Origin of the sequence: Dechloromonas denitrificans (assembly GCF_020510665.1) — a bacterium.
Taxonomy (GTDB): Bacteria; Pseudomonadota; Gammaproteobacteria; order Burkholderiales; family Rhodocyclaceae; genus Azonexus; species Azonexus denitrificans_B.
In genome coordinates this window covers 2590172-2646296 of sequence record NZ_CP075187.1, presented here as the reverse complement: position 1 = coordinate 2646296, position 56125 = coordinate 2590172, and the positions used below count along the sequence as shown (strand labels likewise).

61 protein-coding genes (2 of these 61 cut by a window edge) are annotated in these 56125 nt (G+C 56.1%); 34 read left to right on the top strand and 27 right to left on the bottom strand.

Going from position 1 to position 56125, the window contains the following annotated elements; translation table 11 throughout:
* The 17 genes from KI614_RS12465 to motD form a co-directional block, all read left to right on the top strand.
* Positions 1 to 993: the end of a methyl-accepting chemotaxis protein gene (locus KI614_RS12465; RefSeq protein WP_226406030.1), read on the top strand. Its footprint begins 1359 nt before the window's first position; 993 of the gene's 2352 nt are visible here — the last part of the coding sequence; its start codon lies off the left edge, out of view; its stop codon occupies positions 991 to 993.
* A gap of 2 nt (positions 994 to 995) precedes the next feature.
* Positions 996 to 1898, top strand: coding sequence for a CheR family methyltransferase (locus tag KI614_RS12460; protein WP_226406029.1), 903 nt, complete (start codon positions 996 to 998; stop codon positions 1896 to 1898).
* A gap of 14 nt (positions 1899 to 1912) precedes the next feature.
* A complete protein-coding gene (cheD, locus tag KI614_RS12455) occupies positions 1913 to 2518 on the top strand; it encodes a chemoreceptor glutamine deamidase CheD (protein WP_226406028.1) in 606 nt (201 codons plus the stop codon).
* 46 nt (positions 2519 to 2564) lie between these two features.
* Positions 2565 to 3626, top strand: coding sequence for a protein-glutamate methylesterase/protein-glutamine glutaminase (locus KI614_RS12450; RefSeq protein WP_413464154.1), 1062 nt, complete (start codon positions 2565 to 2567; stop codon positions 3624 to 3626).
* Between the two features lie 78 nt (positions 3627 to 3704).
* Positions 3705 to 4010: an STAS domain-containing protein gene (locus KI614_RS12445; protein ID WP_203467354.1), complete on the top strand. Its 306-nt coding sequence runs from the start codon at positions 3705 to 3707 to the stop codon at positions 4008 to 4010.
* Positions 4011 to 4167: 157 nt separating this feature from the next.
* Positions 4168 to 5136 carry a chemotaxis protein gene (locus KI614_RS12440; RefSeq protein ID WP_226406027.1) on the top strand — a complete coding sequence of 323 codons (969 nt, stop codon included), beginning with the start codon at positions 4168 to 4170 and terminating at the stop codon, positions 5134 to 5136.
* 19 nt (positions 5137 to 5155) lie between these two features.
* The gene (locus KI614_RS12435; RefSeq protein WP_226406026.1) at positions 5156 to 6094 is read left to right on the top strand and encodes a chemotaxis protein; all 939 of its coding nucleotides are present in this window, start codon (positions 5156 to 5158) and stop codon (positions 6092 to 6094) included.
* A gap of 24 nt (positions 6095 to 6118) precedes the next feature.
* Complete coding sequence (gene cheY / locus KI614_RS12430) at positions 6119 to 6514, top strand: chemotaxis response regulator CheY (RefSeq protein ID WP_203467351.1); 396 nt, start codon at positions 6119 to 6121, stop codon at positions 6512 to 6514.
* A gap of 9 nt (positions 6515 to 6523) precedes the next feature.
* Complete coding sequence (gene cheZ, locus KI614_RS12425) at positions 6524 to 7357, top strand: protein phosphatase CheZ (protein ID WP_226406025.1); 834 nt, start codon at positions 6524 to 6526, stop codon at positions 7355 to 7357.
* A 13-nt stretch (positions 7358 to 7370) separates the two neighbouring features.
* Entirely contained in the window at positions 7371 to 9281 is a 1911-nt protein-coding gene (locus KI614_RS12420) for a chemotaxis protein CheA (RefSeq protein ID WP_226406024.1), read from the top strand.
* Positions 9282 to 9460: 179 nt separating this feature from the next.
* Entirely contained in the window at positions 9461 to 10594 is a 1134-nt protein-coding gene (gene flhB / locus KI614_RS12415) for a flagellar biosynthesis protein FlhB (RefSeq protein WP_226406023.1), read from the top strand.
* Positions 10595 to 12682 carry a flagellar biosynthesis protein FlhA gene (gene flhA, locus KI614_RS12410; protein WP_226406022.1) on the top strand — a complete coding sequence of 696 codons (2088 nt, stop codon included), beginning with the start codon at positions 10595 to 10597 and terminating at the stop codon, positions 12680 to 12682.
* The gene (gene flhF, locus KI614_RS12405) at positions 12679 to 14142 is read left to right on the top strand and encodes a flagellar biosynthesis protein FlhF (RefSeq protein ID WP_226406021.1); all 1464 of its coding nucleotides are present in this window, start codon (positions 12679 to 12681) and stop codon (positions 14140 to 14142) included. Before flhA ends, flhF begins: the two co-directional genes overlap by 4 nt.
* Positions 14105 to 15022, top strand: coding sequence for a MinD/ParA family protein (locus KI614_RS12400; protein WP_226406020.1), 918 nt, complete (start codon positions 14105 to 14107; stop codon positions 15020 to 15022). Before flhF ends, KI614_RS12400 begins: the two co-directional genes overlap by 38 nt.
* Positions 15022 to 15774, top strand: a complete 753-nt coding sequence (locus KI614_RS12395; RefSeq protein ID WP_203467345.1) for an RNA polymerase sigma factor FliA — start codon at positions 15022 to 15024, stop codon at positions 15772 to 15774. Before KI614_RS12400 ends, KI614_RS12395 begins: the two co-directional genes overlap by 1 nt.
* The gene (locus tag KI614_RS12390; RefSeq protein WP_226406019.1) at positions 15767 to 16507 is read left to right on the top strand and encodes a flagellar motor protein; all 741 of its coding nucleotides are present in this window, start codon (positions 15767 to 15769) and stop codon (positions 16505 to 16507) included. Before KI614_RS12395 ends, KI614_RS12390 begins: the two co-directional genes overlap by 8 nt.
* Positions 16507 to 17322, top strand: a complete 816-nt coding sequence (gene motD / locus KI614_RS12385; protein ID WP_226406018.1) for a flagellar motor protein MotD — start codon at positions 16507 to 16509, stop codon at positions 17320 to 17322. The genes KI614_RS12390 and motD overlap by 1 nt, the downstream gene beginning before the upstream one ends.
* A gap of 15 nt (positions 17323 to 17337) precedes the next feature.
* On the opposite strand, the gene KI614_RS12380 is transcribed toward motD, so the two are convergent.
* The 3 genes from KI614_RS12380 to flgA form a co-directional block, all read right to left on the bottom strand.
* Complete coding sequence (locus KI614_RS12380; protein ID WP_226406017.1) at positions 17338 to 17802, bottom strand: flagella synthesis protein FlgN; 465 nt, start codon at positions 17800 to 17802, stop codon at positions 17338 to 17340.
* The gene (flgM, locus tag KI614_RS12375) at positions 17802 to 18080 is read right to left on the bottom strand and encodes a flagellar biosynthesis anti-sigma factor FlgM (protein ID WP_203467341.1); all 279 of its coding nucleotides are present in this window, start codon (positions 18078 to 18080) and stop codon (positions 17802 to 17804) included. The genes KI614_RS12380 and flgM overlap by 1 nt, the downstream gene beginning before the upstream one ends.
* A 63-nt stretch (positions 18081 to 18143) precedes the next feature.
* Complete coding sequence (gene flgA, locus KI614_RS12370; protein WP_226406016.1) at positions 18144 to 18938, bottom strand: flagellar basal body P-ring formation chaperone FlgA; 795 nt, start codon at positions 18936 to 18938, stop codon at positions 18144 to 18146.
* Positions 18939 to 19019: 81 nt separating this feature from the next.
* Between flgA and flgB the strand changes: the two genes are divergently transcribed.
* The 13 genes from flgB (at position 19020) to KI614_RS12305 (ending at position 31488) form a co-directional block, all read left to right on the top strand.
* Positions 19020 to 19388, top strand: coding sequence for a flagellar basal body rod protein FlgB (gene flgB, locus KI614_RS12365; protein WP_413464153.1), 369 nt, complete (start codon positions 19020 to 19022; stop codon positions 19386 to 19388).
* Between the two features lie 10 nt (positions 19389 to 19398).
* Entirely contained in the window at positions 19399 to 19812 is a 414-nt protein-coding gene (gene flgC, locus KI614_RS12360) for a flagellar basal body rod protein FlgC (RefSeq protein ID WP_203467339.1), read from the top strand.
* A gap of 14 nt (positions 19813 to 19826) precedes the next feature.
* Positions 19827 to 20510 carry a flagellar hook assembly protein FlgD gene (locus KI614_RS12355; RefSeq protein WP_226406014.1) on the top strand — a complete coding sequence of 228 codons (684 nt, stop codon included), beginning with the start codon at positions 19827 to 19829 and terminating at the stop codon, positions 20508 to 20510.
* Positions 20511 to 20522: 12 nt separating this feature from the next.
* Entirely contained in the window at positions 20523 to 22160 is a 1638-nt protein-coding gene (gene flgE, locus KI614_RS12350; protein WP_226406013.1) for a flagellar hook protein FlgE, read from the top strand.
* 27 nt (positions 22161 to 22187) lie between these two features.
* Complete coding sequence (locus KI614_RS12345; protein ID WP_226406012.1) at positions 22188 to 22931, top strand: flagellar basal body rod protein FlgF; 744 nt, start codon at positions 22188 to 22190, stop codon at positions 22929 to 22931.
* A gap of 13 nt (positions 22932 to 22944) precedes the next feature.
* The gene (gene flgG / locus KI614_RS12340) at positions 22945 to 23730 is read left to right on the top strand and encodes a flagellar basal-body rod protein FlgG (RefSeq protein ID WP_203467335.1); all 786 of its coding nucleotides are present in this window, start codon (positions 22945 to 22947) and stop codon (positions 23728 to 23730) included.
* Between the two features lie 9 nt (positions 23731 to 23739).
* Positions 23740 to 24396 (top strand): flagellar basal body L-ring protein FlgH, encoded by a 657-nt coding sequence (locus KI614_RS12335; protein WP_226406011.1) that lies wholly within the window; start codon positions 23740 to 23742, stop codon positions 24394 to 24396.
* A 14-nt stretch (positions 24397 to 24410) separates the two neighbouring features.
* Positions 24411 to 25706 (top strand): flagellar hook protein FlgE, encoded by a 1296-nt coding sequence (locus tag KI614_RS12330; protein WP_226406010.1) that lies wholly within the window; start codon positions 24411 to 24413, stop codon positions 25704 to 25706.
* 78 nt (positions 25707 to 25784) lie between these two features.
* Positions 25785 to 26873 carry a flagellar basal body P-ring protein FlgI gene (locus tag KI614_RS12325; protein WP_413464152.1) on the top strand — a complete coding sequence of 363 codons (1089 nt, stop codon included), beginning with the start codon at positions 25785 to 25787 and terminating at the stop codon, positions 26871 to 26873.
* A 9-nt stretch (positions 26874 to 26882) separates the two neighbouring features.
* On the top strand, positions 26883 to 27848 hold the full coding sequence (gene flgJ / locus KI614_RS12320) for a flagellar assembly peptidoglycan hydrolase FlgJ (RefSeq protein ID WP_226406009.1): 966 nt from the start codon (positions 26883 to 26885) through the stop codon (positions 27846 to 27848).
* Between the two features lie 66 nt (positions 27849 to 27914).
* The gene (gene flgK / locus KI614_RS12315; RefSeq protein WP_226406008.1) at positions 27915 to 30047 is read left to right on the top strand and encodes a flagellar hook-associated protein FlgK; all 2133 of its coding nucleotides are present in this window, start codon (positions 27915 to 27917) and stop codon (positions 30045 to 30047) included.
* 14 nt (positions 30048 to 30061) lie between these two features.
* On the top strand, positions 30062 to 31018 hold the full coding sequence (gene flgL, locus KI614_RS12310; protein WP_226406007.1) for a flagellar hook-associated protein FlgL: 957 nt from the start codon (positions 30062 to 30064) through the stop codon (positions 31016 to 31018).
* Positions 31015 to 31488, top strand: a complete 474-nt coding sequence (locus KI614_RS12305) for a hypothetical protein (RefSeq protein ID WP_203467329.1) — start codon at positions 31015 to 31017, stop codon at positions 31486 to 31488. Before flgL ends, KI614_RS12305 begins: the two co-directional genes overlap by 4 nt.
* Here KI614_RS12305 and fliR read toward each other — a convergent pair.
* The 13 genes from fliR to fliF all read right to left on the bottom strand — a co-directional run bounded on the left by fliR (position 31485) and on the right by fliF (position 42315).
* The gene (fliR, locus tag KI614_RS12300) at positions 31485 to 32273 is read right to left on the bottom strand and encodes a flagellar biosynthetic protein FliR (protein ID WP_203467328.1); all 789 of its coding nucleotides are present in this window, start codon (positions 32271 to 32273) and stop codon (positions 31485 to 31487) included. The two genes, KI614_RS12305 and fliR, sit on opposite strands and share 4 nt — an antisense overlap.
* Before the next feature lies 1 nt (position 32274).
* Entirely contained in the window at positions 32275 to 32544 is a 270-nt protein-coding gene (gene fliQ / locus KI614_RS12295; protein WP_203467327.1) for a flagellar biosynthesis protein FliQ, read from the bottom strand.
* Positions 32541 to 33287, bottom strand: a complete 747-nt coding sequence (gene fliP, locus KI614_RS12290) for a flagellar type III secretion system pore protein FliP (protein ID WP_226406006.1) — start codon at positions 33285 to 33287, stop codon at positions 32541 to 32543. Before fliP ends, fliQ begins: the two co-directional genes overlap by 4 nt.
* Positions 33280 to 33687, bottom strand: a complete 408-nt coding sequence (fliO, locus tag KI614_RS12285) for a flagellar biosynthetic protein FliO (protein ID WP_226406005.1) — start codon at positions 33685 to 33687, stop codon at positions 33280 to 33282. Before fliO ends, fliP begins: the two co-directional genes overlap by 8 nt.
* A 93-nt stretch (positions 33688 to 33780) precedes the next feature.
* On the bottom strand, positions 33781 to 34209 hold the full coding sequence (fliN, locus tag KI614_RS12280; RefSeq protein WP_413464151.1) for a flagellar motor switch protein FliN: 429 nt from the start codon (positions 34207 to 34209) through the stop codon (positions 33781 to 33783).
* Between the two features lies 1 nt (position 34210).
* On the bottom strand, positions 34211 to 35218 hold the full coding sequence (fliM, locus tag KI614_RS12275) for a flagellar motor switch protein FliM (protein WP_226406004.1): 1008 nt from the start codon (positions 35216 to 35218) through the stop codon (positions 34211 to 34213).
* A 6-nt stretch (positions 35219 to 35224) separates the two neighbouring features.
* Entirely contained in the window at positions 35225 to 35725 is a 501-nt protein-coding gene (locus tag KI614_RS12270) for a flagellar basal body-associated FliL family protein (protein WP_226406003.1), read from the bottom strand.
* Between the two features lie 96 nt (positions 35726 to 35821).
* A complete protein-coding gene (locus tag KI614_RS12265) occupies positions 35822 to 36967 on the bottom strand; it encodes a flagellar hook-length control protein FliK (RefSeq protein ID WP_226406002.1) in 1146 nt (381 codons plus the stop codon).
* A gap of 60 nt (positions 36968 to 37027) precedes the next feature.
* Entirely contained in the window at positions 37028 to 37483 is a 456-nt protein-coding gene (fliJ, locus tag KI614_RS12260) for a flagellar export protein FliJ (RefSeq protein WP_226406001.1), read from the bottom strand.
* 6 nt (positions 37484 to 37489) lie between these two features.
* The gene (gene fliI / locus KI614_RS12255) at positions 37490 to 38890 is read right to left on the bottom strand and encodes a flagellar protein export ATPase FliI (protein ID WP_226406000.1); all 1401 of its coding nucleotides are present in this window, start codon (positions 38888 to 38890) and stop codon (positions 37490 to 37492) included.
* Positions 38887 to 39576 carry a flagellar assembly protein FliH gene (locus KI614_RS12250; RefSeq protein WP_226405999.1) on the bottom strand — a complete coding sequence of 230 codons (690 nt, stop codon included), beginning with the start codon at positions 39574 to 39576 and terminating at the stop codon, positions 38887 to 38889. Before KI614_RS12250 ends, fliI begins: the two co-directional genes overlap by 4 nt.
* Before the next feature lie 14 nt (positions 39577 to 39590).
* Positions 39591 to 40589, bottom strand: coding sequence for a flagellar motor switch protein FliG (gene fliG, locus KI614_RS12245; protein WP_226405998.1), 999 nt, complete (start codon positions 40587 to 40589; stop codon positions 39591 to 39593).
* On the bottom strand, positions 40579 to 42315 hold the full coding sequence (gene fliF / locus KI614_RS12240; RefSeq protein WP_226405997.1) for a flagellar basal-body MS-ring/collar protein FliF: 1737 nt from the start codon (positions 42313 to 42315) through the stop codon (positions 40579 to 40581). The genes fliG and fliF overlap by 11 nt, the downstream gene beginning before the upstream one ends.
* Before the next feature lie 107 nt (positions 42316 to 42422).
* On the opposite strand from fliF, the gene KI614_RS12235 reads away from it, so the two are divergent.
* The 3 genes from KI614_RS12235 to fliE are packed head-to-tail and all read left to right on the top strand — an operon-like array spanning position 42423 to position 45369.
* Positions 42423 to 43619, top strand: a complete 1197-nt coding sequence (locus KI614_RS12235; protein ID WP_226405996.1) for a sensor histidine kinase — start codon at positions 42423 to 42425, stop codon at positions 43617 to 43619.
* On the top strand, positions 43612 to 44994 hold the full coding sequence (locus tag KI614_RS12230; RefSeq protein WP_226405995.1) for a sigma-54-dependent transcriptional regulator: 1383 nt from the start codon (positions 43612 to 43614) through the stop codon (positions 44992 to 44994). The genes KI614_RS12235 and KI614_RS12230 overlap by 8 nt, the downstream gene beginning before the upstream one ends.
* 54 nt (positions 44995 to 45048) lie before the next feature.
* Positions 45049 to 45369, top strand: coding sequence for a flagellar hook-basal body complex protein FliE (fliE, locus tag KI614_RS12225; RefSeq protein ID WP_203467315.1), 321 nt, complete (start codon positions 45049 to 45051; stop codon positions 45367 to 45369).
* Between the two features lie 13 nt (positions 45370 to 45382).
* Here the strand turns inward: fliE and KI614_RS12220 are convergent, their stop codons facing one another.
* From KI614_RS12220 to KI614_RS12170, 11 genes are all read right to left on the bottom strand, one after another.
* Positions 45383 to 46171 carry a flagellar brake protein gene (locus KI614_RS12220; protein WP_226405994.1) on the bottom strand — a complete coding sequence of 263 codons (789 nt, stop codon included), beginning with the start codon at positions 46169 to 46171 and terminating at the stop codon, positions 45383 to 45385.
* Entirely contained in the window at positions 46168 to 46446 is a 279-nt protein-coding gene (locus KI614_RS12215) for an EscU/YscU/HrcU family type III secretion system export apparatus switch protein (protein WP_203467313.1), read from the bottom strand. The genes KI614_RS12220 and KI614_RS12215 overlap by 4 nt, the downstream gene beginning before the upstream one ends.
* A complete protein-coding gene (locus tag KI614_RS12210) occupies positions 46427 to 47515 on the bottom strand; it encodes a flagellar hook-length control protein FliK (RefSeq protein WP_226405993.1) in 1089 nt (362 codons plus the stop codon). Before KI614_RS12210 ends, KI614_RS12215 begins: the two co-directional genes overlap by 20 nt.
* 169 nt (positions 47516 to 47684) lie before the next feature.
* Positions 47685 to 47966 (bottom strand): hypothetical protein, encoded by a 282-nt coding sequence (locus KI614_RS12205; RefSeq protein WP_226405992.1) that lies wholly within the window; start codon positions 47964 to 47966, stop codon positions 47685 to 47687.
* Between the two features lie 6 nt (positions 47967 to 47972).
* Positions 47973 to 48383 carry a flagellar export chaperone FliS gene (gene fliS, locus KI614_RS12200; RefSeq protein WP_203467310.1) on the bottom strand — a complete coding sequence of 137 codons (411 nt, stop codon included), beginning with the start codon at positions 48381 to 48383 and terminating at the stop codon, positions 47973 to 47975.
* A 153-nt stretch (positions 48384 to 48536) separates the two neighbouring features.
* The gene (locus tag KI614_RS12195) at positions 48537 to 49355 is read right to left on the bottom strand and encodes a flagellin (protein WP_226405991.1); all 819 of its coding nucleotides are present in this window, start codon (positions 49353 to 49355) and stop codon (positions 48537 to 48539) included.
* A gap of 151 nt (positions 49356 to 49506) precedes the next feature.
* Entirely contained in the window at positions 49507 to 50916 is a 1410-nt protein-coding gene (gene fliD, locus KI614_RS12190) for a flagellar filament capping protein FliD (protein WP_226405990.1), read from the bottom strand.
* Positions 50917 to 50958: 42 nt separating this feature from the next.
* Positions 50959 to 51348 (bottom strand): flagellar protein FlaG, encoded by a 390-nt coding sequence (locus tag KI614_RS12185; RefSeq protein WP_226405989.1) that lies wholly within the window; start codon positions 51346 to 51348, stop codon positions 50959 to 50961.
* A gap of 78 nt (positions 51349 to 51426) precedes the next feature.
* On the bottom strand, positions 51427 to 52245 hold the full coding sequence (locus KI614_RS12180; protein WP_226405988.1) for a flagellin: 819 nt from the start codon (positions 52243 to 52245) through the stop codon (positions 51427 to 51429).
* 191 nt (positions 52246 to 52436) lie between these two features.
* Positions 52437 to 53252 (bottom strand): flagellin, encoded by an 816-nt coding sequence (locus KI614_RS12175; RefSeq protein ID WP_226405987.1) that lies wholly within the window; start codon positions 53250 to 53252, stop codon positions 52437 to 52439.
* 222 nt (positions 53253 to 53474) lie between these two features.
* Positions 53475 to 54290: a flagellin gene (locus KI614_RS12170; RefSeq protein WP_226405986.1), complete on the bottom strand. Its 816-nt coding sequence runs from the start codon at positions 54288 to 54290 to the stop codon at positions 53475 to 53477.
* A 127-nt stretch (positions 54291 to 54417) separates the two neighbouring features.
* Here KI614_RS12170 and KI614_RS12165 point away from each other — a divergent pair, with 127 nt between their 5' ends.
* A protein-coding gene (locus tag KI614_RS12165) for a tetratricopeptide repeat protein (protein ID WP_226405985.1) crosses the window boundary here: on the top strand, positions 54418 to 56125 show its 5' portion. It continues 86 nt past the right edge of the window; 1708 of the gene's 1794 nt are visible here — the first part of the coding sequence; it begins with the start codon at positions 54418 to 54420; its stop codon lies off the right edge, out of view.

Sequence of the window (56125 nt, the reverse complement as noted above, 5' to 3'; positions counted from 1 at the left end):
GGCGATTTGACGAAAACAATTGCAGCAGATTACGAAGGGACTTTCGGGCAGCTCAAGGATGATGCCAATCTGACGGTGAGTCGTCTGCGGGAGATCGTTGAGCAGATCATGCAGGCAACGGATGCGATCAATACGGCCGCCAAGGAAATTGCCAGCGGCAATCAGGATCTTTCCAGCCGGACAGAAGAGCAGGCCAGCAGTTTGGAAGAAACCGCATCGAGCATGGAGCAGATCACCAGCACGGTGAAGCAGAATGCGGATAATTCGCGGCAGGCCAATGAACTGGCCAGCAATGCACAGCAGGTTGCGGTCAAGGGCGGTGAGGTCGTTAGCCAGGTAGTGCAAACGATGAGTGCCATCCACCAGTCTAGCCACAAAATTGCCGATATCATTGGCGTGATTGATGGCATTGCCTTCCAGACCAATATCCTGGCCTTGAATGCGGCCGTCGAGGCGGCGCGTGCCGGTGAGCAAGGGCGTGGCTTTGCCGTCGTGGCGACAGAGGTTCGTAACCTGGCTCAGCGCAGTGCGGCTGCAGCCAAGGAAATCAAGGGACTGATCTCCGATTCAGTCGAAAAGGTTCAAACTGGCAACAAGCTGGTTGATCAGGCCGGGCGCACAATGGAAGAGGTTGTCTCAAGCATCAAGCGTGTTGCCAAGATCATGGCCGATATTTCGGATGCCAGCCGTGAGCAAAGTTCCGGGATCGAGCAGGTCAGTCTGGCTGTCAGCCAGATGGATGAGGTTACGCAACAAAATGCGGCTTTGGTTGAAGAGGCGGCTGCCGCAGCAGAAAGCCTGGAAGAGCAGGCGAATAGCCTGTCGCAGGCCGTTTCTGTGTTCCGTTTGACAGAGGGCGCCAAGGTGGTTCGACGCGAAGAGGCGCCCACTCAGCGTGCGTCGCGTCCCCAACTGGCTCCAAACGAGCGTCTCGGTGGCAAGAAACCGACGGCACTGCCTGCAACGCTGGATGATGAATGGGAAGAGTTTTAGTCATGGTCGATCTGAGAAAACCATTACCTCCGCTTGCCAAGCCCGAGCTCTCGTCAGCCAAGGTACTGGGCAGCAGGGAGCAGGGGCTGCGCGAGTTCAGTTTTTCCGCGGCAGATTTCGAGCGTGTCCGGAAACTTATTTATCAACATGCCGGCATCTCGTTGTCGCCAGTCAAACAGGACATGGTTTATTCGCGGCTTGCCCGCCGCCTTCGCGCAACAGGCAAGCCGAGCTTCGCCGAGTATCTTGATGCGTTGGAGAAAAACGGGGGCGACGAATGGGAGCGCTTCGTCAATTCACTGACGACCAATTTGACCTCCTTCTTCCGTGAGCCGCATCATTTTCCGATTTTTGCCGAACATCTGCAGAAGCTCGGTACCAAGCGCCCGATCAAAGTTTGGTGTTCTGCTGCGTCGACCGGGGAAGAGCCCTACTCAATCGCCATGACGGTTGCCGAGACTTTCGGGGCCAATGCCTCGCACGTCTCGATCATTGCGTCGGATCTCGATACCAATGTACTTGCTACGGCTCAGAAAGGGATCTATCCCCTTGATCGCGTTGATAAAATCTCCCCCGAGCGACTGCGAAAATTCTTTCTTCGCGGAACTGGCAGCCAGGAGGGAAGCGTTGCCGTTCGTCCCGAATTGAAGCGGATGATCGAGTTTCAGCGTGTCAATCTGCTGGAGCCGAACTGGCCTGTACGAGGGCCGCTGGACATCATTTTCTGCCGGAATGTGATGATCTACTTCGATAAGCCGACCCAATACAAAATTCTGGCGCGCTTCGCTCCGATGATGCAGCCGGATGGATTGATGTTTGCAGGTCACTCGGAAAGTTTTTTGCATGCGGCTGATTTGTTCAAGTCGCTCGGAAAAACCGTCTACGCCCTGGCGAAGCCGAAGTAGATCGAGGGATAAAAGTGCAGCACGCTTATGATGAACATCTAGCAACCAACCGCTATTACGACCGGAATTTTCAGGCGGATGCTGCGAAAATTCTGCCCGGTGAATATTTCGTTTCTGCTACGGGTATTTTGCTCGTGACCGTATTGGGTTCTTGCGTTGCCGCTTGCATCCGGGATACGGATTCTGGCGTGGGCGGAATGAATCACTTCATGCTGCCGGATGACGGCGGCCGCGATACGGTTGGCGCATCGGCACGCTACGGGACCTATGCCATGGAGGTTCTGATCAACCATCTGCTCAAGATGGGGGCCCGGCGGAATCGTCTCGAAGCCAAGGTTTTCGGCGGGGGGGCTGTCTTGGCCAGTTTGGCCAGCAGCAATGTGGGGGCCAAGAATGCCGAGTTTGTTCTTGAATATTTGAAAACAGAAAAAATCCCTGTTGTGGCAAAGGATTTGCTGGATTCGTACCCGCGGAAAGTCTACTATTTTCCAAAAACTGGCAAAGTTCTCGTCAAGAAATTGCATCGCGTACATAACGAAACCCTGTTTAGCCGAGAGCGTGACTACAAGGATCGCCTCTCTGTTTCGAAGGTTGAGGGCGATGTCGAGTTGTTTATTTGAGATGCCAAGCTTTGTTCATGACTATTGACTATATTTTGCTGGATTCATGCCGATGAAGACTCGGGTTTTGGTGGTTGATGACTCTGCCCTGATGCGGGGGCTGTTAACAGAAATGATCAATTCAGCACCGGACATGCAGGTTGTCGGTGCTGCTCCCGATGCACCGTCGGCACGGGAGATGATCAAGGTCCTCAATCCCGACGTGCTGACGCTGGATGTCCAGATGCCCAAGATGGACGGGCTTGAGTTTCTTGAGCGGTTGATGCGTTTGCGGCCGATGCCGGTTGTCATGGTTTCTGCGTATACCGAAGCCGGGTCAAATTCAACCCTGAAGGCACTCGAACTTGGGGCCGTTGATTTTATTGGTAAACCACGTGCGGACGGTATGAAAAGTATGGAGGATTATGCCGAGGAACTCGTCGACAAGATTCGGGCGGCCAAAGGTGCTCGCCTGCGTCGCCAGAGTATTCCGCGCCCGCCTTTGACTGCTACGGCGCTGCCCGCAGCATCGCCCGCGCCGCTGGCTCGTGTTGCGGCAAGTGGCAAAATCATCTTTGTCGGGGCGTCGACCGGCGGCACGGAGGCGCTCAAGGAGTTTCTCATGGGAATTCCTGCCGATTGTCCTCCCATTCTGATTGTCCAGCATATGCCGGAGGCATTTACGGCTTCATTCGCTCGTCGCCTGGATGGTTTGTGCGCACCGCGCATACTTGAGTCGCAAGGGAACGAGAAAGTTGAAGGGGGCACGGTCTACATTGCTCCGGGGCATTCTCATCTGCAGATTCGCCGGTCTGCATCGGGTTACGTTACTGAGTTGCAGGCGACGCCTCCGGTCAATCGACACAGGCCATCTGTTGATGTCTTGTTCGATTCCGCTGCCAGCCTGGTTGGGCGGCAGGCGGTCGGCGTGATTTTGACGGGAATGGGCAAGGACGGTGCTCAAGGATTGTTGCGCATGCGCCAGGCTGGGGCCAGGACCTTTGGGCAGGATGAAGCCAGTTGTGTGGTTTATGGCATGCCGCGAGAGGCATTCGTGGTCGGTGCGGTTGAGGAGCAATGCAGCCTTGATGACATGGCTAAACGTGTGCTGCAGGCCGTTTCGCGCTAATCTGATTGTCGTGTTTGCCGTCTATGGCTAAAGTATTAAACTGAGTGTCGTTAAATTTCTATCCAGACAGGAAGTCACATGCAAGCAAACGTTAGCAAGGAAGGTAGCAAGGCCATCCTGAAATTAACTGGTCGATTTGATTTTAATACGCACCGTGAATTTCGCGGAGCCTATGAACCTTTGGTGGCGGATGCTGCAGTTCGTTCTGTGACGGTTGATTTTTCAGGCGTGGACTATCTGGATAGTTCTGCTCTTGGCATGTTGCTGATGCTGCGCGACAAACTGGGTGGTGCAAATAAAGAGGTTGCCTTGATCGGCGTGCGCGGGAATGTAAAACAGGTTCTCGATATTGCTAATTTTGGTAAATTGTTCCATATTTCCTAAAGTATCGCTTTGTTGGGCCGATGAGGTAGGATGCGTCGATACGATCTCCCTGTGGAGAGTGTCGCCAAATGGTCCAGGCTGGCAGTGAGGTGACTGGGTTGCCTCGGTACAATAGCTGGACCAAGAAGTAGAACGCACGACGTGCGAGGGGATAGAAATGTCAGAGTTGCTTAAGAATATTGACGCTAGAACAAAGCTTGCGGGGACAAACAAGCTTGAAATCCTCCTTTTTTTCCTCGGTGTCGATCAACGAACCGGGCGTCGGGAAACTTACGGGATCAATGTATTCAAAGTCCGGGAGGTGATGCGTACGCCGCTGATCACCGCCGCTCCGGAAATGCCGTCTTCCGTTGAGGGGATGGTTAGTTTGCGCGGTGTACTGGTCCCGGTCATCGACCTTGCCAAGTACTCGGGAATTTCCGCCGATACGCCGCGTGAAATCATGATCGTGACTGAATATAACGGCCACACGCAAGGCTTCCTTGTCGAAGGGGTCGACACCATTCTTCGTCTCGACTGGAGCAAGATGCGTGTGCCTCCCGAGATGCTGATGGCACAAACGGGCGGCTTGGTAACAGCCGTGACCGAGCTTGATGACAACCGTCTGGTCATGATGATGGATGTGGAAAAGGTGCTGTCGGAAACGACGAGCATCGATAATGAAATCATGTTCCGTGGCGTCGTCGCCCTCGATCGTCCTGATTGCACGGTCTTTTACTGCGACGATTCCAGTGTGGCACGCAAGCAGATTGAACGAACCTTGTCGGCCATGGGCGTCAAGGGTATCAGTGCCGTCAATGGCCGCCAGATGTGGGAAGAGATGGACAAGGTAGCAAAGTACGCCCAGTCTGTAGGCAAGCCCGTCTCATCGATCATCAATCTGGTGCTGACCGATATCGAAATGCCGGAAATGGATGGCTATATCCTGACTAAGAAAATCAAGTCAGATCCTCGTTTCAATGGCGTTGCCGTAGTGATGCATTCGTCTCTCTCCGGGATGTCAAACCAGAAATTGGGTTTGTCGGTCGGTGTTGATGAATATGTTCCAAAATTCGAGCCTCAGCGTTTGTCGGAAACGTTGGCGCGTCGCCTGACTGGCCTTACCTCGCCGGTCAAGGCAGGCTGAGCGATAGCGGGAGTTGACCATGGATCTCGTTGAAAATAAAAATCTGCTCGACAGCGTCGATGCGCGCACTCGTCTTGCTGGCTCCAACAAAATGGAGATACTGCTTTTTTCTCTCGGAACGCGAGAGATATTCGGTATCAACGTTTTCAAGGTGCGCGAAGTCGGTCGCACCCCCAGGATTACCAAAACACCGAATATGCCGCGAGGCGTGGAGGGTCTGATTTCTCTTCGCGGCAACGTGATCCCTGTTCTTTCTCTTGCACCGTTCATGCAACTGGATGGCGTGCCGCCAGGTCTTGGCAAGACCATGATGGTTGCCGAGTATTCCAAGCGAACTTTGGGATTTCTGGTGCACGAAGTTGACCGGATCATTCGGGTCGACTGGGAGCGGGTCAAGGCGCCGGAAAGCGTACTGACGGCCAATCAGGGTTTGATTACTGCGGTCATCGAGCTGGATGGAAGCAATCTGGTTTCCATTCTCGACGTCGAACAAATTCTGGCAAATGCTTTTGGCGAAGCGATGATTGTCGATATCACGCCAGCCCGTGTTGATCCGGATACCAGCGTCTTTTTTGTTGATGACTCGGTTGTCGCTCGTCGGAAAATTTCCGAAGTGCTCGACAAGCTCGGGGTTCGGCACAAGCATGCCACCAATGGTCTTGAGGCTTGGACTCGCTTGCAGGGGATTGCAGCGCATGCAAATCAGATCGGTGGCAATATCCGCGATGAAATTCGCTTGATCCTGGTGGATGCAGAAATGCCAGAGATGGACGGTTACGTCCTGACCAAAAATATCAAATCCGATCCCCGTTTTGAGGGAGTACCGGTCGTCATGCATTCTTCCTTGTCATCTGAAGCTAATCGTGCGATGGGGAAATCGGTAGGCGTGGATGCATATGTCGCAAAATTTGATGCCGAGGCGCTTGCTGATACGTTGCGTCCGCTGATTGAACGATAACAAACGATAATTCTGGAGTACTGCATGGCAGCTGATCCGAAAATGAGATTTCTGGTGGTGGATGACTTTTCCACCATGCGTCGAATTGTGCGAAACCTGTTGAAAGAATTGGGTTTTACCAATGTTGATGAAGCAGAAGATGGTGCGATCGCCCTGCAGAAATTGCAGGCTGGCGGGTTCGAGTTTGTGGTTACAGACTGGAATATGCCGAATATGGACGGTTTGACCTTGCTTCAGACAATCCGTGCGACACCTAATCTCAAGCACTTGCCTGTTCTGATGATTACGGCGGAGGCGAAGAAGGAAAATATCATTGCAGCGGCTCAGGCCGGTGCGAGCGGCTACATCGTGAAGCCTTTCACGGCAGGAACTCTCTCGGAAAAATTGAACAAGATTTTCGAGAAAATGGGCCAGGCCTAAGAGGAAATCATGACTGCCACCAACGACTCCAATGATCTGGAAGCTCTTTTTGATTCGATTGCAGCTGATTTCACACCGGCAGCAAAGCCGGCACCGGTAGCAACGTCTCCGGCTGTAAATGACAGTGATGATCTGCAGGCATTGTTTGACAGTGTGGCTGCCGAAGCAGAGCAGGCCGCTCCAGAGACCGCTCCAGCGGTAGACGCGGCTGTCAATGCAGGAGAGGGCTGGACGCAGCAGGAAGCTGTTTTCAATCGCATCGGGCATATGGCGCGAGCACTGCATGACACGCTCGGGATGCTGGGCTACGACAAGCTGATCGAAAAAACCGTATCGGCTCTGCCTGATGCAAAGGACAGATTGGCTTACGTGGCTAATTTGACAGAGCAGGCAGCCTGCCGTGTGCTGAATGCAACCGATATTGCTTGTCCGATTGTTGATGATATCGACAACTCCGCACAGGCACTCGGCGTGCGCTGGGACAAGGCTTTTGCCAATCAACTGGGAACCGACGAGTTCCGCCAGTTGTCGGTGGAAACCCGTGCTTTTCTGAATGAGCAGTTGCCGCAGAAAGCCAAGGCGACGCATGCGCAGCTAACTGAAATCATGATGGCCCAGGATTTTCAGGATCTGACAGGGCAGGTTATCAAGAAGATTGTTGCACTTGCTCAAGAGCTTGAGTCGGGTCTGATGGGGGTGTTGATTGAGGTTTTGCCTGACACCAAGCGTACCGATGAAGTGAATAATCTGATGAACGGTCCGGTAATCAATGCCGATGGCCGTACTGATGTCGTGGTCAACCAGGAACAGGTTGACGATTTGCTGGATAGCCTCGGTTTCTGAGGGGAGGTCGAAGATGAGCGACTTTACGGGAATGGAAGATCTTCTGCAGGATTTCCTGCAGGAGGCTTATGACTTGTTGTCAGATGTGGATAACAAGCTGGTTGATCTTGAGAAAATGCCTGATGACCGGGGTCTGCTCAATGATATTTTCCGAGGGTTTCATACCGTCAAGGGGGGCGCAGGGTTTCTGAATGCGGCTGAACTCGTGACGCTGTGCCACCTGACGGAGAACCTCTTCGATCGCCTGCGCAACGGTGAGCTTGAACTGACGGCCGAATTGATGGACGTCATCATGGCCGCTACCAAGGGTGTTCGCGACATGTTTGGTGAGTTGGGGCAGATGGTCCAGCCGCAGCCAGCCGATGCGTCTGTGATCGCGGCCCTGCAAGGTGCGCTGACGGGTGATGGGCCTGTGTCTCCTGCTGCTGCAGCACCTGCCGTGGCTGCCCCGCCCCCTGTTCAGCAAGCCGTTCCTGGCGAACCGGACTGGGATGCTTTGCATGCTGCAGTGACCGGGCAGGCGCCCGCGTCCTCTTCTACTGAGGTTATTACCAAAGCAGAAGGTGAGGCGAAGGCTGCTGCCGATCAACTGATTGTTACGCCGGTTGTAGAGGCTGCTGTAGCTGCAGTAGCGCCGTCTGCTTTTGGGCGGAGAACAACAGACAAGCCGGGCGGGCAGCCTACTTCTGCGCGTCGGACAGAGGAGCGAGGTCGGGAAAATACGATTCGTGTCGATACGTCACGTCTTGATCAAGTGCTGAATCTTTCGGGCGAAATTGGGCTAACCAAGAATCGATTGACCAGCCTGCGAGCAGATATTCTTGCCGGGAAAAACGACTCGGAGACTCTGCATGCACTGGATCAGGCTGTAAGTCAGCTGGATCTGCTGGTTTCGGATCTGCAGAACTCGGTCATGAAAACCCGGATGCAGCCGATCGGTCGCCTGTTCCAGAAATACCCGCGTATTGCTCGTGATTTGGCCCGGCAATTGGGTAAGGATGTCGAGCTCGTGCTGGCTGGTGAGGAGACCGAGGTCGACAAGACAATGATTGAGGATCTCGCAGATCCTTTGATCCACTTGATCCGCAACGCAGTGGATCATGGTGTTGAAATGCCCGCTGAGCGTCAGGCTGCGGGCAAGCCTGTCAAGAGCTTGGTACGCTTGGAAGCGCGCCAAGAGGGCGATCACATCGTTCTGATCATTGCCGATGATGGCAAGGGAATGAGTGCCGAGCGTATCCGTGCGAAGGCGGTCGAGAAAGGCTTGATTTCCGAGGAAGATGCCAACACGCTGGACGAGCGCCAGAGTTTGAATCTGATTTTCCTGCCTGGTTTCTCGACCAAGTCTCAGATTTCGGATGTCTCCGGGCGAGGCGTCGGGATGGATGTGGTCAAAACCAATATCCAGAAGCTCAACGGGTCGATTGAAATCCGTTCCGAGCCAGGCAAAGGCTCTGTATTCATTATTTCCCTGCCGCTGACCCTGGCAATTCTGCCTGTGCTGCTGGTTTTACTTGGCGATCAGCCATTTGCCCTTCCGCTGTCCCTGGTTCGGGAAATTTTGCCGATCGAGCAAAGTCGCATTCAGGAGGTTGGCGGGAAAGAAACCTTGGTCGTTCGTGGCGAAGTTCTTCCGGTAATCTCTCTGGCTCGTCTGCTGCGTTGGCCGCTTGAGCAGCCGCCGGAGTATGGTGTTTTCATGCAGACGGCTGAGCGCAGCTTCATCCTGGGGGTTGATAGCTTTGCTGGTCGTGATGATGCTGTGATCAAGTCGCTCGAGGATTTCCGTCCCAAGGGCGTGGCGGGGGTGACGACGCTTTCAAATGGCCAGATTGTGCTGATTCTCGATATGAAAGAATTGCTGTCTGATCTGGGACAGGGGAGCGATCTTGTTTCCGGCGCGAAAATGCTCGGCTTCGCCTGATTTTCGTTTGCAGTCAACGGGTTGAGAGGGGGCTTGCCCCCTCTTTTCTTTTTTGAAAGTTAACTCTGTTGTCATGAGCTTGCGAGTGGCACCTAAGAAACAAGCTAAATAAACGCACGTACCCCTTTAATTATTCTAGTTTTTTTCTATAATAGCCGGAACAACTCCCGAAAACGGCTATGGCGGAAGAGAGCGACCTCGATAAAACAGAAGAGCCTACTGGTAGGCGAATCGAGCAGGCCCGCGAGCAGGGTCAGGTCCCTCATTCCCGTGAACTCAGTACTTTTCTTGTTCTGATTGTCGCTGCGGCGGCATTCTGGATGATGGGCGGCTGGTTCATGCAGCGTTCCATGGTGATCGCTAAAAAAGCACTTTCGGTCGAGCCTCGCTTCATGCTTGAGCCCAGCCAGATGTTGCCGCGTCTGGCTGATATTTCCGGTGATGCCTTTTGGGCATTTTCTCCTTTGCTTGGGCTCCTTTTGCTGGCTGCGGTCTTGCCGCCATTCTTTCTTAACGCCTGGGTCTTTGCACCCAAGGCCATCGCACCCGATTTGAACCGTTTGAGCCCAATCACCGGGTTTGGCCGGATGTTTTCCTGGAACAGCCTGATGGAGTTGGGTAAGGCTGTGGTCAAGGCTGGGTTGGTTGGGGGCGTTGCCGTCATGTTGATCTGGAGTGAGCGTGACGAGATATTCGGCTTGCTTGCCCAACCTCTGGATGCAGGCCTGGCTCACGCAGGCAATCTGATTTCGTTCTCGTTCCTGGTTTTTGTGGCGGCGCTAATTGTGGTTGTTGCAGCCGATGTGCCTTTCCAGCTTTGGCAATACTTCGAAAAGCTCAAGATGAGCAAGGAAGAGGTCAAGCAGGAAATGAAGGAAATGATGGGCGATCCTCAGGTCAAGGGACGCATTCGCAGTCTCCAGATGCAGGCTGCAAGAAAGCGGATGATGTCCGCAGTCCCTCAGGCTGATGTGATCGTGACCAATCCGACTCATTATGCGGTGGCGCTGTCTTACAAGGGCGGAATGGGGGCTCCCAAGGTGGTTGCCAAGGGGATGGGGCCGATCGCTCAAAAAATAAAATCCTTGGGGGCGGAGAATGCCGTTCCCATGCTTGAGGCGCCGCCTCTGGCTCGCGCACTCTATAAACATGCCGAGATCGATAGTGAAATCCCCTCCGCCCTGTATAACGCAGTTGCGGAGGTTTTGGCTTATGTTTATCAGCTCGCTGGCTGGCGTCAGATGGGCGGTACTTATCCTGTTCCGCCGCGCAATCTGCCAGTGCCGCCAGAGCTCGTTCCGGAGGCTGCGTAAATGGCCTCCACGACATCAGTCAGCATGCAGGGTATGTTGAGTCGGCTGAATGTGACCCAGCTGGCTGCGCCTATCCTCATTTTGATGATACTGGCGATGATGGTTCTGCCATTGCCGGCGTTTGCTCTGGATGTGCTGTTTACTTTCAATATCGCCATCTCGGTTCTGGTATTGCTTGTCGCGGTCAACACCCAGAAAACCCTCGATTTCTCTGTTTTCCCGACAGTGCTTCTGGTGACTACCCTGTTGCGCTTGTCGTTGAATGTGGCATCGACTCGCGTAGTGATGCTGCATGGTCATTCCGGACCGGATGCTGCAGGCAAGGTTATCGAGGCATTTGGCCATTTTCTGGTCGGCGGGAATTTTGCGGTCGGGATCGTCGTGTTCCTGATTCTTGTGGTCATCAACTTTACGGTGATCACCAAGGGTGCGGGGCGTGTGGCTGAGGTGTCCGCACGTTTCACCCTTGATGCGATGCCGGGCAAGCAGATGGCGATTGATGCCGACCTCAATGCCGGCCTGATTGGTGAAGAGGATGCCCGCAAGCGCCGGACCGATATTGCTCGCGAAGCCGAGTTTTACGGTTCGATGGATGGTGCTTCGAAATTTGTGCGTGGCGATGCTGTCGCAGGTATTGTCATCATGTTGATCAATGTCATCGGGGGCTTGATCGTCGGGGTTGCGCAGCACAATATGGATTTCGCGCTGGCCGCCAAAAACTATACTTTGCTGACTATCGGCGATGGCTTGGTGGCGCAGATACCGGGGCTGATCATTTCGATTGCGGCTGGTATGGTGGTAACTCGTGTATCCGATGATCGGGATATTGGTCAGCAGGTAATGGGGCAGATGTTCCGTAATGCCAAGGCGATCGGCATTACTGCCGCCATTGTCGGTTTCCTGGGGTTGATTCCGGGAATGCCGAATATGGTCTTTTTGATGCTGGCATCGAGTTTGGGCTGGTTTGCCTGGCGGATGCAGAAGACCCAGAAACAAATCGCCGAGACACCGGTACCTGTGGCGCCTGCGCCGGTCCAAGAGTCGACCGATGCCAGCTGGAATGATGTGGCGCCGCTTGATGTGCTGGGCCTGGAAGTCGGCTATCGCCTGATTCCCCTGGTCGACAAGTCGCAAGATGGCGAATTGCTTCGGCGTATTCGCGGGATCCGCAAGAAATTTGCTCAGGAAGTGGGCTTCCTTGTTTCGCCTGTCCATATTCGCGACAACCTTGAGTTGAAGCCTAACGTCTACCGCATCCTGTTGAAGGGGGTTGAGGTCGGGCAGGGCGAGGCGTATGCCGGGCAATACCTGGCAATCAATCCGGGGCGCGTGGCTGGCACGGTCAACGGGACGGTAACCAAGGATCCGGCCTTTGGCTTGCCTGCAGTATGGATTGACTCCAGTCAGCGCGATCAGGCCCAAGCCTATGGCTACACCGTCGTAGATTCGTCGACGGTGGTCGCAACGCACCTGAATCATTTGATCCTGACGCACGCCGCCGAGTTGCTGGGACGTCAGGAAGTGCAGCAACTGATCGACCATCTGACCAAGGAAATACCGAAGCTGGTCGAGGATTTGGTACCCAAGTTGATTCCGCTCGGTACGCTGCAGAAAATTCTGCAGAATTTGCTCGAAGAAGGCGTCCATATCCGCGATATGCGGACAATCATCGAAACCATCGCCGAGCATGCGCTGCGCACGCAGAATGCGGATGATTTGACAACTCAGGTCCGCAGCGCTTTGGGGCGCGCCATTGTCCAGCAGCTTTTCCCCGGTGCCGGTGAAATGCAGGTGATGTCACTTGATCCAACGCTTGAGCGTCTCCTTTCGCAGGCAGTTGCCGGCAACTCGGAAAACACCAGTTTCGAGCCGGGACTGGCCGATACCCTGGTACGCGAGACGGCCTCTGCCGCTCAACGTCAGGAAACACTTGGCTTGCCGGCGGTTCTGCTTGTCCCGCTGAGCCTGCGCGTACTCCTTTCCCGCTTTTTGCGCCGCACCGTTCCTCAGTTGAAGGTGCTGGCACATAACGAAGTTCCAGAAAATCGAATTATCAAGGTGACCTCGATCATCGGAGGTAAGACATGAACGTAAGAAAATTTATCGCGGCTAATGCCAGAGATGCCTTGAAAAAGGTCAAGGAGACGCTCGGTAACGATGCGATTATTCTTTCGAATCGAGGGATTCCCGGGGGAGTTGAGATCATGGCTGTCGCTGCGCGCGATATGGCCATGATTGTGCCAACCCAGGTTGCCGACTCGACGCCGGTCGAACGTCGTCCTGCACCGGCTCCGGCGATGAGCGCCGACGACGATTATCGCGTTGCCTTGACTTCGGCTCGTGCCCAGATCACCAATTTCAGCCAGCCACGCCCTGCCGCTCAGCCTGCTGCGGTCAACCGTCCGCAGGCCCCTGTTTCTTCGGCAACGCGCCATGTCGGGCTGGTCAATGCAGGAATTCCGCGAACCGGGTCGCTGCGCAATCTGGAAACAGCCAAGCCGCAGCCTGCGACAAATGAGCAGCCGCAGCTTAATCAATCACCGCGCATGCCTGAGCCAGCTCCAATGATGGCTGCGCCGCGTCGTGCCGAGGCTGAAATCATTCCTCAGGAAGTCATGGATGAAATCCGCTCGCTGCGCAAAATTGTGGAACAGCATCTGGCCGGCATTGCCTGGGGTGAAACCGCGCGTTCGCAACCGGTAAAAACGGATGTGATGCGGCAAATGCTGGATGCCGGATTCTCTCCGCAGTTTTCGCGCGATATCCTTGCTGATTTGCCGAGCGAAATGAATGAAGTTCAGGCCATGGCCTGGGTCAAGGGTGCGGCAGACCGCTCGTTGATGACGATTGGCGCCGAGGCGGATATCGTTGATCGCGGAGGTGTCTATGCGCTGGTGGGGCCCACCGGTGTGGGCAAAACAACGACAACGGCCAAGCTTGCTGCGCGCTGCGTTCTGCGCCATGGTCCGAGCAAGGTGGCCTTGGTGACAACCGATGGCTACCGGATTGGTGCTCATGAGCAGTTGCGGATTTACGGCCGCATCCTGGGTGTCTCGGTCTACCTCGTCAAGGATGCCGGCGAGCTTCGTCAGACGCTGAAGGAGCTGCAGCACAAGCATATGGTCCTGGTCGATACCATGGGGATGAGCCAGAAGGACAAGCTGGTGCCCGAGCTGACCGATATGCTGGCCGGTTGTGACGTCCAGCGCCTGCTGCTGCTCTCGGCAACCTCGCGCGGCGACACTATGGATGATGTGGTGCACGCTTACGAAGGCGACAAGTTGGCCGGTTGCATCCTGACCAAGATCGATGAGGCTGCCAGCCTGGCAACGCCGCTTGATGTGATCATGCGTCACGGTCTACGTCTTCACTATGTCTCAAATGGCCAGCGCGTCCCAGAAGACCTGCACTTACCAAATCGCGGCTATCTGGTGCATCGAGCATTCAAGGATGTTCCGGAAACTTCGGCCCATAAATACGATGGTGTTGAACCCGCCCTGCTGATGGCCAATGCTTCTCAGGTTGCGGCAGGTGGGCATCGTGGCTGATTTTCGGGTTGATCAGGCGGCCGGTTTGCGCCGGCTGTTTGGCGGTGGCCAACTCCAGGTGGTGACTTTCGTGGCGGGCTGCGAGGGGGTCGGGCGCAGCGTGGCCGTTGCCAACATCGGTGCGGCATTGGCTCGATTGGGCAAGGAAGTGATGATCATCGATGAGCATTCGTCGCGTGATGACATCGCATCGGCTTTCGGCTTGAGTGCACGTTTTGATCTGATCAACGTGGTTCAGAAAGAGCTGCCGCTGCAGCAGGTTCTGCTCCAGCCGATGGTCGGCTTGCGCGTTCTGCCTGCAGCCAAGGCTGCGGCCAAACTGGGCCGCCTGTCGCTTGCCCAGCAGCAGAATCTGCTCGATGCATTGTCCGGCCTTGAGCGCCCAATAGATGTCATTCTGGTCGATGCCAGCATGGCCCATCCGCATGGGTTTTCACCTTTTGGTTTGGCTTCGCAAGAGGCGGTGGTGGTTCTTTCAGGCAATAGCGCATCAATTACCGAGGCCTATTCCCTGATTAAAAAAGTCAGCCATGCGTTTGCGCGCAAGCATTTCAGAATCCTGGTGAACAAGGTGCGCAGCTACCCGGATGCCCGCTCGATTTTCGATAATATCGCGCAGGTGACGGCGCAGCGTGGGATTGCCCAACTTGAGTACGCGGGAGCGATATTGCTTGATGAATCCCTGCGGCAAGCCGCTCAGTTGTGTCGCCCGGTGCTGGTTCAAGCCCCCAATTCGGATGCGGCTTCTGCATTCCGGGATATTGCCGCCGATCTTCTTTATTGGCAGCGTGGTGAGCGCGAGGGGGGCGGGGTCGAACAATTCGTCCAGCAACTGCTACACTTGAGCCAACGCATAACTCCAAACGTACTCCGCGCTTAATGTATACCGCTGCCGGGCAGCCAGATAGAGAACAGCTGGTTCAGCGCTTCGTGCCGCTGGTGAAACGTATCGCCTATCATTTGATGGCCCGTTTGCCAGCAAGTGTTCAATTTGAAGATCTTGTCCAGAACGGCATGCTCGGACTACTCGATGCAATCGACCGTTTCGAAGAAGGCTTCGGCGCCCAGTTTGAGACCTACGCCACCCAGCGGGTACGCGGTGCGATGCTTGATGGGCTGCGTGAAAACGATTGGCTGCCCCGGCAACTTCGTCGTGAATTGCGGCGCATCGAGGCGATGATCAATCAGCTTGAGCATGAGCATGGTCGTGCACCTTCCGAGCGCGAATTGGCTGACGCCCTGGGAATGTCGCTGGCGGATTACCAAAAAACCCTGGGCGATGCTCGCGGCCATCAACTGCTTTATTTCGAAGACTTCACCGGTGAAGGTGATGAAGACTTTCTTGAGCGGCACTTTACCGATAACGATGCCGACCCACTGAGCCTGCTTGAGGAGAAAAGTCTTCAGCAAGCACTTGTTGGTGCGATTGAGCGTTTGCCCGAGCGCGAAAAATTGATGATGGCCTTGTATTACGAGCAAGATCTCAATTTGCGCGAAATTGGCGAAGTGATGGGCGTCACCGAGTCGCGCGTTTGTCAGTTGCATAGCCAGGCGGTGGCACGTTTGCGTAGCCAGATTGTCGGGCAGCTGCCGGCTGTGAAAAAGCAGCGCAAGGAGAAGGTGCGTGGATAAAATCAGCCTGGCTGGACTGGCGATTGGTCTGATTGCAATCGTCGGTGGACAGATTCTTGAAGGGGGGCATGTCAGCTCTCTTGTCCAGCCAACGGCCTTGATGATTGTTCTTGGTGGTACTTTGGGGGCTGTGCTTCTGCAAAGTCCCTATCCCGTCTTTCGGCGTGGCATGCAGATGGTGAGGTGGGTGTGGGTGCCGCCCGTGATTGAGCAGAAGCAGGTGCTTGACCAGGTTCTGGGGTGGAGCCAGATTGCCCGTCGGGAGGGCTTGCTGCAACTCGAAAACCAGATTGCCAGAATCAAGGACCCCTTCACGAAAAAAGGCCTTCAGTTGTTGGTTGATGGCGCAGATCCCGAGCATATCCGTGAGTTGTTGGAGGTTGATATCAACACCTTCGAGGACGAATGGCGGCAATCAGCCAAGATATGGGATTCAGCCGGAGGCTATTCTCCGACGATCGGTATTCTGGGGGCTGTCATGGGGTTGATTCATGTGATGGAGAACCTCTCCGATCCGACCAAGCTGGGCTCCGGTATTGCGGTGGCTTTCGTGGCAACGATTTATGGCGTTGGATTGGCGAATCTTGTCTATTTGCCGATTGCCGGCAAGCTGAAGTACTACATTGCGCGAATGGTTGCTTCCAAGGAGATGTTGATCGATGGCCTGGTGGGTATTGCTGTCGGCGACAATCCCCGCATCATCGAGAGCCGTCTCAAGGGCTACATGCTGTAATGGCTAGAAAGCGCCGTGAAGAGGAGCCAGATAATCATGAGCGCTGGCTCGTCTCGTACGCTGACTTCATAACCCTTTTGTTTGCTTTCTTCGTGGTCATGTACGCGATTTCTTCGGTCAACGAAGGAAAGTACAAGGTTTTGTCGAATTCGCTGACCAATGCCTTCAAAAACTCAACAGCAGAGGTCGGAGGGCAGCCGATTGCCGTTATACAAGGGGCGCCGCCGATTCCCCCGCGCCCGATTCTGAAGCCGGACAAATTGCCCGAGCAAATCAAGGCTGAAGAGAAAAAAGTGCAGCAGCGACAAAAAATGAAAAATGTCGCCAATAATATTATGGAGGCGCTGCAGCCGCTCGTTGCACAAGGCAAGGTTCGTTTGCTTGAAACAAGCCGTGGCGTGACGATCGAGATCAACGACAGTATTCTCTTTCCGGCGGGCCAGTCAAAGTTGCAGCCCGCGTCCAGTTCAGCCATGGGGGCAATTGCACAGGTCCTGGCCAGTACGGATTTTCCGATCACGATCGAGGGGCATACAGACAATGTCCCCATTTCAACGCCACAGTTTCCATCAAACTGGGAGCTCTCGGCCATGCGGGCAACGACTGTCTTGCGTTTGTTTAATGACAGTGGTGTTGGTGCCGAGCGGTTGACGGCAATCGGTTACGGGGAGACCCGGCCATTGGAAACGAATACGACGGTCGAGGGACGGGCGCGTAATCGTCGTGTCAGCATTTTGATCGACTCGAACCGGCCGGAAGAGCCAACTGAAATCAACGGTGCGGAGACTCCGCCACCGAGCAGGCCACCCGGTTGAGCGCGTGGTGAGCGCTCAGGCTGAGTCGACGATTCGGCTGCCCGTATATTGAGATGTTTGTCCGTTGCTGCCGTAGAAAGTGTTTTCTTCAGCACGGCGGGTGAGAATGGCTAATGCTTGCGTGGTTCGTTCCAAATGAATGGCGACGAGTTTCGCATTCAGTTCATTCAGTCGTTTGGCGCTAAGCGCCGATGCCATCAGCGCCGTCCATTGGGCAGCGATTTTTACTTCAGATGGGTGCTGGGCCAGCCAGGCGGCCATCCGTTCTTTTTCCGGCAAGGCCGGATTACCTGAAATCAGCGAGTTGCGCTGAGCTTCAAGTGCATTCAGTTGCTCAATCAGTGCAGATTTTTCAGCATGAATGGCTGGCAGCGATTCTGGCTTGGCCGTGCTTAGTGCGTTCTGTTCATCAGTCAGAAGCGCAACAAAACGCGAAACCAGCAATGTTTCGCGTTCCAGTATCTGGCTGAGAGGCAGCATCAGGCGTTGCGTTGCGAATTGACCAGGTCGCGCGCGGAATCCAGCAGTCTGCCGGCAATTGCTTCAGGATTGATCTTGAAGCGCCCCTGGGCGATTGCATCCTTGATTTCCTGGATTTTGGCAAGGTTGACCGGAGGCTTTTCGCTGGCCTGAAGGGTGCCAGCGAGTGTGCTCAAGCTCACAGCCTCGGTGGACGACGGGGTTTCAGCCGGGGATTTCGGCTGCTGCCGCGTCGGCGGGGGCGTGCTGGTGGTCTTGTAGGAGTTGTCGATTTTCATGGTTGTTCTCGCAATACTTTGGAACTCATATGGCTTAACGGCCATTCAGGTTCAAACTTTAGCCTAAAAAGATATTTCTACACTGCCATCACTGCGTGCAGTGCCGCTCACGGTTTGTCCTGAATTCATTCGAACCTGAACCAGTTGCCCTTCTGCTGCATTGTTGATGGCTTTTCCCTCGCCGCTGACGGCAAATCCAGCCCCTTTTGAGATGACGCGAACCGATTGTCCCTGGCGGATCACCATCGGGGAAATCAATTGATCGCTGCGCAGTAATTGGCCAGCCCCCAGTGAGTTGCGCAGTGTTTTGCCGAGCGCGGCTGCGGGGTCGGAAATAATGCCGGTTGGCAGCGTGGATACATCTCCGGACAGGACATGCAGGTCACCTGCCTGAATTGCCTGGCCGGCGAGAATTGAGCGTGCGGTGGTGACGTAATTGCCGGTGACAAGTATTTCGGCCGGAATCAGGATGTTCCAGGCGTTCGGCGTCAGGCAGCGAATGCCGACACTGGTTTTTCCCATCATTTTGGCGCCGGGCGGTGTGTAGGCTTCAAGCGCCGCGCAGGGAGGCAGACGGCTGGTATCGATTTTGCCAAGCCGAATCGTGACTTTGCCTGGGAGTCCCTTGGTTTGGATCTGAATGTGGCGCTCAGCGGTATCGAGTACCGGATCGATTTCGGCTGCGGCCAGCAGGTTGCAGGCAATAAGCAGGGGCAGCAAAAAAACGTATATGAGGCGCATGCCGCCATTGTGCACGACCTCTTCCCGGCATGGAATAGTAAGGCCGGCAAGAATTGCCGTGCAGTCGCTTGGGAGAGGTGAATTTGCATCTAACTCTATGATTTTAATGCTTGGCACGCTAACTGCTTTAAATCGTGTGATTTTTTGGAGTGGACCATGTCATCAATCGCACAGCACGTATCTGTTCTCAGCCAGGCAATGAATTTGAGATCCCAGCGCCATCAGGTGCTCGCCTCGAATATCGCCAATGCCGATACCCCGCAATACAAAGCGCGTGATTTCGACTTTCAGGGGGTGATGCAAAATGCACTGGCCGGCCGGGCGAGTGCTGGTGGCGTTTCCTTGATGACCACTTCGAGCGGCCACATGCGCGGAGATGGCTCCGGCGGTGCGGCCAATTTGAAATTTCGTGGAGAAACCCAGTCGGCCGTTGATGGAAATACTGTCGATATGGATGTGGAGCGCACTCAGATTGCTGAAAATGCTTTGCAATATCAGGTGCTTACTCAATTGATCAGCGACAAGTTCAAGGGCATGCGCAGTGCCCTCGCTTCAAACCAGGGTTGAGGAGCCATAAATGAGCCTCTTTAATGTTTTTCAAGTGTCGTCCAGTGCCATGACAGCGCAGTCGATGCGTTTGAATACCACAGCGTCCAATTTGGCGAATGCCGACAGTGTCGTGTCGTCCGATGGCAAGCCTTATCGCGCCAAGCAGGTTGTTTTTGAAGCGACGCCCATGGGCAATGCGGGAGAGTCCTCAAAAGGCGTTCGGGTTCGGCAGATTGTTGAAGATGCTTCACCGGCGCGGATGGTTTACGACCCCAAGAATCCTGCGGCAGATGAAAAAGGCTACGTGGCATTTCCAAACGTCAATGTCGTTGAGGAAATGACCAACATGATCTCTGCATCGCGCTCGTACCAGACCAATGTTGAAGTAATGAATACCGCCAAGACCATGATGCTGCGTACTTTGCAGATCGGTCAGGGCTAACCGGGAGAATCGCCATGGCAACCGCCGTCAATAGCTCTACCAGTTCAAACACATCGCTGATTTCCTCGTTGAATGGTTCGTCTACAACGACCAAAACCACGACGGCGGATGAGATGCAGACTCGCTTCCTGAATCTCCTGGTGACCCAGTTGAAGAATCAGGATCCGCTCAATCCGATGGATAACTCGCAGATGACCACTCAGTTGTCGCAGATCAGTACCGTGAGCGGTATCGAGAAGCTCAATGCGACGATGGAGAAATTGCTCGGCAATTATTCCGGATCGCAAACGATGCAAGCGGCAGCAATGATCGGCAAAACGGTATTAACTGCCGGGAATGCGCTGGCGCTGGGGAATTACGGCGCGGTCGGTGGCGTGACGCTGGATGGTGCCGCAGATAAGGTTACCGTTTCGATTACCGACTCGGCTGGCAAAGTGGTTCAGACTCAACAGCTTGGCGCACAGCCGGCCGGAACCATGAATTTCTCCTGGGATGGAAAATCGGATGCGGGTGTCGATCTGCCGAATGGTGATTACAAATTCACCGTCAAGGCAGTTCGTGGTGATGCAGAGGTGAAAACAACGGCTCTCCAGGCTGGCACAGTAAATGCTGTGACTTTGGCCAAGGATGGATTGTCGCTGCAACTGGCCAACAACAAGACGGTGGCTTACAGCGACGTCCAACAAATCATGAATTGATCGGGGTTCATCATGGCATTCCAACAAGGTTTGAGCGGTCTGAACGTTTCCTCCAAGGCGCTTGACGTTATCAGCAACAACATCGCCAATGCGTCGACCGTAGGTTTCAAGGGCGGTCAGGCACAATTTGCCGACGTTTATGCAGCCTCCTTGGGGGTTGGTGGTGGTTCGCAAGTGGGTATCGGGGCATCGCTGCCGGTTGTTCAGCAACAGTTTTCGCAGGGCAATGTTTCCAATTCGAATAACCCGCTTGATATCGCGGTCAACGGTTCCGGCTTCTTCCGTCTGCAAAAAAATGCAGCGGACCAGACGATTACCTACACCCGTAACGGTCAGTTCCATCTTGACGACCAAGGCTTCATCGTCAATGCGCAGAAAAACAATCTGACGGGCTATCCGATCGAGAACAATGTGACCAATCGTGCTGCGCTGATTCCGGTTCAGCTGGATACGACAGGCGTTGTTCCTCGCGCAACTGGTGCTTCCCCGACCAATCCGGGAATCGTGACGCAAATGAACTTCGATGACCGTGACTTGAAGTCGCTGACATCGGGAACGCCAAACAATCTTGCTCCGTGGTCGGCAAACACGTCTTTCCCACCGAATAACCTGAATACCTTCAATTATTCGACGTCTGTCACGGTCTACGACCAAAAAGGCAACGATCACGCACTGTCGATGTATTTCACCCGGGTAGGCAACTCGGATGGTGCGACACCGGCCAAGAACTTGTGGAACGTTCACTACGTACTTGATAACAAGGATATTACCGGACAGATTCAATCTGCGACCCAGGCCGTGACAACGGGTGTGCCCACGCTTGAGTTTGGCGGTGACGGCCAGATCGTGACCACCGGTTTTGTCGGTGGTGCCGGTGTCACCAAGACGGATACGATTACGGCGAGCGGTGGCCCCGAGAATGCCCGGCTCAGCTACAACTCACTGGCCAGCGTGGCTTCGGTGACCGGGCCAGGAGGCGCTCCCGTCTATGTGGCGGGTACCGACTATACATTCAACGCTGGTACCGGTGTGCTGGATACCGGCGGGATTGCGGTTGGTGCCAACCTTGTCGTGACGTACACGACAAGCCCAACGGCCATGGCGACCGATTACAAGTTCAATATCGATGTTGCAGGCCTGGATGCCTACGAGTCACCTGTCGGGAGTGGTGTGTTCCCATTCCGCGGTTTGTTCGACGTGGCAACCCAGCCAACCATTCCGCTCGACTTTGATAACAGTACCCTGTTCGGCAGCGGCTACGATGTCAATAAACTGGTTCAAGACGGTTATCCGTATGGTCGTCTGAGTGGCGTTTCGGTTTCTTCTGACGGCATTCTGCGCGGCAACTACAGCAATGGGCAGACCAAGGATATCGCTCAACTGGTGCTGGTGGACTTCATTTCCCCGACCGGTCTGGCCAGCCTGGGTAATAACCAGTGGGGTGAAACCTCAGCCTCCGGGCAGCCCCTGATCGGCGATCCGGGAACTGGTAATCGCGGCGTCTTGCAGTCCTCGGCCGTTGAAGAGGCGAATGTCGATTTGACGCAGGAGCTGGTCAATCTGATTACGCAACAGCGTAACTATCAGGCCAATGCGCAGTCGATCAAGACCCAGGACCAGGTGCTTCAGACGCTGGTCAACCTTCGCTAATTAATCGACTGAGCCTGAGCCACTGACATGGATCGTCTGATCTACACCGCAATGACCGGCGCCAAGCATGTATTCATGCAACAAGCCGGTACAGCCAATAATCTGGCCAACGCCAGCACTGTCGGCTTCAAGTCGCAGGAGCACCGCTTCCGGGCGGTGCCAGTGATCGGTGAAGGGATGCCGACCCGGGCTTTCGTGGTCGACGCGTCAGTCAGCGATGTTTTCGATGAAGGCCCGCAGATGTTTACCGGGCGCAACCTGGATGTTTCCGTCAAGGGGCGCGGCTGGTTGGCGGTGCAGACGCCGGATGGTGGTGAGGCTTATACCCGGGCGGGTAGCCTGGATGTCGATGTGAACGGTCAGTTGCAAACCAAGGGGGGTCTGGCGGTCGTTGGCGACGGCGGGCCGATCAGCATCCCGCCCGACAACCACATTGAAATCGCGCCGGACGGCACGGTTTCCGTTGTGCCGACGACAGGTCTGCGCAACAACGCCAATGCGATCGGGCGGATCAAGATGGTTAATCCGCCCGAAGAAGATCTGGTGCGTGGTTCGGATGGCCTGTTTCGCCTGAAGAGCGGCGATCCGGCCCCGCTGGATGAACGTGTCAAGCTGACTTCCGGGACGCTTGAAGGCAGTAACGTCAATGTGACGGATGCGATGGTCAATTTGATCAGCCTGTCGCGCCAGTTCGAAATGCAAATCAAGATGCTGCAAACCGCAGATACCAATGCCCAGCGTGCCGACCAGCTGCTGTCGCTGAATTCCTGATAGGACCTGACCCATGATTCGTTCCCTGTGGATTGCCCGTACCGGCCTGGATGCCCAGCAAACCCAGCTCGATGTGATTTCGAACAATCTGGCTAACGTCAGTACCAATGGCTTCAAGCGCGGCAAGGCGGTTTTTGAGGATCTGCTTTACCAGACAATGCGTCAGCCAGGCGCCCAGTCGTCGCAGCAGACGCAACTGCCCACCGGCCTGCAACTGGGAACGGGGGTCCGGCCGGTGTCGACCGCAAGAATCTTCACTCAGGGCAATATTCAGAAAACCGACAGCACGCTGGATATCGCCATCCAGGGGAATGGTTTCCTGCAAATCCAGATGCCGGATGGCAGTACGGCCTATACCCGTGATGGCTCGTTCCAGAAGGATAGTACCGGCCAGATCGTGACCTCAGAAGGCTATCCCTTGCAGCCGGCCATCACGATTCCGGCCGATGCCCTGTCGCTGACGATTGGCACCGATGGTGTGGTCAGCGTGACGCAGCCGGGTAATCCGCAGCCGACGACTCAGATCGGCCAGATTCAGCTGGCGACGTTTATCAATCCGGCCGGCATGCAGAGTGTTGGCCAGAACCTTTTCCTGGAAACCGCTTCGAGCGGGACCCCAACGCCGAATACGCCGGGAACGAACGGCGCCGGTATCGTCAATCAGGGCTATGTTGAAACGTCCAACGTCAATGTGGCCGAAGAGTTGGTGACGATGATCCAGACCCAGCGGGCTTATGAGCTGAACTCCAAGGTCGTGTCGACCTCCGATGCCATGCTCGGCCGGCTGACTCAGCTGTGAGGTGAAATCATGAAACGTTTCCTGTTACTGGTTGTTGCAGCCATGGCCGGATGCACCACGGTTCCGGCAACCAACATTCATCAGCCGATGTCCGCCCGGCCCGCCCCGCGCATGGAGATGGCGAGCGGCAATGGGTCGATCTATCAGGCGGCCGGCAGCCGTCCTCTTTTTGAGGATAGGCGTGCGCGATTCGTCGGCGATACGATCACGATTACGATCACTGAAAGCAATACCGCCTCCAAGACGTCGAATAACAAGCTCGACCGTTCCGGCTCGAACGTCGCCTCCGTTTCGGCTATGGCAGGTTTGCCCGGGCAGTCGGCTCTCGGACTCAACCTGAATACCAAGACGGCCAACGCCTTCGAGGGTAAGGGCGAGGCGGGTAACAAGAATAGTTTCAGCGGCAGCATCACGGTGACCGTCATCGATGTCCTGCCGAACGGGAATTTGCTGGTTTCCGGTGAAAAGCAGGTCGCCGTGGGCGATGAGCAGGAATACGTCCGCCTTTCCGGTGTGGTCAATCCGGCATTCGTCGATGCGGCCAATACGATCAGCTCATCGAAGGTGGCTGATGCCAGAATCGAATACAAGTCGGCCGGGCAGTTGAGCGAAGGCATGATGATGGCCTGGCTTGGTCGTTTCTTCCTGAATGTGATGCCATTCTGATGCGAGGTTGAATCATGGCTTTTATCCAGGCATTAAGCGGCTTGTATGGTGCAGCCACCGGGCTGGATGTCATTGGCAACAACTTGGCCAATGCCAGTACCGTCGGCTATAAAAACTCGCGTGCCGAGTTCTCGGATATTTTCAATTCCTACCTGAAAGCAGGCGTTGGCGGCGGCGCGTTATCACCCGGTGTGGCTCAGCAATTTACCCAGGGCTCACTGGCCTCAACCAATAACGGGCTCGATTTCTCGATCAACGGCAATGGCATGTTTCAGGTTGTTTCCGATACAACCGCGACAGCCAGCGTTGCCTATACCCGTAATGGTGAATTCCATTTTTCCCCGGTGCCAACCGCCGCGGGGACGGCGCCGGCTGAGAAATACATTGTCAATGCCAACGGCAGCTATCTGACCGGTTGGGCGGAAGGCGTTGCCACAACGACGGCGCCGAGTGCCCTGAAGTTGATCGACTCGATTGCCGCCAAGCAAACCACAACCAGCAACCTGCGTTTCAATCTTGATGACCGGGCTAGCGTACCGACCGATCCTGTGTTTTCTCCGAACTCACCGGCTTCATTCAACTGGTCAAGTTCGCAAGAGGTCTTTTCAGGCGTTAACGGGGATACCAAGGCCCATGCGCTGACGCTCTATTTCGTCAAGACCGCCACACCGAATACTTGGGAAGTGCATACCCGGATTGATGGTGCAGTTCCGGCAGAAGAAGCCGGTGGACCGCGGCAACTGGTTTTTTCGCCAAGCGGTTCGCTGCTTTCCGGTGGAAATATCACGAGTAGCGGCCCTGTTACGGCAGAAAGCAAGGCAACGGACCCGGTGACTGGTGCCGTTACGCTGACCAGTTCAACCGTAACCTTGCCGATTTCAATCGATTTTGGCCAGACAACCCTGTTTGCCAGTGGTTTCGATTCCGGTAAATCCCTGCAGGATGGCTACAAGGATGGTTTGCTTGCCGGGACCAGCTTGTCGACCGACGGGACCATCCAGGGGCGTTATTCGAATGGGCAGACGCAAAACATGGGGAAGGTTGCTTTGGCCACCTTCATCAATCCCAATGGCTTGCAGTCGATCGGTAGCAATCTGTGGCGCGAAACGAGTCATTCCGGTGCGGCTAATATCGGCAGCGCAGCACAAGGCGGGCGTGGCGTGACGGCATCGAATTCGCTGGAGCAGGCCAATATCGATACGGCAGCCCAGTTGGTCGATATGATCACCATGCAGCGGAACTACCAGGCCAATGCCCAGACGATCAAAACGCAGGATGACATGCTTAAGACCCTGACCGGCTTGCGTTGATTTATCTGCCAGCCTGCGGGCTGGCACGTTTCTTTCTTAAGTGATGCCATTCAAGAGAAAATCTCGCGGAGGCGCATCATGAACAAGAAAAACGGCAAATGGTTCCGGCAAGCGGCAATGCTCGCCGCCCTGGCTTTGCCCATGGGTATGCAGCCCGCCTTCGCCGAACGAATCAAAGACCTTGCCAGCATTCAGGGGGTCCGCAATAACCAGTTGATCGGTTACGGCATCATCGTCGGCCTGGACAATACCGGCGACCAGACGACCCAGACTCCTTTCACGACGCAAGCCATGGGCAACATGCTGTCCCAGATGGGGGTCAATCTGGCGCCGGAACAGGCTACCAAGCTGCAGCTCAAGAATGTGGCTGCGGTCATGGTCACGGCGGTATTGCCGCCGTTTGCCAAGCCTGGCCAGCCGATCGATGTGACTGTTTCCTCGATCGGCAATGCCAAGAGCCTGCGCGGCGGCACCTTGCTGATGAGCCAGTTGAAAGGTGCTGACGGACAGGTCTATGCCGTGGCACAGGGAAATGTCCTGGTTGGCGGGGTCGGTGCCTCATCGGGCGGTTCGAAAGTTACGGTCAACCACCTTTCAGCCGGCAGAATTCCGGGGGGCGCGACGGTTGAGCGTGCGGTCAGTACGCCGCTGGGCCAAGGTGGATTTGTCTATTTTGAGTTGGCCGGCAGTGATTTCAGTACGGCTCAAAAAGTGGTCGATGCGATCAATAAAAGCATGGGGCCGGGAACGGCTCAGGCGCTCGACGGGCGCCGGGTTGCCGTGCGCGCGCCGGATGATCCGGATGCTCGGGTTTCCTTCTTGGGGCGCATTGAAAATCTCGATATCAAACCCGAAATCGGTATGGCCAAGGTCGTGGTTAATCCCAGAACCGGCTCGGTCGTCATGAATCAGAAAGTCACACTGGATGCCTGTGCTGTGGCGCATGGCAGCCTGTCCGTCGTGGTCGGGGAGCAGCAGCCGGGTGGCGGTGCCGATGTCCAGGTCAAGCAGGATGCCGGCAGCCTGATGAACATCAAGGCCGGGGCTAACCTGGCCGATGTCGTCAAGGCATTGAATGCACTGGGTGCCAATCCGCTCGATCTGCTGGCCATTCTGCAGGCAATGAAAGCTGCCGGTGCCTTGCGTGCCGATCTCGAAATCATCTGATCGATCGATATGGCTGGAAAAATACAGGACTCTCCAAATCGTGCCGCCTTTGATGTGCGCTCGGCTCAGGATTTGCGCAGCCAGTTCCAGAAAGATCCGAAGGAAGGCTTAAAGGCTGCGGCACAGCAGTTCGAGACGCTTTTTCTTCAGATGGTGATGAAGAGCATGCGCGACGCAACGCCGCAGGACGGTTTGCTCAACAGCGATCAGTCTCGCTTCTATACCGGTCTGCTGGATCAACAGATGGCGCAAAACATGGCCGGATCGGGAAAGGGTGTTGGCTTCGCAAAGCTGATCGAACAGCAACTTGGGCGCAATTTGGGCTCGAGCGAGACGCCGGTTGATTTGAGTGCGCCGGCAAATGCTGCCGCTGACAATTTGCCGCTGACGGCATCCGATGGCCGGCATCTTCAGTTCAAGCCGGTTTTGAGTAATTTACCGACCTCGTCGACATACCAGGCGGGGAAGGTTGCAACGCCGTCGGTTCAATCGACCGATGTTCCTGCCACGTCGAGCGAGTTCGTCAATCGCGTCTGGCCGCATGCTGTTGAAGCGTCGCGGTCGACCGGCATTCCGCCGCAATTCCTGGTGGCACATGCCGCGCTTGAAACCGGCTGGGGCAAGAGCGAAGTGCGTCGTGCAGACGGCTCGACGAGTTTCAACCTGTTCGGCATCAAGGCTGGAAAAAGCTGGAATGGCGCGACGGTGGACGCCAAAACGACCGAGTACGTAGATGGTCAGGCCCAGCAGTCGGTCGAGAGATTCCGGGCCTATGGTTCCTACGAAGAGTCGTTTCGTGATTACGCCAGTTTGCTGCGTAACAACCCGCGCTACGGAGCCGTCATTGGCTCACAGGATGGCACGGAGTTTGCTCGTCGTATGCAACAGGCAGGTTATGCCACCGATCCGATGTATGCCGACAAGCTCTCGCGCATCATCAACGGGCCAACGCTCCGGCAAGCGCTCATCGGCTGACAGCCCTGCCAGATCGCTCAACTTTCTGGGTGATCGGTCGATAATAAAGCGGTAAAGGAGCAGGTCATGGCAGGAATTTTCGGTATTGGCGTGTCAGGAGTTCAAGCAGCCCAGATGGGCATGCTGGTCACGCAGCACAACATCACCAATTCCAACACGCCTGGCTACAACCGTCAGTCGATTATTCAGGCTACCTCGCTGCCAGTCGGATTTTCCTCGGGATTTATCGGCAATGGCACACAGGTTTCTACGGTCAGCCGTCAGTACAACTCCTTCCTGACTGATCAGGTTCGTCAATCGAGCACCGAATACAGCTCACTGGAAGCCTATTTCAACCAGGTTCAGGTAGTTGATGATTTGCTGGCTGATGCAAATGCCGGTGTTTCTCCAGCACTGCAGGATTTTTTCAAGGGATTGCAGCAGGTTTCTGCCGCACCCTCATCCTTGCCAGCCCGCCAGTCGATGGTTTCAGCGGCGCAGGCGCTGGTTTCCCGTTTTCAGGGGGCAAATCAGCGGATCTCGGACCTGTTCGGTCAGGTCAATCAGCAAATCACCGATTCGGTGGCGCTGATCAACACGTACGGCAAGCAGATTGCCGCCTTGAACCAGCAAATCACGATTGCTCAGTCGGCGGTTAACCAGCCGGCCAACGACCTGCTGGATCAGCGCGACAACCTGATCAGCGAGCTCAATAAACTGGTCAAGGTCGAGACGATCTCCCTTGGGCAGGGGGGGCTTGAAGTCATGATCGGCAAAGGCCAGGTACTGGTCATGGGAACGCATACCAATGAGTTGTCTGCCGTGCGTTCAAGTGCCGACCCGACCCGGACAACGATTGCCATCGATCTTGGCAATGGCAAGCAGGAACTGCCCGAAAATATTATTGAAGGTGGACAGTTGGGTGGCTTGCTGGCATTCCGCAGCGAAACGCTGGATACCGCCGTTAATTCGCTCGGCAAGGTTGCAGCCTCGCTGGCGCTGACATTCAATGCGCAGCACGCAACCGGGATGGATCTTCTCGGAAACAGCGTCGGTGTGGGCGGTGCCAACGATAGTGGATTCATCGCGAATTTTTTCACCATCCCGAATCCCAAGGTTATCCCTTCCAATCCGGCCGGGCCGCAGGTCAGTGCAACATTCACGCCGCCGAAAATGACATCCGGTACGGATGGTAACTATTTTACGGATATCACCAATAACGACTACCGGCTTGAGTACAACGGAGCCAATTTCACCCTGACACGTTTACAGGATGGCGTTAATTGGTCTGACACGACCCTGGCTGGCTTGAATACTCAAATCAATGACCGGACCGACCCGCGTGGTGCGCAAGGGATTACGCTGGCTGACAATGGGGCAGCTTATTCCGATGGTGATTCTTTCCTGATCGAGCCGACGCGCGAAATGGCCAAGAACATCAAGGTCGATGAGCGGATTGCCAACGATGTCCGCTTGATCGCCGCGGCATTGCCTGTTCGCGCCAGTGTCAGTTTGACCAATCAGGGGACCATGAAGGTCAGCGTTAACCGTGTCACTCAGGATCTGACAGCGACAGCTCCTGGCCCGGCCTATCCGGTCAAGATCGGTATCAGTGCCGATGGCGCTTCCCTGACGCTGGGGGATGCGGGCGGACCTTATGGCGTGACCAATCCCGGCCCATTCCAGGTGACAGCCTATCCGAGCGGCGGAGGGGCTCCGACGACCTATACGCTCGAATATCCCGCCAGTGCAACGCCGCCGCCGACTGCTTCCGGCATGACTTACGAGATCTGGGACGGCAATAGCCGGGTTCAGTTCTCGATCAGCGGTACGGCGCGTCCCGGCGATACGTTTTCGCTGGATATGAACGACAGCAGTACCGGCGGCAAGATCGGTGTTTCGGATAGCGGCAACATGCTGTTGCTCGGCAAACTGCAGACCCAGAATACGTCAGATGGTGCGGCAACCAGTTATCAGGGGGGCTATGCCCAGATGGTGTCTGATATCGGTAACAAGGCTCGTGAAATCGAAGTGACCAAGGACGCTCAAAAAGCGCTGGTCGACCAGGCCGATGCGGCAAGAAGTGCCGAGTCGGGTGTCAATCTCGATGAAGAGGCCGCCAATTTGCTGAAGTTTCAGCAGCTTTATCAGGCATCTGCCCGCTCGATCAGTGTCGGCCAGAAGCTCTTCGACGAATTGTTGTCGATCGCTCGCAACTAACGAGGCAAAACATCATGAGAGTCAGTACCAATCAGATGTATTACGCCGGGACGACCAATATCATTAATGGTCAGTCGGATATCTACAAAACGCAAAACCAGCTGTCTACCGGGCGCAAGATTTTGACACCGCGCGATAATCCGGTTGATTCGACCCTGGCCTTGATGACGACCCAGTCGAAGGAGGTCAATGCCACCTTCCTGAAAAACCAGGGCATGGCCGCCGACCACCTGGGAGATCTCGATACCCAGCTTGGCTTGGCCAGCGATCTCCTGCAGGATGTCCTGTCGCGCAGCATCCAGGGGGGCAATAGCTCCTACAGTCCGACGCAGAAGCAGGCTATTGCCGAAGAGTTGAAACGGCGTCTCGAAAGTCTGGTTGATATTGCCAATGCGCGTGATGGTTCCGGCGATTACATGTTTGCCGGCAACACGACCAATTCGAAGCCTTTCAGTGTCAGCGGCAGTGGCGGCAATTACAGCCTGGGTGGAACGCCGATTGTTTCCTACAGCGGTGACGATGGTCGTCGCCTGTTGCAGGTTGAAGCTTCTCAGGATGTGGCGACGAGCGAGTCCGGGCAAGATGTGTTCATGCGTGTCACGAATGCCAGTGGCGACTTGCTGGGGCGCAGTGTGTTCGATGCCGTCAAAAACATGATCGACACCCTGGATTCGAGCAGCGGTGTCGTACCGGCGCCAAGCTACGACCAGGCGCTGGGTGACCTGCATGCTTCGCTCGATCATATTTCGAAGGCGCGTGCATCGGTCGGTGCGCGGATCAACCAGCTCGATTCACTGACCGAGGCTGGTGGCGACTTGTCAGTCAAATATGAGACGCGCCTGGCTAATCTGGAAGGTCTGGACTATGCGGAAGCGATTTCCCGGTTGAGCCAGCAAAAAATGCAGCTTGAAGCCTCGCAACAGTCATTCGTCAAAACGAGTGGCTTGAGCTTGTTCAATCTCATCTCATGAAGCGCCTGGCTTTTTTGCTGGCGCTGTGCGCCACGCTGACTGCTTGCAGTTCGACGGGAACGGCCGGTAAATCGCTGATTCCTGACAAAGCAATCCAGTTGACCGCGAAAACCTCGATTTCCTTGTCGAATCTGGCCACCGGCTTGGCTGTCGCGGCAGCGATTCATCTTGTGTACGACCCGCTGGCACCCAATTGGGAAATCGAAGAGTCGCGGCTGAATGACGATACTTATCGTTTTTCGCTCAAGATGAAGCGCTACCACACCGGAGGCGCCGGTGAGTCGATCCAGATTCTCAAGCGTCGGGCCAGTCAGCTTCAGTATGAGCAAGGCTATGCCAGTTACCAGATCATGGAGTACAGCGAAGGGATCGATTCGCAAACCATCGGTGCCCGACGTATGGCCGAAGGGACGATCCGGCTGGTTCAGCGCCAGCAGGCTGACTCATTCATGCTCAACGAGCGGAATTAACGCAGGCTGCCCGGTACGGCAAATCCAAGCATGGCGCTCATGGCATATTCGTAGAGTGCCTGAATCGGAACCGCAAGGTAATTCATGCTGATGGCCAGCGCAAAGAATCCGCCAAGCAAAGTCAGCGGGAAGCCCAGTGAAAAGATGTTGAGCTGAGGTGCGGCTCGCGTCAGTACAGCCAGCGCAACGTTGATGATCATCAGGGCAACGATGACGGGCAAGGCGATCAACAGGCCGGCCGAAAAAATCTTGCCGGCAAGTTCTGCCAGATTGAGCCAGCTTCCAGCGCCGAGCGGATTGGGGCTGACGGGGATGACCTGGAAGCTTTGGGCCAGTGTGGCAACAAACACCAGGTGGCCGTTGATTGAAAGAAAAATCAGCAGGCCGATGAGCCCGAGAAATTCGGCAATCACAGGTGTTTGTGACGAGTTGAGTGGGTCGTAAAAGGTGGCAAAGCCCAGGCCCATTTGCGAGGAAATGAACTCGCCGGCCAGGTCGACCGCAGAAAATACAATCCGTGCGGCAAACCCCATCGCGATGCCGATCAGCATTTCCATGAAGAGTATCCAGAGCCCGGCCAACGAGCCGGGGGCGACGTTGGGCATGGCGGGGAGCATGGGGGCCAGTGCAATGGTGATCGCAATGGCGAGGATGAGCCTGGTTCGCCGGGGGATGCCCGCAGTGCTCCAGAGCGGTACGGCGGCAATGAACGAGAGAATCCGGATCAGCGGGTAGGCAAACGCAACAATCCAGGCGTCCAGTTGCGCAGTCGTCAGATTGATCATCTCAGCCGATCAACTGTGGGATGCTCTCGAAGAGGCGCTGGATGTAGTCCATCATATATTGCAGCATCCATGGTCCGACCAGCAGCAGCACGAGGAACATGACGACAAGCTTCGGGACAAATTGCAGCGTCGATTCATTGAGCTGCGTGGCTGCCTGAAAAACGCTGACGATCAGGCCGATGATCAGGGCCGAGAGCAGCATCGGTGCAGACATCAGCAAGGTGACCTCGATCGCCTGCCGGCCAATTTCCATGACGGTGCCCGGTGTCATGAGCCGAAACTCTGCACCAGCGAACCGATCACCAGATGCCAGCCATCGACCAGCACGAATAGCATCAGCTTGAACGGCAGGGCGACCATGACCGGCGACATCATCATCATGCCCATCGACATCAGCAGGCTTGCAACCACCATGTCGATAACGAGAAACGGGATAAAGATGATGAAGCCGATCTGAAAGGCTGTTTTCAGTTCGCTGATTACAAAGGCCGGAATCAGGATGCGCAGCGGCGTGTCTTCCGGTTTTTCGATGCGGGAAATCTTTGCGACACTGGCAAACATCGCCAAGTCTGCTTCACGTGTCTGCTTGAGCATGAAGGTACGCATCGGGACAGCCGCCCGTTCGCCCGCCTGCATGATGTTGATCTTGCTCTCCGAGAGCGGGACGTAGGCTTCGGTGTAAACCCGCTCCAGCGTCGGTGACATGATGAAGAAAGTGAGAAAGAGTGCCAGCCCGACCAGGACCTGATTCGGCGGCGAGGTCTGAGTTCCCATCGCGTGGCGCAAGAGCGACAGAACGATGATGATTCGCGTGAAACTGGTCATCATCAGCACTGCTGCCGGAATGAAGGTCAGCGCTGTCATCAGCAGCAGGGTCTGGATGGTCAGCGAATATGTCGTACCGCCGCCGCCCGATGGCGTGCTGGTGATCGCCGGCAATCCGCCGGCTGTCTGGGCCAGGGCCAGTCCGACAGGCGCCAGCAGGCAAAGGGCAAGTGAAAGGCGTTTAATCATTGATGCGGCGATCGGTAATCGACTTCAGCCAGGTGGCGAAGGGGGCGTCGGCATGTTCTGCCAGATGATCTGCCGCCGGCGCTCCTTTAGGGAGCGAGTGCAGGGTGCGAATTTGTCCGGGAACGATCCCGATCACCAGCCAGGTATCGCCGACCTCAACCAGGACCAGGCGCTCCCGGGGGCCCAGGGCAACGCCGCCGATGACTTTCATGCCGCCCTGGCCGAAAATCTTTCCGCCCGACACCTTGCGTGCCAGCCAGGTGGTGCCGAGCAGCAAGCCAATGATCAGGCATAACGCCAAACCCGCCTGAACATAGCTGCTGGCAGAAACGCCTGGCGCAGGTGTGTCGGTTGCGAGAGCAGGAAAGGAAGCGAGAAGCAGGGTCAGATAGCGCAGCAAAAGGACGGCCCGCAGGTAAGTGAACAGGGCGCTATCTTAAACCGAAATGGGTTTGGCCGAACTGCTGCGGTCGACCGCAGCAAAGGGGCCATTTCAACGATTGAGTTTGCGCATCCGCTCGGAGGGCGTGATGATGTCCGTCAGGCGGATACCGAATTTGTCATTCACGACAACCACTTCACCTTGCGCGATCAGTGTGCCATTGACCAGCACATCCATCGGTTCGCCCGCCATGGCATCCAGCTCGACGACCGAGCCATGAGCCAGTTGCAGCAGGTTCTTGATGGTGATCTTGGTCCGGCCGAGTTCGACGGTAATCTGGACGGGAATGTCCAGAATCATGTCGAGCTCGTTCATCATCCCGCTTGCACCACCACCGCCGCCAAAGGATGGAAAGATGTCGGCCGGCTGGGCTGCCGGGGCATCGGTGATCGCCTGTTCCGCCATGGCAGCAGCCCAGTCGTCTTCGCTGATCTGTTCTTCGGTTGTGTTGTTTTCTGTATTTTCCATGTCCTCGGACATCTCATTCTCCCGTTACCGGTTCCCCGGCGGGTGTATCAGGCAGCGCCGATATGAAACGCTCGACCTTAAGTGCATATTGGCCATTTTGCTGGCCATAGGAACATTCCATCAGCGGGACATTGTCGACCACGGCAGAAATGCGCTCGGCGATATTCAACGGAATGACATCACCGACCTTCAATTTCAAAATCTGGCCGAGTGAAATCTTGGCTGTGCCAAGGCGGGCAACCACTTCAACTTCAGCCCCTTGCAGTTGCTTGCGCAAGGTGCCGATCCAGCGCTTGTCGGTGGATAACTGGTCGCTCTGCATCGTGCTGTACAGCAAGTCACGAATCGGCTCCATCATCGAATAGGGGAAGCAGATGTGCATGTCGGCCGTTGCCCCGCCGAATTCAAGCGTAAACGTGGTTGAAACGACAATTTCAGCCGGTGTTGCGATGTTGGCAAACTGCGAATTCATTTCCGACCGGACGTACTCGAACGTGATGTCGTGTACGGGTTTCCACGATTTGCCGTACTCGGTAAACACCACATTCAGCAGCCCCTGGATGATGCGCTGCTCGGTCGGTGTGAAATCACGCCCTTCGACCCGCGTATGGAAGCGGCCATCACCGCCAAACATGTTGTCGACGACAAGGAACACCAGGTTCGGGTCGAAAACAAACAAGGCAGTACCACGCAAGGGCTTGGCAACGACCAGGTTCAGGTTGGTCGGGACAACCAGGTTCCGGATGAATTCACTGTATTTCTGAACACGGATCGGACCGACCGAAATTTCGGCGTTCCGATGCATGTAATTGAACAAGCCAATGCGCAGGTAGCGGGCAAAACGCTCGTTGATAAGTTCGAGCGTCGGCATGCGCCCACGAACGATACGTTCCTGGGTGCCAAGATTGTACGAGCGTATCCCGCCGCCATCTCCCGCGCCTTCTTCGGGTTCGTCGGTTTCCCCGGTGACGCCCTTCAGTAGGGCATCAACCTCGTCCTGGGAAAGAAAGTCGCCAGCCATGGCTCCTTACTGAATAATGAAAGAAGTGAAAAGGACAGCCTTGGCCGGACCTTCCGGCATGATCAACTCACCCTTCTTGGTCCGAGTGGGCGGCTCGATCGCCGTGTTGACCTCATCCTTCAGTGTTTCGGCCAGCTTTTCCTTGCCTTCCTTGGGCAGCAATTCGGACGCTTTCTTGCTGGAGAGCAAGAGCGTGATGTTGTTGCGAATCTTGGGCATCTGCGCTTTGAGTGCAGGCTCCGAGTGGGCATCGTCCAGTTCGACGGAAAGGATGACCTGCAAGTACTGGTCACCGTTTTCCGGGACAAGATTCACGGTGAACGGCTCAAGATTGACGAAAACCGGAGGCGCTTCCTTGGCGTCCTTCTTCTTCTCTTTTTTCTTCGGCTTGGCAGTCTCTTCGGCCGCTTCCTCGTCGTCTGCGTGATCGCCCTTCTTGAGCAGCATGAATGCAGCGCCACCGCCTGCCAGAACGACAACAAGCACCACGGCAATAATGATAATCAAGAGTTTTTTGCTCTTTTTGGGTGCTTCCGCCCCTTCTTCGGCTGGCTTGGCGTCTTTTGACATCTTGTCCCCTTATCGATTGATCTTGATGGCCGTTCAGGCAAACAGGTCTACCAGACCCCGCCCTCGCTGGATCGGCATGACGCCGACCAATGTATCCGAGCCACTATCGGCCGGAAGTATAGCGTTTTCGCCCGTCGAGCGGTTCCCGTTAGCAAATTGCTGTTGGGTTTCGCGCTGCTGCTGTGGCAATTGTGCGCCAACGCTGGTGTCACCCAATGTGATTCCTGCGCTGGAAAGCATTTCCCGCAGTTGTGGCATGGCTGTTTCGATGGCCTGGCGGACTTCTGCGTGGGCTGACGTGAAAACAGCCGAAGCCTGGTCGCCGTTCAGTGACAAAGAAATCTGCATCGGCCCCAGTTGTGGAGGATTGATGCTGATTTGCGCACTTTGCTGTTCGTTTTTGGCAAGCCAGACGACTTTTTCGCCAAATGCACCGCCCCAGGCAGCGTTCTGGAGCGGCGTTGAAATGCTGTGACTCCGTTCGGCAAAGTGGCTTTCTTGCTGGGCGTGGGTCGATGTCAGTGCACTCAGGGTGCTGGAAAAGCTGTTGCTGGTCGGCTGGGGGGGGCTTTCCACGGCAATATTTGCCGTTTCCGCCGGCTTGAAAATTGTTTCTGCTTTTTCTGTGCTTGCCGAAAGCCAGTCCGGCTTTGTCGAAATGCTCGATTGGCGTATCTCTGTGCCGGGCGGCGTGATGACGGTTTTTTCTACCTGTACGGGCAGCAGTGCGTTTGAGATTGCTACAGCGCTACCTGGGTGGGTGTCGTTGTTTTGGTTTGAATCCAGCAAGCCGGTGTTTGTTGGCGTATTGCCTTTGCGGCTACGCCCTTCGAGCAAGGAAATGGCATCCTTGGTCTCTGTCGTGACAACAGCGACGGTTACTTGTGCCGGAGGCAGCGGCAGGCCGTTCGGGACCATGCCCGACGGGTCGGTGAGCAATAACGGGTCGAGTGCTGCTTGCTCATCCGTTGCTTTTTCTTCTGGTTTGCCTGTCAGTGGGGTCTCTTCGAGAACCGGGGTCTGGGGCAGGATTTGTCCGCTGCTGAGTTGGGCTAGCAAGGCGGCAAAACCGGTGGTCGGCGCCGCATCCTCCGGCTGGGCTGCACTGCTTGCCTGAGAGGCTGCCGTGCTGCTGGCTACGGGGGGAATGCTGGCGCTTGAGGTGATGGTGATGCCCATGACGAATCCTGGCGAGGAACTGAATTGCTCATTAAAAAGCAATTGGCGTGCCGGATTTTTCTAGTCTTGATTGTTCGGGTCTTGTGTTGCGTATTTGCGGGATGAAAACTCGTCCTGGAGTTTTTGGTCCTGCTTGCCTTCCTTGTAGCGTTCACGGGTATCGTGACGCAGGGAAAGGGTGTCGATGGCTTTCAGACGCTTGTTTTCGGATTTCCAGTGCTCTTGCCCGGCGGCCGTGCTGCGTTCTGTCTGTTGAACGGCCAGGCTTTGCTGATTGATGGCATCGTCGATCCGGCTCAGGAAGTCCTGGTAGTTGCGCAAGGCCAGGCGGGTAATGCCTTGGGCGGTTGCATCGCGCAGGCGTTGTGCATACTCGTCGCGGTATTGCTCAAGCATCTGGAGCCGGCTTTTGGCGCTTTGTTCTGCTGCAATCAGCTGGCCGAGTTTGCGCGTCGCTTCATCGGTGCGCGTTTGCATCAACTCGAGCAGGGGTTGAAGAGAAAAAGGCTGGGCCATGGCTTGTTAGAACAGCGTGGCGAGCGCGCCCAGACTATGGGAAAAGTCGGATTGCTCGGTCAACTGCTGCTGAAGGAAGTTTTCCATCTTTGGATAATAGTTGATTGCCTGATCCAGTACAGGGTCGGAGCCCGGAGAATAGGCGCCGACGGAAATCAGGTCGCGCGAACGCTGATAGCGTGCAAACAGAACCTTGAAGCGCCGAATCTGGTCGAGATGTGCCGGTTCGATCAGGTTGACCATGGCCCGGCTGATCGATTGTTCGATATCGATGGCCGGGTAATGCCCGGCATCCGCCAGCGTTCGTGAAAGGACGATGTGGCCATCGAGAATGGCGCGAGCCGAGTCGGCGATGGGGTCTTGCTGGTCATCACCTTCGGCCAGCACCGTGTAGAAGGCGGTGATTGAGCCACCTCCCTCAGGGCCGTTGCCGGCTCGTTCAACGAGTTGTGGCAGGCGGGCAAAAACTGAAGGCGGATAACCTCGCGTCGCGGGGGGTTCGCCAATCGCCAGGGCAATTTCGCGTTGAGCCATGGCGTAGCGAGTCAGCGAATCCATGATCAACAGGACTTGCTTTCCCTGGTCGCGAAAATATTCGGCTACCGTCGTGGCATAGGCAGCACCTTGCAGGCGCATCAGCGGGCCGGTATCGGCCGGCGCGGCAACGACAACGGCTCGGCGCATGCCTTCGTCACCAAGAATCTGCTCGATGAATTCCTTGACCTCGCGGCCCCGCTCGCCAATCAGCCCGACCACAATCACTTCAGCTTCGGTGTAGCGGGCCATCATGCCAAGGAGTACCGATTTGCCGACGCCTGAACCGGCAAAAAGCCCCATCCGCTGACCGCGTCCTACGGTCAACAGTGCATTGATTGCCCGAATTCCGACATCGAGCGGCTGGTGAATGGCCGCGCGGGACATCGGGTTGACGGGTCGGCTTTGTAGCGACCTGGATTCGCGGGCAAGTAACGGACCTTTGTTGTCGAGTGGCCGACCGACCCCGTCGAGTACCCGTCCGAGCAATTCTTCGCCAACCGGCGCCTGTTTGGCCCGGTCGATGGAGCGCCGGTGCAGTGGCGGCTTGCCGCCTACTTGCGGCGGCGTCGAGGGCGTATCGAAGGCGACAACTTTGGCGCCAGGGGCAAGGCCATAGACATCGTCGGAGGGCATCAGATAAAGCTTTTCGCCGGCAAAGCCGACGACTTCGGCTTCGACCGGCGCCCCACCGAGCGGAAATATCTGGCAGGAACTTCCCAGCGGCAATTTCAGTCCGGTGGCTTCCATGACCAGACCGTTGATCCGGGTCAGTCGGCCGACCGGCCAAAGTGGCTGGGCGTTGCTTGCCGCAATCTGGCAGTTTTCAAGGAAGTTTTGCCAGCGCCCGGTGTGGTCGGGCAGTGTACTCATGGTTGCTTCAGCCATTCCGTGGGCTGCGTGCCGATCGCTTCCAGAACACGGCGCCAGCGGGTTTCGATCGTGGCATCAACTTCACTGGTGCCGGCCTTGATCTGGCAGCCACCCGGTGAAATTTCGGGATCTTCGATGATCTGGCTGCCTCCCTGGGTCAGCTGTTCGCCCAGGTGTTTGCGGATATTCGATGCGTCGACCGGGTTGAGGCGCAGGGTGATCTGGGCGTGATGCAAGGGTAGTGTATTGATCGCTTCGCGAATGACCGGAAGCAGGACTTCCGGATTGGCTTTTATCGCGCCGTGCGTCAGTTGTGCCGCCACTTCAAGGGCCAGCGCAAGAATGCTGTCTGCCAGTGTTTGATCCAGTGAACCGAGAGCCGATTCGATGTTGCCGATCAGCGTCTGAATCTGTGTGCTTTCTTCTCGCACAGCTTCCTGGCCGGCCTGCTCGCCGGCTTGCCGCCCTTCTTCGAAGCCGGCTGCGTAGCCCTCGGCCTTGGCTTCTTCGTGAATGAGGGCGATATCGTCAGGGTTGGGGGGCTGAAAAAGCTCCGCCGGCGTTTCGATGACAGGCGCCGGTGCAGCCGCCGGAGCGGCCTGCGTGACGCTTGGTTTCTGGTCGAATGAGCCGATTTGCCAGCGCTGATAGCTGGCCAGTTGTTCTTTTGGAATGATGCCGGACATGGTGACTTAAGCGATCAGACCATTTGCTCGCCACCGGCTCCACCAAGGACGATTTGTCCTTCGTCGGCCAGTCGGCGGACAACCTTGAGGATTTCCTTTTGTTCGGCTTCGACTTCGGAGAGGCGAACCGGACCTTTGGACTCCAGATCTTCGCGCAGCATTTCGGCGGCGCGTTGCGACATGTTCTTGAAAATCTTTTCGCGCAAGTCGGGAGAGGCGCCTTTCAGGGCGAGGATCAGCGAGTCGGACTGGACTTCGCGCAGGATGAGCTGGATCGAGCGATCATCGATGTCCATCAGGTTCTCGAAGACGAACATTTCGTCCAGAATCTTCTGGGCCAGGTCGGGATCGTATTCGCGAATGGCGTCGACCACGGAGGTTTCGTTGGCCGTGCCGATGAAGTTGAGAATTTCGGCGACGGTCCGCACGCCACCCATTGCCGTGCGCTTGACGCTGGCCGAGCCGGACAGGATCCGCATCATGGCCTCGTTCAATTCGCGCAGCGCGGCTGGCTGGATGCCTTCCAGCGTGGCAATACGCAGCACGACGTCGTTGCGCAGGCGCTCGGTGAAGTGGTTGAGAATTTCCGAAGAGTGATCGTGTTCAAGGTGCACCAGAATGGTCGCAATAATCTGCGGGTGCTCGTTCTTGATCAGGTCGGCAACCGTCGGAGCATCCATCCACTTGAGGCCTTCGATACCCGAAGTTTCGCCACTTTGCAGAATGCGAGAAATGAGGTTGGAGGCTTTGTCGTCGCCGAGCGCCTTGGTCAGTACCGAACGGATGTAGCTGTCGGTGTCGACGTGCACGGCCGCGCTGCTTTCGGCGGTTGTCAGAAACTCGTCGAGGACGGCTTCGACCTTGGCGCGCGGGACAGACTTGAGCGAGGCCATGGCATGCCCGAGTTTTTGTACTTCGCGCGGGCCGAGGTGCTTGAGCACTTCGGCCGCATGATCTTCGCCCAGTGCAATCAGCAGCGTGGCACTTTTTTCAAGTCCGTCATCAGCCGGCATTTGCGCCCATCCATTCCTTGATGATGTTGGCTACCGCCTTTGGATCTGCCTGGGCGATATCGCGTGTCTTCTGAACCTTGACGGCGTAGTGGTCGATGGCGACCACGTCTTCGCCATCTTCGCCGGTCACGATGATGTTGCCCAGCGCATCGGTAACCGTTTCGGCTGTCCCTCCGTCCTCTTCCTTGGGCGGCGGGAACATGGTCTTGAGCGATGGCTGGATGATCTTGAGGTAAAGCAGCGCCAGAATGCCACCGATGATCAGGTATTTGAAAATATCCTTGGCGTAGGAAATATTCTCCGGGTCCTTCCAGATCGGCAAGCTATGGTCGGCCGGTTCGGATGCGGTGAAGGGCGCGTTGGCGATCGATAGTGTGTCGCCGCGTTCCTTGCTGAAACCCATGGCCTCACGAACCAGTTCGTTGATTTGTTTCATTTCGGCTTCAGGGATCGCCTTGGTTGTTGGCTTGCCATCCTTGCCGACATCCTTGCGGTGGTTGACGACGACCGCCGTCGACAAACGTCGGATCGCTCCCATGGCTTGCTTGGTGTAACGAACTGTTTTATCGACTTCGTAGTTGATCGTCGAGTTTTTGCTGGTATTGATCGGTTGACCGGCGGCGTTGAGCGGCGCAGTAACCCCCGCTGCATCAACTTGCCCTTGCGGCGGCACCGGCTTGCCCGGTTGCGTCGGGGTCGTGCCGGTTGCCGGTTGGGTCAGTGGCGCGGTGGCAGGCACCGGCGGCTGATTGGTCAGTGCGCCGGGAACGCCGCCGGCAGCCTGGTTGACGCTGGCAGTTTCGTTTTTCTGCTGGCTGCGGATGCTGCTGGTTTCCGGCGTGTTGTTCGGACGGTAGCTTTCAGCCGTTTGCTCTGTCTGTGAAAAGTCGATATCGGCGGCAACCTGGACCTTGTAGTTTTCCGGGCCGAGTACCGGCTTGAGGATTTCCTCGATGCGCTTGATGATGCTGTCTTCAACTTCGCGGATGTATTTGTTTTGTGCCGGGTCGAGCCCGGCTTCGGTCAGCTTGCTCTTGAGTTGGGAGAGCAGGGCGCCGTTTTGATCGATGACCGTTACGTTGGCCATTGGCAGTTGCGGCACGCTGGAGGAAACGAGATGGGTGATGCCGGCCACCTGGCCGCCATCGAGTGTGCGGCCCGGGTAAAGATTGAGCATGACCGAGGCGGTCGGCTTTTGTTCGTCGCGGACAAAAACCGACGGCTTGGGAATCGCCAGGTGTACCCGTGCCGACTGGACTGAACCGATTGACATGATGGTGCGTGCCAGTTCGCCTTCCAGACCGCGCTGGTAATTGACCTGCTCGGCAAACTGGCTGATGCCGAATTTCTGGTTTTCCATCAGCTCGAAGCCGACCATGCCGCCCCGCGGCAAACCTTGTGAGGCCATCTTCAGGCGGATTTCATGCACCCGGTTGGCTGCAACCTGAATCGAGCCATTGTCGGACATGCGGTGTGGAATGTTTTGCTGTTCAAGCAGGGTGACGATGGCACCCCCGTCCTTCTCCGATAAATTCGAAAAAAGCACTTTCCAATCAGGTTGTTGGCTCCAGAGAACGGAACCGACAACAATGGCGACAATGGCGGCCAGGGCCACCATGAAACCAATTTTTTGCTGGATGCCAAGGCGATTGAAGGCCTCGCGCATGCGCTCCAGGGGATTGCCTGGGGGGGCGTTGCCTGCCGTCGTTTCTGTGGTTGCTGCCATCAATGCCTGGGTAAATTGCGGTGAAACAGAAGAAGAATCAATAGAGAAGCCAAATTTTCCTAGAAATATTCTACTATTATCAACGCCTAAACGACCCCCTTTTTTCAATGACCATTCCGCAGAGTGCTCCAGCCAGCCTTGTTGCAGACGCCAAGGCAGAGGAACTGCAACGTGCCTTTGCTGTTTTTAATCAGGTTTCTGCCGAGCTGACGCAGGCTTACGAGGCCTTGCAGACGCGAGTTGCCTCTCTGACGGAAGAACTGGCCGTGGCCAATGGCGAATTGCGGCGTCAGTATCAGGAAAAAGAGGCTTTGTCGGAGCGCTTGTCATCGCTGCTTGATGCTTTGCCTGCCGGCGTGGTCCTGCTTGATGCCAGCGCAACGGTTGCTGCGGTCAACCCGGTGGCGATGGGGCTTTTTGGTGCGTCGGTGATGGGGCAGCACTGGGGAGACGTGGCGCGCCAGCATCTGGAGCCGACAATGACGGTTGGCGAGTGGCTGTCCGGGGATTCCCGGCTTTCTGTCGCTGAAAGTGCGCTACCTTCCGCCGGGGGCAAAATCCTGCTGATTCATGATGTAACGGCGGCGCACCGGATGAAGACCGAACTGGAGCGGAATCAGCGCTTGGCGGCGATGGGCGAGATGGCTGCCTCTTTGGCCCACCAGTTGCGCACGCCGCTCGCTGCTGCCTTGCTCTATACCTCGAATCTGGGGCAGTCCGGCGTCAGTGATGAGGCGCGGTCGCGTTTCTCGGATAAGGCGACGGGGCAATTGCGGCGTCTCGAACGCTTGATTCAGGATGTGCTCCTTTTTGCCCGTGGCGAAAGTATCGGTCGTGATGTGATCCCGGCCGGAGATTTGTTGCTGGAGGCCGCGCAAACGGTCGAGCCCTTGATGCGCGAGCACCAGCTTGAGTTTGTCACGGTCGACGAGTGCGAACAGGCGATAATCGTTGGCGGAAGAAAAGCCTTGTTCGGCGCATTGGTGAATTTGCTCGAAAATGCCATGCAGGCGACCCCGGTGGGCGGCAAGATTTGCCTTTCCGGGATTCGGCGCGGCGACGTGCTGACTCTTTCCGTGCGTGATTCCGGGCCTGGTGTCTCCAAGGAAACGCAGGCACGTATTTTTGAACCGTTTTTTACGACCAAAGGGCAGGGAACGGGCTTGGGGCTGGCCATTGCGCTGGGTGTGGCGCGGGCACACGGTGGCGCGATTGAATTGTTTTCCGAACCGGGGTGCGGGGCGGAGTTCGTAATGAGTTTGCCGCTGATTTCGGCGGATATGGAAAAAAATCCTGATGAGTGAGCATCAATTTCCGATTTTGGTCGTTGAAGATGACCCCAGTTTGCGTGAGGCCATTGGCGATACGCTGGAACTGGCCGGGCGTTCCTATATTGCCGTAGAGGGCGGAGCGGAAGCGCTCAAGGTGTTGGCCGAGAAGGCTGTGTCGATTGTCGTCAGCGATGTGCGGATGATGCCGATGGACGGCATTGCGCTGCTCAAGGAAATTCGGGCGCGCTTGCCGCATTTGCCGGTTGTCTTGATGACAGCCTACGCCGAGGTTGAAAAGGCGGTCGATGCGATGCGCTCCGGTGCCTGTGACTTCCTGCTCAAGCCTTTCGAACCCCAGGCTTTGCTGGCTCATATCAAAAAATACGAGTTGCCGGATACCGGGCAGTCCGCCGGGGTTGTCGCGGTCGACCCGGCTAGCCGGGAGCTTTTTACCATGGCTCAGCGGGTTGCTCAAACCGATGCCACGGTGCTGTTGACCGGGGAATCGGGGGTTGGCAAGGAGGTTGTGGCACGTTTCATTCATCGACAGTCTGCACGACACGCCGGGCCTTTCGTGGCGATCAACTGTGCCGCGATTCCCGACAGTCTCCTGGAGGCTACGCTGTTCGGTTATGAAAAAGGCGCTTTCACAGGGGCGCAGCAGGCACAGGCCGGCAAGTTCGAACAGGCGCAGGATGGCACCCTGCTGCTCGATGAAGTGACTGAGATGCCGATGGGCTTGCAGGCCAAGCTGTTGCGCGTGCTGCAGGAGCGAGAAGTCGAGCGGGTTGGCGGGAAAAAGCCGGTTGCCTTGAATATCCGGATTGTCGCGACGTCGAACCGGGACATGGCTGAAGCTGTTGCGAAAGGCGTTTTTCGTGAGGATCTGTATTACCGGCTAAGTGTTTTTCCGGTCCAGATCCCTGCCTTGCGCGAGCGTCGCGAAGATATCGTACCGATTGCCCGCAGTTTTGTCGTAGAGCATGGCGGTCGTCTTGGCCGGGTTGGCGTCTCTCTTTCCGCTGCGGCCGAGCTTTCCTTGCAGGCGCATGCCTGGCCCGGCAACGTCCGGGAGTTGGAAAACGTTATTCAACGTGCCTTGATCATGGCGCCGGGCAAGGAAATTTTGCCGGAGCACTTGCGGCTTGCGCCTCGCCCCTCTGCCGAGCTGCCGGTGGCGCCTGTGCTCGCCACGCCGGATTTTTCTTCTGTGCCACCTGATTCAGCTATTCAGGATGCGGAAAAAAGAGTCGATAATATGCGTGACTTGGAGCGAGAGCATATTCTTCGGACGCTGACTGAAGTGGGCGGCTCACGTAAATTGACCATCGAGCGCCTGGGGATTTCCGAAAGGACCTTGCGCTACAAGTTGCAGCAGTACCGGGATGAAGGTTTTTTCAAGGATTGACGGCCTCCTGGCCTGATGTTTGCTTTGGATTAACCGGGATTAAAGGAGCGTCTTATGGACACGCAAGGTATCGAACAAATGTTGAATGTGTTGCGGACAACCGCATCACAGGCTACGGGCAAACCGGCGGAAACGACGGCAGCCACCGGTACGTCCAGTTTTGCTTCCGTGCTGCAAAATTCCATCGACAAGGTTAGCCAGACACAAACCCAGGCTGATCAGATGGCGGAAAAACTTGCCGCCGGCGACACCAACCAGAATCTTCACGAAGTCATGATTGCGTTGCAGACGGCCAGTGTTTCTTTTCAGGAAATGGTGCAGGTACGGAACAAGCTGGTCAGTGCCTACCAGGACGTAATGAACATGCAGGTCTGAGCCTGCATGTTTTTCAGGATAGCCCGGATTCCCGGGCTTTTCTTTCGCGCTCCATGCGCGTGATGTAGCGCTGAATCTGCGCCAGGCGGGTACCCGGCAAACTGGTAAATTCGCAGCCAATTCGCAAGTAAGGCAGTCCGCCGCGTGTTTCTTGCTGGCTGACCTTGCGAACGCACAAATTCACGGCAATAAATCCGTCACCTGGAATTTCAAGACGACAATCCGGGAAAATGCTGCCCGGTGAGAATGAATCGCTCTGTTCGATCTTGCCCATCAGGCTGATGCCACCACCACTGATGTCGAGCAGGGAAAGATTGAAGACTTCGGTTGTGTTGTCTTCGCGCAGCCTGGCCAGTTTGCAATGCAGCGGCAGGGCGTGAGGTGTTTCAAGCCGGAAATATTCGCGCCGCTGCAGGCGCAGCATGGTTGCAGGGAGTGGAATCCCCAGCGCGTCACGTCCGTTGATGTTGCCGGCGTATTGATTGGTCACGCGCAACTGGATCGTGACCTTGTCCAGAATCGCGGTCAGCGTCAGTTCCGGCGAGCGCTCTGTCAGGCGTCGAATTTCATCGGAGTTGGCCAGGTCAAGGAAAGTGTGGCCCGTTGCTTCGTCGACCGCGAGAATCGTGCTGATAAAAAATTTTCGGCCGCCATCAACGTAGATGGTGATGATGGCATGTTGTTTCTCGAGCGATCGCAGGTAGGAGGTTATTTCCACCGGCCGGTTGAGGAGAAACTGGCCGTAGGTTTCGGGCCGGTCAATTTCAAAAACGGGGGCGCTGGAATCCTGATCAATAGTCATGGGTTATCTTTGTTTTCAAGGCGATACAGCCAGGCAAGAAGTTCGGCAACGGCAAGGTAAAGTTCGGCGGGAATAGATTGGTCAATATCAACCTGAGTCAATAAGGCAACCATCTCCGGGGATTCATGTACATATACCCCGGATTCCCGAGCCTTGGCAATAATCTGTTCGGCAACCAGGCCGCGTCCCTTGGCGACAACGCGAGGAGCGGCATCGGCTTGACCGTAGGCGAGGGCAATCGCCTCGCGCACATGCTCAAGGTGTGATTTCGCCATGGGTGACTGTAAATTTGTTGAGTTGTAGCCCGGATGCTTCCAGGGCGCTGCCGAGTTGCTTGGCGGCAGCACGAAGTGTGGCTTCGCTTGAGTCGTTATCCGTGGTCAGCGTCAGTTCAAGGCTTCCCGTGTTCCCCAGGCGCAAGCGTGCTTCTATGCCGCCCAGGTTCGGCAGCTCAAGTTTGAGCCGGGTTTGCCAGCGGGCCGGGGTTTCGTCGATCTCTGAGCGCGGTCGACCGTCGTCTTCGGTAATTTCCCAGTGCATGGGTTGCCCCGGCCAGACTTGTCCCTGCCAGACATAGGTTTGGGTGGCGAGGGCATTCAGTTGCTGCTGGACGATAGGGGTGAGCTCTGGATGAATGGCCGTTGTGCGCTGGCTGGTCGGTTGCTCGGTGGGTTGTAGCGTGCTGGCGGTCTTTGGCTCGGTGTTGCTGGTGACTGCCGTTTTTGCTGCGGCTTCTGCTTGAGATGGATTGGCGGGCGGTGATTCAGCCTGCGTTTTTTGCAAGGCCCCTTCCGATAGATGGACGTGAGCGGCAATATCTGCCGAGTCAGCATGGACGGAAGAGGGGGCGGCATTGGTCGGTGCCGGAATCAGGGTTGAAAGTTTCCCTTGGGGTTCTTGTAGCAGGTTGGCTGTGCTCAGCTTGCCTTCGAGCCATTGCGCCTGGTGCGCCTCGTAGAACATGCCGCTTTTGCTCAGCGACTCCTTGAGTGCGGGAAGAAGCTCGCCGGCTTGTCCTGAGAAGTGGGTGACCAGTGGTTGATTGGCATTCAGGGCGGCAGGTTTGGCCTGCCCGCCTTGCTGTTCCACTTTGCCGAGCAGTTCGCCAATCAAATTGCCAGTCTTGCTCAGACTGGTTGAAACCGAATTATTGCCCTTGCCGCCTGCCTCGCTCGCTGTTTTATTGCCCACCACCGCCAGGGTGAGTTTGCCGTCGTTTTCTACGACTTCGAGTTCAATCGTGTCGCCCGCTTTGGCCGAAAATGGCAGGGCCAGTGTCAGATCGCGCTGGGCGATGACGGCTCGGTAAGTCCCGTTTGGCAGCAGGCTTTGGATTTCAGCCATGATCCGCTGTCCAACAGAGAATTCGCTGAGGACATCGGCTACTTTTTGGGCGGCAGGTGCGGGTTGTACCGGCGCAGGAAGGTCTTGGGTAACCTGCCGCAGGCGACTGGCTAGATCGGCGGGGATCATCGTGTAGTGACCTGGTCGGCCGTGGGTGAAAGGCGGGTAACTACTTTAATATGAATTGACGAATCTGGTCCCGCCATTCGGTGGCGTCTTCCAGAATTCCTTTATCCGAGTGCTGGATGCTTTCGCAGATAACCCGGATTTTTTGCCGGTCCACGGATGATGGTGCCGGGTAATTGCCGTCCTGGTGATTCCTGATCATCTCGCTACGTGCCGCAATCAGCAGTTCGAGCTTGTCCCAGTCGCCATCTTCCCGGGTTGAAAGCATCGTCTGCGATATTTCCTGCAGCTTTTCGAAAAAAGCGAGAAGCGATTTTTCTGCCACGGTTGCTTAGCCTGGCAAATGACGTTCTTCGGCCGGGATTTGCCGCCAGGCAGAATGAATTTCTTCAAGTAATTCAAGAACTTCGTCGAGAATTGACTTGTCGTTTTTCATGTTGGCGTGCAGCAGCCGAACGGTCATGTATTCATACAGGCTGGCCAGCTGGTCGGCCAGATCGCCGCCTTGCTCAAGATCCAGGCTGGCTTTCAGACCATTGGTGATGATGTCGATGGCTTTCGAAATCGCACTGCCTCGTGCCTCGATTTGCTTGTTCTCCATCGCGGAGCGTGCAAGCAGGATTGCATCTCTGGCACCTTCAAACAGCAACAGGATCAGTTTGTACGGATCCGCTGTCTGGACGGATGTTTCCAGTCCAACCTGAGAATAGGCACCAGCGCTACGTTGTCCAAAGCCAAACACGAAATGTCACTCACAGTCTTGTTGATTGAAGCTCTCCTGGAGCAGTCACGGAACCCCTGTGTAAAGGCCGATTCCGCGGGCTGCTCAAGGTCTCCCCAGTTATAACGGATTCAAGTCCGCCAACTTGAGAGCATGTTACTACTCAATCAAGGCTTACTGGCGGAGCAGGGACAGAACGTTGTTGGGGACCGAGTTGGCTTGTGCCAGCATGGCCGTGCCTGCTTGCTGGAGAATTTGCGCACGGGTCAAGCGAGCGGTTTCCTCGGCATAGTCGGCATCCATGATCCGGCTGCGCGATGCTTCCTGATTTTCCCTGGATACCTGCAACTGGGAAACTACGGCGTCGAGACGACTTTGCGCGCCACCCAGGTTTGCACGTTGCGTATTGACGGTGTTCATGGCTGCATCGATGGCAGTCAGCACATCGTTGGCATTGGCGACGTTGCAAATGTTGGAGCCGGTCTGGGCAATCGACGCGGCAGTAAAATTGCCGATTTGAATGTCGATTGTTTGTCCGACATTGGCGCCCACCTGGAATGTTTGCGTTCCAGACCCGTTGAACATCTGTAAGCCGTTGAATTCTGTTTGCGATGCAACGCGCGCTACTTCCGAACTGAGCTGCTGAAACTCGGCATTGAGATTCTCACGGTCGCTGGCGGTATAGGTGCCGTTGGCGGCCTGTACGGCGAGTTCGCGCATGCGCTGCAGCGCTTCATTGATCTTTGCCACGCCGCCTTCTGCCGTCTGGACAAACGAAACTGCATCGTTGGCGTTCCGGATGGCCATGCCCATGCCGCGGGACTGGGCTTCGAGTCGGGTTGCGATAGCCAGCCCGGCTGCGTCATCCTTGGCGGAATTGACTCGCAGACCCGAAGACAGGCGATTCAGGGCGACAGCCAGTGAACCTTGCGATGTGTTGAGGTTGCGCTGAGCGGTCAGCGAGGGGATATTGGTGTTAATGATTTGAGGCATGGCACTCCTCCTGCAAAAGTTAGCTGGACGATCCTTTTACTGATCGATCGTTGAACTAACTAAAGCATTAAGCGTGCCAGCTTTTTTTGCCGTAGAAACAAAAACGGCGCACAAGACGCCGTTTTTGTTTCTACGAGGTTTTTGCGGTCAACTACATTTTTGCAATCTGTTGCGTCAGGAATGTGCTGGTGGTTTGCATGCCTGAAATCATCGTGTCGAGTGAAGAAAAGCGGGCTCTGTACCGTTTCTCGATTGAGGTTAGCCGGTTGTTGAGCATTTCTTTCTGGTTGTCGAGCAACTTGATCGAGTCTTTCAGGCCCGTTGTTCGGGCGCTGATCACCCCGTTGGTGTCTGTCAGTGTCGTAACCAGCGTATTAACCGCTTTGCCGTAGCCGTCCATCATGCTTTGCAGGCCGCTGAAATTAGTGTCGACAGCTTTCTGGAATTTTGTGGCGTCGACCGACATGACACCGCTTGAGTCAATGCTGATGCCTGCATCGGCAAGCTGTGTGAGGGCGCCTGTCACGCCGCTTGGTACGGTACGCAGTGCTTCGCGCATCTGGCGGTCGATCGAACGTGCGGTCGAGTCTCCGGTTAGCGCGCTGGCGGTTGATGCGGCATCCGTCGACGTTGATAGTGTCGTACTGGGGTTCGCTGCGGTGTTCTTGGCGATGGTGCTGTGCAGGTCGTTGTAGACCTTCACGAAATCGTCGGCGACTTTCTTGATGCCGGTTGAGTCGCGTGCAATGGTCACTGTCGCTGGCGTACCGGCATTTTCCTTGGTCAGCTTGAGGGTTACGCCGGGAATTGCGTCAACAACCGTATTGGAGCTGAAAGACAAATCGACGTTGTCCAGCTTGACCTGGGCATTCTGGGCTGCTTGGACTTGTGTCAGGTTATTGCCGCCCGAGGTAAAGGAAAGCTGGGACAGGCCCGGGGTCGTGTTGCTCAGGGCGTTGTATGCATCGGTATTGTTGCCGTCGTTGTCGGTGACCGCAATCGAGATCGTATTGCTTGCCCCGGTTTCCTTGCTGGTCAGGACCAGGCGTGCGCCGCTTGTATCGGTCAGGATGTTGGCGCGTACCGATGTGTTGGTGCTGCTGGCATTGATGGCATCCCGGATGCCGGCCAGCGTATTGTTCGTGCTGTCGATCGTGACCGAGAAGCTGTTGCTGCCGTTGGAGATTGCGAGCGAGCCTGTCCCCATCGTTTCGCTGGCACCGGCTACCCGGCTCGATAGCGAGTGTGCTTTGGCAAGCTGGGAGATTTCCAGGGCGTATGTCCCGGATGAGGCGCTGGTTCCGCTGGTTGCCGATGCGACCGTGGCATCCGAGACCGTCGAGGTCAGAAGGTTGGTCTTGGTCGAATAGAACGCATTGGCCGCTGTTTTCAGCGTTGCCAGGGCGCTGCTGATCGCGCCGTAGGCCGAGATCTTTGCGTTATAGCCAGCGGTTCGTGTTGTCAGGCGAGTCAGTGGCAGTTTCTCGACGGCCATCAGCTTGGTTACGATGCTTTCCGCATCCAAGCCGCTACCTACGCCGAGTGATGAAATGCTAGCCATGTCAGTTCCTTACAACAAGAAGTGCCTTCTTAATAGCAGGAATTATGCCTGTTGTTTGACCAGCAGTCCCTGCAGTTTGTCCAGAGCCTTGGCGATCTGCAGCATGTCTTCCGAAGGGAATTGCCGGATCAGTTCCTTGGTGCTGCGGTCGACGACCTTGACGACCGTTTTTCCAAGATCTTCATCAATCGAGAAAAGAATGTCCTGGTTTTTGGTGTTGACGAAATTCTGGACATCATCAACGGCTTTCTTGACGTCTTCTTTCTGAATTTCGCGGACGGATTTCTTGGTTTCCGGCGTTGGTGCGAGTTCGGCTGTCTTTTCGGCTTCGGCGCGCTGGGCTGCGGCGGCAGCCTGGCGTTGGACTTGGTCGCCTGGCGGCGGAGATGCGTATGCAGCCGGATTTCCGCCGCTGATGCTTTGAATGGCCATGATGGGATTCCTTTCTTGGGCCGGTGGAGCGGCAGGTTAAATTGCCGCTCCGGATGGCTGACCGGTAAAAACTGCCGGTTAGCGGAGCAGGCTGAGCACGTTGTTCGGCAAGGAGTTGGCCTGGGCCAGCATTGCGGTCCCTGCTTGTTGCAGAATCTGGGCGCGGGTCAGGCGGGCGGTTTCTTCGGCAAAGTCGGCATCCATGATGCGGCTGCGGGCGCCTTCCTGGTTTTCACGGGCGACTTGGAGTTGGGAGACGACAGATTCGAAGCGACTCTGGGCGCCGCCAATGTTGGCGCGCTGGGTGTTGATCGTATTCATTGCCGTGTCGATGGCATCGATCATCGAGGTGGCGGAGCCGGCCGAGCAAATATTCGAACCGACCATCGTGAACGACGCATTGGTCAGGGCACTGATGTTGATGTCGATGGTCTGGCCGGTATTGGCGCCGACCTGGAAGGTTTGTTGGCCGAGCGTGCCGGTGAACATGGCAATACCGTTGAATTCGGTTTGCGAGGCAACGCGTTGAATTTCGCTGGCCAGCTGGCCAAATTCAGCATTCAGATTTTCGCGGTCGCTGGCGGTGTAGGTGCCGTTGGCAGACTGGACAGCCAGTTCGCGCATGCGATTGAGCGATTCGGTGATCTTTGAAACGCCACCTTCTGCTGTTTGCAGGAAAGAGAGGGCGTCGTTGGAGTTGCGAATGGCGACACTCATGCCGCGAGACTGGGCTTCCAGGCGCGTTGCAATCGCGATGCCGGCGGCGTCGTCTTTTGCTGAGTTCACACGCAGGCCGGAGGACAGACGAGCCAGTGCAGTACTCAGGGTGCCCTGGGAGGCGTTCAGATTGCGCTGAGCGGTCAGGGAGGGAATGTTGGTGTTAATGACTTGAGGCATTTCGATTCTCCTTGATGCAACTGAGTGTCGGTCAGTGGGTCAGGCTTTTATTCCGCGACCCCATGAGTCAATTACGGATGCATCGAAAGAAACTTGAGCCTTTTTTTGAGTCGACCGGAAAATGAATGCCTTGAATGCAAATACGGCAGCCGAGGCTGCCGTATCAATCAACGATTTGTTGTGTCAGTTACTTAGCGGAGCAGGCTGAGCACGTTGTTCGGCAGGGAGTTGGCCTGGGCCAGCATGGCGGTCCCTGCTTGCTGCAGAATCTGGGCGCGAGTCAGGCGGGCGGTTTCTTCGGCAAAGTCGGCATCCATGATGCGGCTGCGGGCGCCTTCCTGGTTTTCACGGGCGACTTGCAGTTGGGAGACGACGGATTCGAAGCGGCTCTGAGCGCCACCCAGCGTTGCACGCAGGGTATTCACGCCATCCAGCGCATCATCGATTGCATCGATAACGTTGGTTGCCGAGCTGGCGGTGGTGATATTCGAGGTGTCCAGCGTGATCGATGCAACAGAAAGCGTGCTGATGCTGACGTCGATGGTCTGCCCGGTATTGGCGCCAACCTGGAAAACCTGGCTGCCGCTGCCGTTGAACATCTGCAGGCCGTTGAATTCGGTTTGTGAGGCAACGCGCCCGATTTCGCTGGCCAATTGCTTGAATTCAGCGTCGAGATTGGTACGGTCACCGGAGGTGTAGGTGCCGTTGGCAGACTGGACGGCCAGTTCGCGCATCCGGTTCAGGGCTTCGGTAATCTTGGAGACGCCGCCTTCAGCTGTTTGCAGGAAGGAGAGAGCGTCGTTCGAGTTGCGGATGGCAACGCTCATGCCGCGGGATTGTGCTTCCAGGCGGGTTGCAATGGCGATGCCGGCAGCGTCATCCTTGGCGGAGTTGACGCGCAGACCGGAGGACAGGCGGGAAAGCGCCGTGCCCAGTGCGCCTTGCGATGCATTCAGATTGCGCTGGGCGGTCAGCGAAGGAATGTTTGTGTTGATTACTTGGGGCATTTTGACTCTCCTTGATGCATCTGGGTGTTGGTTGCCGGGTCGCAGCATTGGTTGCCTGACCCCTTGAGTCAATTACGGGTTGCTTCCGGAAAACTTGAGCCCTGCCCGATGAAAAATTTGTCTAATTTTCCTTGCTGGGCAAGGGATGGCCGGTTTTCTACCTGCAAATGAATACGGCAGCCGAAGCTGCCGTATCAATCAACGATTTGTTGTGTCAGTTGCTTAGCGGAGCAGGCTGAGCACGTTGTTCGGCAGGGAGTTGGCCTGGGCCAGCATGGCCGTACCTGCTTGTTGCAGAATCTGGGCACGGGTCAGGCGGGCGGTTTCTTCGGCAAAGTCGGCGTCCATGATGCGGCTGCGAGCACCTTCCTGATTCTCACGGGCCACTTGCAGTTGGGAAACAACCGACTCGAAGCGGCTTTGTGCTCCACCGAGCGTGGCGCGCAAGGTGTTGACCAAATTCATTGCGTTATCGATCGCGGTGAGGGCGTCGTTGGCATTTGCGGCATTGGTAATATCTTCAGCCGAAATCGTGAAAGTGGATGTTGTCAGATTGTCGATGCTGACATCAATCGTTTGGCCAGTGTTGGCACCAACCTGGAAGGTCTGGCTGCCACTGCCGTTGAACATCTGCAGACCGTTGAATTCGGTTTGCGATGCGACGCGGCCAATTTCGCTGACCAGTTGACCAAATTCAGCTTGCAGATTGGCGCGGTCGCCGGAGGTGTAGGTGCCGTTGGCGGATTGAACAGCTAGTTCGCGCATCCGGTTCAGGGCTTCAGTAATCTTGGAAACGCCGCCTTCTGCCGTTTGCAGGAAAGAGAGTGCGTCGTTGGAGTTGCGGATGGCAACGCTCATGCCGCGGGATTGTGCTTCCAGGCGGGTTGCAATGGCGATGCCGGCAGCGTCATCCTTGGCGGAGTTGACGCGCAGGCCGGAAGACAGGCGGGAAAGCGCCGTGCTCAGCGTGCCTTGCGAAGCATTCAAATTGCGCTGGGCGGTCAGCGAAGGAATATTGGTATTGATTACTTGGGGCATTTTGATTCTCCTTGCAGCAAATGAGATGTGACCGCCGGTTTTTTGAAGCTATTCCGTGATCCCTTGAGTCAATTACGGGCAATCAAGAATAAACTTGAGGGCAATTTGGAATTTTTGGTAGGTGTAGATGAAACCTGAACTTCTTGGTCAGTCGGGCGGACTGAAAATCCCCGCGCGCGAAGATGATGCCGTTCTCGCCGAGCTCTTCGATGAACTGGCTACCTTGCAGTCGGACGAGCCGGCATTTTGTGCGCGAGCCGATATGCTGGCCCTGGGTTTTCGTTACAAGGGGGAAACGGCGCGATCGATCGCTATTTACCAATATGCTTTGCGCTATTACCCGGATCACTCGGGCATTCTGACCAATTTTTCGGGGGTTTTGCTGAGTCTTGGTCTGCGCGATGAGGCCTTGCCCATTCTGCTCAAGGTGGTCGATCAGGAGCCGGAATGTTTGGGGGCCTGGGATAACCTGGCGGAAGCAGCCTATCGCTACGGTCGACTCGATGAAGCCGAGATGTTTGCCCGTCACGCATTGGAAATCGATCCGGGAGATTACGTTGCCTGGAACCATCTGGCCGGTATCTACAAGGACCGGGGGCGTCTGCTCGAGGCTGTGAGTTATTTCCAGAAGGGGATTCTCGCCTCGCCTGCCAACCCGATGATTTACAGCAATCTCGTGTTTACCTCGATTTATTGCGGTCAAGGCTGGATGCCCGACTACACCGCCGAAACGGCGCGCAATTTCGATCGTGTACATGCCCGTCGCTACTGGCGTGACGACTGGGGGCACGAAAATACCCCCGAGCCGGAACGTCCGCTACGCATTGGTTTCATTTCACCGGACCTGCGCCGTCATGCCGTGGCTTATTTTGTCGAGCCCTTGTGGCAGAACCTGGATCGCAAGCAATTTCATCTGGTCGCTTATTACAACCAGGCAACCCGCGATCGGGTGACGGACCGGATGGAAGCCCTGGCCGATGAGTGGCGCCCGGTAGTTGGCCTGAGTGACGATCAACTGGCGGCCCAGATCAGGGAGGACAAGATTGATATTCTGGTCGATCTGGCTGGGCATACCGCCGGTAACCGCCTCCTGGCTTTTGCCCGGAAGCCGGCGCCGGTTCAGCTGACCTGGCTGGGCTATCCATCCACGACAGGTTTGCGTGCGATGGATTGGTTGCTGACCGATGCATCGCTCGACCCACCTGGCTTGACGGAGCACCTGCTGGTCGAAAAACCGTGGCGCATGAAAGACGTTTTCTGTGTCTATCGTCCCCATGATGGCAGCCCGGAGCCGATTGACCATCCGCCGGTTGATGATAACGGCTACATCACTTTCGGTTGCTTCAATAATTTTGCCAAGGTGACACCGCAGGTGATCGCCTTGTGGTGCCAGATACTGGTCAAGGTGCCCACAGCTCGTCTGCTGCTGGAGGCAAACGCGCTCGAAGATCCCTCTTTCGCCAACGATGTGCGCAACCGTTTTGCCGAGGGCGGGGTTGATCCGGCGCGCCTTGAATTGCTGGGGCGTCGTCCGGAGCATCAGTATCACTTGTACAACCGGATCGATATTGCGCTTGATCCATTCCCCTGCAACGGCGGAACCACCACATTCGATACCTTGTGGATGGGGGTGCCGCTCGTTTCACTTGAAGGCGGCCACATGATGGCCCGGATGGGTGGGGATCTGCTGCGCCATGCCGGTCTGGATGAACTGGTTGTTTCCAATGAAGATGATTACGCCTCGGTGGCGATCCAGTTGGCGAACGATTGGCCCCGCCTCCGGCATCTACGTGACGGGCTGAGGGATCGTGTCCGGCAAAGCCCCTTGATGGATG

Excerpts from the sequence above, each read along its gene's own strand:
- KI614_RS12460 (WP_226406029.1), top strand. The coding sequence starts at position 996 with ATGGTCGATCTGAGAAAACCATTACCTCCGCTTGCCAAGCCCGAGCTC.
- KI614_RS12450 (WP_413464154.1), top strand. The coding sequence starts at position 2,565 with ATGCCGATGAAGACTCGGGTTTTGGTGGTTGATGACTCTGCCCTGATG.
- KI614_RS12445 (WP_203467354.1), top strand. The coding sequence starts at position 3,705 with ATGCAAGCAAACGTTAGCAAGGAAGGTAGCAAGGCCATCCTGAAATTA.
- KI614_RS12440 (WP_226406027.1), top strand. The coding sequence starts at position 4,168 with ATGTCAGAGTTGCTTAAGAATATTGACGCTAGAACAAAGCTTGCGGGG.
- KI614_RS12435 (WP_226406026.1), top strand. The coding sequence starts at position 5,156 with ATGGATCTCGTTGAAAATAAAAATCTGCTCGACAGCGTCGATGCGCGC.
- cheY (WP_203467351.1), top strand. The coding sequence starts at position 6,119 with ATGGCAGCTGATCCGAAAATGAGATTTCTGGTGGTGGATGACTTTTCC.
- cheZ (WP_226406025.1), top strand. The coding sequence starts at position 6,524 with ATGACTGCCACCAACGACTCCAATGATCTGGAAGCTCTTTTTGATTCG.
- KI614_RS12420 (WP_226406024.1), top strand. The coding sequence starts at position 7,371 with ATGAGCGACTTTACGGGAATGGAAGATCTTCTGCAGGATTTCCTGCAG.
- flhB (WP_226406023.1), top strand. The coding sequence starts at position 9,461 with ATGGCGGAAGAGAGCGACCTCGATAAAACAGAAGAGCCTACTGGTAGG.
- flhA (WP_226406022.1), top strand. The coding sequence starts at position 10,595 with ATGGCCTCCACGACATCAGTCAGCATGCAGGGTATGTTGAGTCGGCTG.
- flhF (WP_226406021.1), top strand. The coding sequence starts at position 12,679 with ATGAACGTAAGAAAATTTATCGCGGCTAATGCCAGAGATGCCTTGAAA.
- KI614_RS12400 (WP_226406020.1), top strand. The coding sequence starts at position 14,105 with ATGCTTCTCAGGTTGCGGCAGGTGGGCATCGTGGCTGATTTTCGGGTT.
- KI614_RS12395 (WP_203467345.1), top strand. The coding sequence starts at position 15,022 with ATGTATACCGCTGCCGGGCAGCCAGATAGAGAACAGCTGGTTCAGCGC.
- motD (WP_226406018.1), top strand. The coding sequence starts at position 16,507 with ATGGCTAGAAAGCGCCGTGAAGAGGAGCCAGATAATCATGAGCGCTGG.
- KI614_RS12380 (WP_226406017.1), bottom strand. The coding sequence starts at position 17,802 with ATGCTGCCTCTCAGCCAGATACTGGAACGCGAAACATTGCTGGTTTCG.
- flgM (WP_203467341.1), bottom strand. The coding sequence starts at position 18,080 with ATGAAAATCGACAACTCCTACAAGACCACCAGCACGCCCCCGCCGACG.
- flgB (WP_413464153.1), top strand. The coding sequence starts at position 19,020 with ATGAATTTGAGATCCCAGCGCCATCAGGTGCTCGCCTCGAATATCGCC.
- flgC (WP_203467339.1), top strand. The coding sequence starts at position 19,399 with ATGAGCCTCTTTAATGTTTTTCAAGTGTCGTCCAGTGCCATGACAGCG.
- KI614_RS12355 (WP_226406014.1), top strand. The coding sequence starts at position 19,827 with ATGGCAACCGCCGTCAATAGCTCTACCAGTTCAAACACATCGCTGATT.
- flgE (WP_226406013.1), top strand. The coding sequence starts at position 20,523 with ATGGCATTCCAACAAGGTTTGAGCGGTCTGAACGTTTCCTCCAAGGCG.
- KI614_RS12345 (WP_226406012.1), top strand. The coding sequence starts at position 22,188 with ATGGATCGTCTGATCTACACCGCAATGACCGGCGCCAAGCATGTATTC.
- flgG (WP_203467335.1), top strand. The coding sequence starts at position 22,945 with ATGATTCGTTCCCTGTGGATTGCCCGTACCGGCCTGGATGCCCAGCAA.
- KI614_RS12335 (WP_226406011.1), top strand. The coding sequence starts at position 23,740 with ATGAAACGTTTCCTGTTACTGGTTGTTGCAGCCATGGCCGGATGCACC.
- KI614_RS12330 (WP_226406010.1), top strand. The coding sequence starts at position 24,411 with ATGGCTTTTATCCAGGCATTAAGCGGCTTGTATGGTGCAGCCACCGGG.
- KI614_RS12325 (WP_413464152.1), top strand. The coding sequence starts at position 25,785 with ATGAACAAGAAAAACGGCAAATGGTTCCGGCAAGCGGCAATGCTCGCC.
- flgJ (WP_226406009.1), top strand. The coding sequence starts at position 26,883 with ATGGCTGGAAAAATACAGGACTCTCCAAATCGTGCCGCCTTTGATGTG.
- flgK (WP_226406008.1), top strand. The coding sequence starts at position 27,915 with ATGGCAGGAATTTTCGGTATTGGCGTGTCAGGAGTTCAAGCAGCCCAG.
- flgL (WP_226406007.1), top strand. The coding sequence starts at position 30,062 with ATGAGAGTCAGTACCAATCAGATGTATTACGCCGGGACGACCAATATC.
- KI614_RS12305 (WP_203467329.1), top strand. The coding sequence starts at position 31,015 with ATGAAGCGCCTGGCTTTTTTGCTGGCGCTGTGCGCCACGCTGACTGCT.
- fliR (WP_203467328.1), bottom strand. The coding sequence starts at position 32,273 with ATGATCAATCTGACGACTGCGCAACTGGACGCCTGGATTGTTGCGTTT.
- fliQ (WP_203467327.1), bottom strand. The coding sequence starts at position 32,544 with ATGACACCGGGCACCGTCATGGAAATTGGCCGGCAGGCGATCGAGGTC.
- fliP (WP_226406006.1), bottom strand. The coding sequence starts at position 33,287 with ATGATTAAACGCCTTTCACTTGCCCTTTGCCTGCTGGCGCCTGTCGGA.
- fliN (WP_413464151.1), bottom strand. The coding sequence starts at position 34,209 with ATGTCCGAGGACATGGAAAATACAGAAAACAACACAACCGAAGAACAG.
- fliM (WP_226406004.1), bottom strand. The coding sequence starts at position 35,218 with ATGGCTGGCGACTTTCTTTCCCAGGACGAGGTTGATGCCCTACTGAAG.
- KI614_RS12265 (WP_226406002.1), bottom strand. The coding sequence starts at position 36,967 with ATGGGCATCACCATCACCTCAAGCGCCAGCATTCCCCCCGTAGCCAGC.
- fliJ (WP_226406001.1), bottom strand. The coding sequence starts at position 37,483 with ATGGCCCAGCCTTTTTCTCTTCAACCCCTGCTCGAGTTGATGCAAACG.
- fliI (WP_226406000.1), bottom strand. The coding sequence starts at position 38,890 with ATGAGTACACTGCCCGACCACACCGGGCGCTGGCAAAACTTCCTTGAA.
- KI614_RS12250 (WP_226405999.1), bottom strand. The coding sequence starts at position 39,576 with ATGTCCGGCATCATTCCAAAAGAACAACTGGCCAGCTATCAGCGCTGG.
- fliG (WP_226405998.1), bottom strand. The coding sequence starts at position 40,589 with ATGCCGGCTGATGACGGACTTGAAAAAAGTGCCACGCTGCTGATTGCA.
- fliF (WP_226405997.1), bottom strand. The coding sequence starts at position 42,315 with ATGGCAGCAACCACAGAAACGACGGCAGGCAACGCCCCCCCAGGCAAT.
- KI614_RS12235 (WP_226405996.1), top strand. The coding sequence starts at position 42,423 with ATGACCATTCCGCAGAGTGCTCCAGCCAGCCTTGTTGCAGACGCCAAG.
- KI614_RS12230 (WP_226405995.1), top strand. The coding sequence starts at position 43,612 with ATGAGTGAGCATCAATTTCCGATTTTGGTCGTTGAAGATGACCCCAGT.
- fliE (WP_203467315.1), top strand. The coding sequence starts at position 45,049 with ATGGACACGCAAGGTATCGAACAAATGTTGAATGTGTTGCGGACAACC.
- KI614_RS12220 (WP_226405994.1), bottom strand. The coding sequence starts at position 46,171 with ATGACTATTGATCAGGATTCCAGCGCCCCCGTTTTTGAAATTGACCGG.
- KI614_RS12215 (WP_203467313.1), bottom strand. The coding sequence starts at position 46,446 with ATGGCGAAATCACACCTTGAGCATGTGCGCGAGGCGATTGCCCTCGCC.
- KI614_RS12210 (WP_226405993.1), bottom strand. The coding sequence starts at position 47,515 with ATGGCTGAAATCCAAAGCCTGCTGCCAAACGGGACTTACCGAGCCGTC.
- KI614_RS12195 (WP_226405991.1), bottom strand. The coding sequence starts at position 49,355 with ATGCCTCAAATCATTAACACCAATATCCCCTCGCTGACCGCTCAGCGC.
- fliD (WP_226405990.1), bottom strand. The coding sequence starts at position 50,916 with ATGGCTAGCATTTCATCACTCGGCGTAGGTAGCGGCTTGGATGCGGAA.
- KI614_RS12185 (WP_226405989.1), bottom strand. The coding sequence starts at position 51,348 with ATGGCCATTCAAAGCATCAGCGGCGGAAATCCGGCTGCATACGCATCT.
- KI614_RS12180 (WP_226405988.1), bottom strand. The coding sequence starts at position 52,245 with ATGCCTCAAGTCATTAACACCAACATTCCCTCCCTGACCGCTCAGCGC.
- KI614_RS12175 (WP_226405987.1), bottom strand. The coding sequence starts at position 53,252 with ATGCCCCAAGTAATCAACACAAACATTCCTTCGCTGACCGCCCAGCGC.
- KI614_RS12170 (WP_226405986.1), bottom strand. The coding sequence starts at position 54,290 with ATGCCCCAAGTAATCAATACCAATATTCCTTCGCTGACCGCCCAGCGC.